Origin of the sequence: Leeuwenhoekiella sp. W20_SRS_FM14, from assembly GCF_052119605.1 — a bacterium.
In the GTDB taxonomy this organism is placed as follows: domain Bacteria; phylum Bacteroidota; class Bacteroidia; order Flavobacteriales; family Flavobacteriaceae; genus Leeuwenhoekiella.
On record NZ_JBGQOK010000001.1, the window covers coordinates 230,686 to 288,356 of the forward strand.

The following is a 57,671-nucleotide window of genomic DNA, read 5'->3' on the forward strand; positions in this document are numbered from 1 at the left end:
AAAAGAATATGGAAATTATTATTGCAAATAAATCCCATGCGGGATATGCACAATACATATGCGATACCATCGCAGAATCAGCAAAAGTTCGCGGTACCGGTATTGCAAAACGTACACCTGAGTATGTAATCACTAAGATGGAAAACGGAAATGCCGTTATTGCACTTGATGGTGATAAATTTGCAGGTTTCTGTTATATAGAAGCCTGGGGTCACGGTAAATTTGTTGCCAATAGCGGTCTTATCGTACACCCTGATTACAGAGGCAGCGGTCTTGCCAGACAAATTAAAGAAGCCATTTTTAAGCATTCCCGATTTAAATATCCTGATGCTAAAGTTTTTGGTATTACTACAGGTCTTGCTGTGATGAAAATCAATTCAGATTTAGGATATAGACCAGTTACATTCTCTGAACTTACAGATGATCCTACCTTCTGGAAAGGGTGTCAAACATGTCGCAATTATGATATTCTGCAACGTACTGAGCAAAAAATGTGCTTATGTACAGGGATGTTGTACGATCCTGTAAAAGAGGAAAAAAAGAAGGCGGCAGAACCCGAAGTAAAGAAAGAAATGAATCCTAAGGCTTTTACACGTTTAAAAAGTATTAAAGAACATTTGTTTCTCAAGAAAGATAAAAAAAAACAAGATTAAAAGCTTAGAATGCTTCAATAGCATATAAGACAAAAAAGTTAAGCATGAAAAAATTAGTTCTCGCCTACAGTGGCGGTCTCGACACCAGTTATTGCGCAAAATACCTTTCCGAAGAAAAAGGCTTTGAAGTTCACGCCGTAAGTATAAATACCGGCGGTTTTAGCCAGGAAGAAATAGATGAAATTGAATCTAAAGCTCTAAAAATAGGAGCTAAATCCTATAAGAATATTCAGGCTGTAGATCGTTTTTACGATAAAGTAGTTAAAAACCTTATCTATGGTAATGTTTTAAAGAATAATACCTACCCTCTTTCGGTAAGTGCTGAACGTATTATTCAGGCAGTTGAAATTATCAATTATGCCAAATCTATAGATGCGCAATATGTTGCTCACGGGAGTACCGGTGCCGGTAACGATCAGGTGCGTTTTGATATGATTTTTCAGACATTAGCTCCAGAAATTGAGATCATAACGCCTATACGAGACCTGCAACTTTCTAGACAGGCAGAGATAGATTACTTAAAAAGTCATGGTATTGAAATGGCCTGGGAAAAGGCTAAATATTCAGTAAACCGTGGTCTTTGGGGGACCAGTGTAGGAGGAAGCGAAACCCTGACATCACACCAGGGACTTCCGGAATCTGCATTCCCTTCACAAGTAGAAAAAACAGAAGCAGAGCAGGTAACCTTAACCTTTACAAAAGGAGAATTAACCGCTGTAAATGGTAAGTCTGCAGGAGCAGTAGAGAATATAGAATTACTGCAAAAGCTGGCAGCTCCCTTTGGTATAGGTCGTGATATTCACGTGGGAGATACTATTATAGGGATTAAAGGTCGAGTAGGTTTTGAAGCCGCAGCACCGGTAATTATTATAAAAGCACACCATTTATTAGAAAAGCATACGCTAACAAAATGGCAAATGCAGCACAAAGATTATCTGGCTAACTTTTATGGTATGCATTTGCATGAAGGTCAATATCTGGACCCGGCGATGCGTAATATAGAAGCGTTTTTAGAAGACAGTCAAAAAAATGTTAGTGGTGAAGTATATGTAACCTTACATCCATATCGTTTCACGCTAGAAGGTATTAAGTCTGATCACGATTTGATGAATGCATCGTTTGGAGCTTATGGCGAAATGAATAAAGGATGGACTGCTGATGACGCTAAAGGTTTTATAAAAATTACAGGTAACCAAAACAAGATTTACAATCACGTAAACGGAAACTCATGATCAAAGCAGGAATCGTAGGTGGAGCGGGATATACGGCAGGCGAACTGCTGCGTATTTTGCTAAATCACTCACAAGTTGAACTGAGTTTTGTTTACAGCACCTCAAACGCAGGCAATCTCCTTAGCGATGTACATCAGGATTTATTAGGCAGCACAGCACTGCGATTTGCTGATGCAGTTGATTTTTCGGTTGATGTGGTTTTTCTGTGTTTGGGTCACGGTAATTCAAAAACATTTTTAGATACGCATGTTTTTGAAGAGCGTACTATTATAATTGATCTAAGTAACGATTTTCGCCTAAAACCAGATGCAGAATTTCAAGGGCGGGAATTTATATACGGCTTAACAGAATTAAATAGAGACAGTATTAAACAAGCAGGATCTATTGCAAATCCGGGTTGCTTTGCAACAGCAATTCAACTGGCCTTATTGCCGCTCGCTGATGCCAAAAAGATTACAGCAGATATTCATGTTAACGCGGTAACGGGAGCGACTGGCGCAGGGACCTCACTTTCTGCAACTACACATTACACGTGGAGAGATAATAACTTCTCATACTATAAGCCTTTTACCCATCAACATATGGGTGAAATTAATCAGACGGTATCACAGTTACAATCTAATTTTGATAATGAGATTTTCTTTTTGCCCAACCGAGGTAATTTTTCAAGAGGAATTTTTGCTACTGCATATACTAGATTTGATGGTGATTTAGATGGGATTAAAAAAGTGTATCAAGATTATTATGCTGATGCACCTTTCACATTTATTTCTGATGTAGATGTGCATATGAAACAGGTGGTGAACACAAATAAATGTCTGATTCATCTACACAAACAGGGAAATCAATTGCTAATTACGAGCTGTATAGACAATCTTTTAAAAGGAGCTTCAGGGCAGGCAGTAGAAAATATGAATCTTATTTTTGGACTTCCGCAAACTGAAGGTCTTAATTTAAAAGGTAGTTATTTCTAATAGAATTTCTCTCTTCTCTTGCCGGAATAGGTTTGGCGATGCGAGCACAGAATAAATTTCCGCCTTTGCGGAAATGCAAAAAATAATAAAAAAATAAATCCAACTCCCCTCTCTCTTGGAGAGGGGTTGGGGGTGAGAATTATGAAAATAGCAATTATAGGAACCGGAAACCTTGGGCTGGCTATAGCTAAAGGTCTTATTACAAATAACGCCATTACCTCGTTATACATGACTCGCCGGAATCCGGTTGGGATAGAATCATATGCAGAATACAAGAATGTGTATGTAACTTCAAATAATATTGAAGCTGTACAGAAATCAGATATTATCATATTTGCAGTTCAGCCGGCTCAATTGAGTGCTATTTTAAACGATATTAAAGGAGAACTTACCGATAAGCATGTATTGATTTCTACAATTACAGGATATCAGATTTCACAGATTGAAGCAATTGTGGGTACAGATCAATTTATCATACGAGCGATGCCCAATACTGCTATAGCTGTAGGTGCTTCTATGACGTGTTTAGCCAGTAATGAAAAAGGGATGAAGCGTATAAAAATTGCTGAAGCGATTTTTAACCGATTAGGAAACAGTCTAATAATTCCTGAAACTCAAATGCAGGCAGCGACAGTGGTTTGTGCAAGTGGTATAGCATTCTGGATGCGTTTAATACGAGCAACTACGCAAGCGGCTATTCAATTAGGTTTTGATGCAAAAGAAGCACAGGAGCTTGCAATGCACACATGTAATGGTGCTTCAAAACTGCTTATAGAATCGGGTAATCATCCCGAGGAAGAGATAGACCGTGTAACTACGCCTAAGGGTTGTACCATAGAAGGACTAAACGAGATGGAACATAAAGGTTTGAGTTCGTCTTTAATACAAGGAATGGTAGCTTCTTTTAATAAAATTAATGTGATTAAAACCGATCAAAAATAATGAGTTTATTTGATGTTTACCCCTTATACGATGTAGCGCCTGTAAAGGCGCAGGATGTATGGGTTTACGATGCAAAACCTACAAAATACTTAGATTTATATGGCGGTCATGCTGTGATATCTATAGGTCACTCGCATCCTAAATATGTTGATAATTTAACTAAACAGCTAGGTGATATAGGTTTTTACAGCAATGCGGTGCACAACCCGTTGCAAGAGGCTTTAGGAGAGCGTTTGCCTAATCAAGCTAATTGTCCCGGTTACCAGCTCTTTATGTGTAGCAGTGGTGCTGAAGCTAATGAGAATGCACTTAAAATGGCATCATTTGTAACCGGCAGAAAAAAGGTTGTTGCGTTTAACAACAGTTTCCACGGTAGAACTTCTGCGGCTGTTGCAGCGACTGATAACCCAAAAATTGTCGCTCCTATAAATGCACAACAGGAGGTAGAATTTTTACCTCTGGGAGATCTTGACGCACTAGCCGGTGTATTAGCTAAGGGCGATGTTTGTGCCGTGATTGTAGAATTTATTCAGGGTGTAGGTGGTTTAGACATCAGCACTAAAGAATTTTATGAAGGCGTTGATAAGCTTTGTAAGCAGACCGGGACGATCTTAATTGCAGATGAAGTACAGGCCGGTTTTGGACGTACGGGAAGATTTTTTGCATTTCAGGAATACAATGTGGAGCCAGAGTTAATCTCGATGGCAAAAGGTATGGGTAATGGCTTCCCGGTAGGAGGGATTTTAATTCATCCTACGATTAAAGCAGAATATGGGATGCTGGGAACCACTTTTGGAGGCAATCATCTGGCTTGTGTCGCAGCTTTAACCGTACTTGATGTTTTAGAAGAAGAAAAACTTATGGAACATGCTCTGCGTGTTTCTGATCACTTTAAGGCAAAAACCTTAGATATTCCACAGATAAAAGGAGTGAAAGGCCGCGGTTTAATGCTGGGTCTTGAATTTGATTTTGACACCGCAACGTTGCGTAAAAAGCTTATTTACGATCAGCATATTTTTACAGGAAGTGCAAAAAATAAAAATCTGATACGTATTCTTCCGCCACTTACCGTGCAGAATGAGCATATTGATCAGTTTTTTGATGCACTAAAAATAGAATTAGAAAAATTATAATTATAAATAACGCAGAGATTTCGGCTGCTAAATCCATTTTGACAGGAATCAACTAATGAAAAAATACACCAGTTTAGACGACATTACAGATCTACAGGAACTTATTGCGCAAGCGCGCGAACTTAAAAATAATCCGTATTCTTATGAGCAATTGGGTAAGCGTAAGCGCCTGGTAATGCTATTTTTTAATTCAAGCTTACGTACGCGTTTGAGTACCGAAAAAGCAGCTTGTAATTTAGGAATGGATGTCACGGTGATGAATTTTAATAGTGATGCATGGAAGCTTGAGTTTGAGGATGGCACTGTTATGAATACAGATACCTCAGAGCATATTAAGGAAGCTGCACAGGTAATCTCGCAATATGGCGATATAATAGCGGTACGTGCTTTTCCTACGCTTACCGATAAAGCTAAAGATGAGTCAGAGTATGTGATTTCTAATTTTGTAAAGTATGCATCTGTGCCTGTTGTAAATATGGAAAGTGCTACGGCACACCCGCTACAGGCACTTGCAGACGCGATTACCATTACCGAATTGTCACAGAAAAAGAAACCAAAAGTCGTTTTAAGTTGGGCTCCACATCCTAAAGCTTTGCCGCATGCAGTGGCAAACTCGTTTATAGGAATGATGCAAAAAATGGATGTAGATTTTACCATAACACATCCTAAAGGTTATGAATTGAGTGATGCTGTTATAAAAGATTCTACGGTAGAATACGATCAGGATGCAGCTTTAAAAGATGCAGATTTTGTCTATGTGAAAAACTGGAGTAATTATGAGAACTACGGAAAAGTTCTTGCGACCACAGATTCTCACAGTAGCTGGACCATTACAGAAGAAAAACTAGGCGAGGCTAAATTTATGCATTGCCTGCCGGTGAGGCGTAATGTTATTGTTACAGATGGTGTTTTAGATGGAAAAAATTCTGTGGTCATTGAGCAGGCCAATAACCGCACATATTCCGCTCAGGTTGTTTTGAAAAAGATTTTAGAAAATCTGAATTAAACTTAAGTTATGAAAAACCTGAATATTGTTAAAGTAGGCGGAAACATTATCGAAAAAGAAGAAGATCTTCAGGCTTTTTTAGATGCTTTTGCAGCTTTATCAGCACCAAAAATTTTAGTTCACGGTGGCGGAAAATTGGCGAGTCAATTAGCAGAACGGTTAGGAATACCGGTTAAAATGACTAACGGCAGAAGAATTACTGATGCCGAAACCGTAGAAATAATTACAATGGTTTATGGGGGTAAGGTTAATAAATCTATTGTTGCCGGTTTGCAAGCCAGAAACTGCAATGCCATTGGTTTTTCAGGAGCAGACGGTAATAGTATACGTTCTATAAAACGGCCGGTTAAAGACGTTGATTTTGGCTTTGTGGGTGATGTTGTAGGCGTAAATTCAGAATTGATAGATAAATTATTGAGTCTAGATATTACTCCAGTGTTTTGTGCAATTACGCACGATGGTAAAGGACAGTTACTTAATACCAATGCAGATACGATTGCGTGCGAACTCGCAATTGGTCTTTCAAAAGAATATGAGGTAAAGCTCAATTATTGCTTTGAGAAAGCTGGCGTGTTGTTAGATATAAATGATGAGACTTCAGTGGTAAAGGAAATAGATACTTCTAAATATTCAGAATTACTAAAAGATCAGGTTATCGCAGACGGGATGCTTCCGAAGTTAGAAAATTGTTTTTACGCTCTAAAAAACGGAGTAAGCAAAGTTCAACTGGGAAAACCGCAAATGCTTCAAAATACCACTACTAATTTTACAACCTTAAGACTGTAATGAACATAGAAAAACTTACGCAAGAGGCGCTAGAATTATTAAAGAATTTGATTTCTACGCAATCTTTTTCTTCAGAAGAAGAAGGTACCGCGGCTTTTATTGAAAATTGGTTTAAGGCACATGAGATACCCTTTCGCCGTCAGGCAAATAATATTTGGGCAACTAATAAAAACTTTGAAGAAGGTAAAACCACATTACTGTTAAATAGTCATCACGACACGGTTCAACCTAATAATGGCTATACACGCGACCCGTACTCGCCAGATATTGAAGATGGTAAATTATATGGTTTAGGAAGTAATGATGCGGGCGGTTGTTTGGTTTCTTTAATAGCAACCTTTACGTATTTCTATGCTCACGAAAACCCCAAATACAACCTGGTTATCGTAGCGAGTGGTGAGGAAGAAAGCAGCGGTCCTAACGGTTTAAACAGTATGCTTGAGGTAATACCGCATATTGATGTGGCTATAGTGGGAGAGCCTACCTTAATGAATCTAGCAATTGCAGAAAAAGGTTTGGTTGTTTTTGATGCTAAAGTATTAGGAAAACCATCTCACGCTGCACACCCTAATGATAATAATGCCATTTACAACTGTATTCCGGTATTGCAGTGGTTTCACGATTTTAAGTTTGAAAAAGTTTCTGAAGCTTTAGGAGAAGTTAAAATGACCGTTACACAGATTAATGGCGGGAAACAGCACAATGCGGTGCCTGCAGATGTTGATCTTGTGGTAGATGTACGTGTAAATGATCAATATAGCAACCAGGAAATTGCTCAGTTACTAAAAGATAGAGCTCCTTGTGATTCTATTGTAGCGCGTAGTTTGCGTTTAAACTCATCTTCTATTCCTAAAGATCACGATCTGGTAAAAGCTGGTATCGCGTTGGGTAGAAGTACATATGGTTCTCCTACACTAAGTGATCAGGCAGTTTTGACGTGTCCGTCTCTAAAATTAGGTCCGGGAGACAGCACACGTTCACATAGCGCTAATGAGTTTATTTATGTACAGGAAATTGAAGAAGGTATTCAGATTTACATAGATTTGCTTAAAAGTATACTGTAAGTCCCTAATCCCCGAAGGGGAAATTGATAAGGGGAAAATAACACGTTTAATTAATATATTATTTAATCGCTTTGCGATTAAAAGTACAAATAAAGGTTCCCTTCTTTGGAGGGGTCAGGGGAGGACAATGAAACTTTGGGATAAAGGTGCAAACATAGATGACAAAATCATCAAATTTACGGTAGGTAATGATCGTGAGATAGATACGCATATTGCAAAATATGATGTACAGGCAACACGTGCTCACGTGATTATGCTTCAAAAAGTAGGCATTATTACTGCTAACGAATTAGAAAGTTTGTTACCGCAATTAGAAATTCTTGAGGCTCATACACAGAATCCAGATTTTTTTATTGAGCCAGAATATGAAGATATTCATAGTAAGATAGAAGCAGAATTAACTCTTATTTTAGGCGAAACCGGTAAAAAAGTACACACTGCACGTTCCCGAAATGATCAGGTTCTGGTAGCATTACATCTGTATTACAAAGATCAGTTACAGCAAATACGGGTGCGCACTGTTTCGCTTTTTGATACCTTGATGAAACTTGCCGAAAAGCATCAGCACAAGTTACTTCCCGGGTATACCCATTTACAGGTAGCTATGCCCAGTAGTTTTGGGTTGTGGTTTTCTGCGTATGCAGAATTATTAATAGACGATCTTACTTTACTCAATGCAACACTGCAAATTGTAGATCAGAATCCGTTAGGATCTGCAGCAGGTTATGGAAGTTCGTTTCCTATAGACCGAAATCTTACGACCAAAGAGATGGGTTTTGCCACCTTAAAATTTAATGTAGTAGCCGCACAAATGTCTCGAGGTAAAAGTGAACGTACGCTAGCTTCTACTTTAGGAAGTCTTGCAAACACGCTCTCTCGCTTTGCGATGGATATCTGTTTGTATATGAGTCAAAATTTTGGATTTATAAGCTTCCCGGAACAATTAACAACGGGCAGCAGTATTATGCCCCACAAAAAAAATCCTGATGTTTTTGAATTGATTCGTGGTAAGTGTAATAAAATTCAGGCCTTGAGTACCGAGATGATTTTAATTACCAATAACCTGCCTAGTGGTTACCACAGAGATTATCAATTGCTAAAGGAAAACACCATCAATGCGATTGAAAATATTAAAGATATTCTTGAAATTTTTGAGTACAGCATTGCTCAAATCGTAGTGAAAGACATAGATCTTACTGAAGATAAATACAAATATATATTTACAGTAGACAGTATTAATAATCTTGTTGTAGAAGGTAAATCTTTTCGTGAGGCGTATAAAACAGTAGGAGGAGAGGTGCAGGCCGGAACCTATAAACCAGATGAAGGTAGAAAACATACCCATTTGGGAAGTATTCATAATCCGGGATTTGCTGAGATTAAGGAGAAAATGCGCAAAGTTTCTACCGCTTTAGATATTAGTTAAAAGAATTTCTCTTTTTTTGATTCAACCGAGTTTAATAAAGAAGACATTTTAAACAGAACACTGTTTAAGAAGCATTAATTTTTCAATTTTTATAAATTTTTCAGAAATGAGAGCGGCAGGAGAAATAATTTTTATGCTAATTTTTTAATTAAATGTCTCAATAAATGTGGTATTGCTATTAGAAAACAGGTTAAATCTCTGTTTTTCTAAATATTGCGCAATGACCTATTTTCTACGAAAATTATAGCTTCAAATTTTGTGGTTACGTGGGTCTTATTTTACATTTGCTCAGCTTTTCCGAAAAAGATATATGAAGTTTCTGCTTTCATTTTTTATTATACTTTTTACGGGTTTTGTAAATCTATCTGGTGTTGCTGCTTGTCAAGCAGATACAAACACAGCTGATTTTCAATCCTCATTTGAAGATTTTATACTGAAATCTCAGGATCAGCACCACATTGATTTTAACTGGCCGGGTACCGCACCTGAAATTACGGTTGCAGAATTTGAGATTGAAGAGAGTAATACATTCTCAAAAGAAAAGCACATTGCCAGTATTCCTTTCTTTGGCCTTCCGGCTACTGTAATCAAGCATTTTTATACCTACAAATACAATTATTTAGATTCAGAAACGATCACTCCTGTTCGTGCTTCTGTTAAGTCATACCTTCTTTTTCAGGTTTTCAGACTTTGATTTAACTTCTTTCAGCCTGTATATCCATAGGCTAATCGCTTATTCTGTTTATTGATCTCAACGGATTTAGTTCAAAAACTAAGCAGAATATCTGTGTCTTTCCTGTTCAGGAAAACACCCACATTAATCTAACTATTTGTAAAGAAAATCACCATGAAAAGAATGCTCATGATGTTAGGCTTTGGGGCACTATTGTTCCATGTAAGCTGTAAGTCAGAACACCACGAAAAAGAAGAAGAAGTAAAATTCTTAGTTACAAACCCCATTCGTAAAGACACGATTCTCACAAAAGACTACGTGTCACAAATTCAATCAAGTCGCCACATAGAATTACGCGCCCAGGAACGCGGCTACCTTCAGAAAATATACGTAGATGAAGGACAATTTGTAAAGGAAGGACAATTGCTGTTTCAAATTCTACCCAGAATCTATGAAGCTGAAGTTCAAAAATCAAAAGCTGAAGCTGAAGTTGCCAAAATAGAATACGAGAACACTAAGTTACTCGCAGATAGCGATGTTGTTTCTAAAAACGAACTGGCAATGACAAAGGCTAAGATGGATAAGGCTAATGCAGAATTGTCACTCGCTAACGTACATCTGGGCTTCACGCAAATACGAGCTCCTTTTGACGGTATTGTAGACCGTTTTCACGTGCGCTTGGGAAGCCTTGTAGATGAAGGTGAGTTGCTCACAAACTTATCTGATAACGCCACTATGTGGGTGTATTATAATGTGCCCGAAGCAGAATATCTCGATTATCAGTCAAATCTAAAAACTGCAGACAAGCCACAGGTAAACTTACTTATGGCTAACAATAAATACTTTCAACACCCCGGTGTTGTTGAAACTATTGAAGCAGATTTTAATAACGAGACCGGTAACATTCCTTTTAGAGCAACATTTCCTAATCCAGAAGGATTATTACGACACGGAGAGACTGGTAATGTTCATGTCACTATACCTATTACAGGTGCATTATTAATTCCGCAGAAAGCCACTTTTGAAGTTCTTGACAAGAAATATGTTTATGTAATTGACAAAGACAATCGCGTAAAATCTCGTGAGATTACCATAGCAAATGAGATGCCTCATCTTTATGTGGTTTCAAAAGGCTTATCTGAAGATGATAAAATTCTACTAGAAGGTCTGCGTATGGTACGGGAGAATGATAAAATAGAGTACGAGGTTAAAGACGCTAAGTCTGTGATTTCTAATCTTGATTTGTATGCAGAGTAATCAAATCATAAAACAGAAAAAACATGTTTAGTCAATTTATAAAAAGACCCGTTTTTGCGATAGTAATTTCGATTATTATCTTGTTTATAGGTTCGCTTGCAATCAAGCAGCTGCCTATTTCGCAGTTTCCACAGATAGCACCTACTACCGTAAACATCTTTATCGCGTACCCCGGTGCCAGTGCAGATGTATTGGTGAAATCAACCTTAATTACACTTGAAAATGCCATTAACGGTGTAGAAGATATGCGTTATATGGCTACCGACGCGACCAGTGCCGGTGAAGCAACACTACGTATCATATTTGAACCGGGAGTTGACCCTAACGATGCCGTAGTGCGCGTTAAAACCCGGGTAGACCAGGTTATGCCGCTCTTACCGGAGTTAGTACAACGGGAAGGTGTGGTGATTACACCGGTTCAACCCAGTATGTTGATGTACGTAAACCTCTATTCAAAGGATAAAAGTATGGATGAGAAATTTCTGTACAATTATGCCGATGTAAAGATGATACCCGAGATCAACCGTCTTAAAGGTGTTGCACGTTCTCAAATACTAGGGAGTCGCAGATACGCTATGCGCGTGTGGTTAAACCCTGAGCGTATGCGTGCTTACAATGTCTCTGTAGAAGAAGTGATGGAGTCTTTACAGGAACAAAGCATTATAGGAAGACCCGGTAGATTGGGACAGAGTTCTGGTATTACTGCGCAATCTTTAGAATATGTCTTAACCTATAAAGGTAGATTTAATGAGCCCGAAGAATATGAGAATGTAATTATCAGGGCCAATGCAGATGGGGAAAGTATTCATTTAAAGGACATTGGTAAAGTAGAATTAGGTAGTGAATTCTTTGATATTTACTCCAATCTTGACGGGCATCCTTCTGCCGCAATTGTATTAAAACAAAACTACGGGAGTAACGCAAGTGATGTAATTGATGAGGTAAAGGAAAAGCTTGAAGAGATGAAAGCTGATTTCCCTCCGGGAATGGATTACAAAATTAGTTATGACGTTTCTAATTTCTTAGATGCTTCCATAGAGCAAGTTATTGATACGCTTAGAGATGCATTTTTATTAGTCGCTTTTGTGGTATTTATTTTCTTAGGTGACTGGCGTTCTACGTTAATCCCTATTATAGCCGTTCCGGTTTCTTTAGTAGGTGCATTTTTCGTAATTCAGCTGTTTGGGATGTCAATTAACCTGGTTACTTTATTTGCATTAGTTCTTGCAATAGGTATTGTGGTAGATGATGCTATTGTAGTGGTTGAAGCTGTACACGCCAAGTTTCATGAGTTTCCGGATATCACGCCATACAAAGCTGTTAAACTGGTTCTTGGTGAAATTTCGGGAGCGATCATAGCGATTACCGCTGTTATGGTTTCGGTATTCCTGCCTATTACCTTTATGTCTGGACCGGTAGGAACGTTCTACAGACAATTTTCAATTACCATGGCAAGTTCTATTGTGATTTCTGCAGTGGTAGCTCTTACGCTAACGCCCGTATTATGTGCGATGCTCCTTAAAAATAACCACGGAAAAGAGAAAAAAGGTAACATTCTTACAAAAGCGTTAGATGGATTTAATAATTGGTTTGACAGGCTTACCGGTAGGTACGTACGCTTGCTTAAAACTATTGTTAGCAGACGTGTACTTACGTTTGGGATTCTTATCGCCGTTTGTGCATTGATATTTTTTGAAAATCAAATTTTACCTTCTGGGTTTATACCTAGTGAAGATCAAGGGACAATTTACGCGATAATTCAAACTCCGCCGGGCGCAACATTAGAGCGTACAAATAAAGTATCACTCGAGCTTCAGAAGATTTGTGAAGAAGTAGAAGGCGTAGAGTCGGTTTCATCTTTAGCGGGTTATGAAATTATGACCGAAGGTAGGGGTTCTAACGCAGGTACTTGTTTAATAAACTTAAAACCTTGGGGAGATAGAGAGCATACCGTAACCGAGATTATGGAAGAACTGGAAGAAAAGTCTAAAAACCTGGGGGCAGTCATTGAGTATTTTGAGCCACCGGCCATTCCCGGTTTTGGATCTTCAGGAGGTTTTTCTATGCGTTTATTAGATAAAACAACAGAGACCGATTATCAGGATTTTGATAAAGTAAATCAAAATTTTATGGATGAGTTGGGCAAGCGTAAAGAGCTAGCCGGTTTGTTTACCTTTTTTGCAGCAAATTACCCACAGTATGAACTGGAGATCAATAATGATCTGGCGATGCAAAAAGGGGTTTCTATAGGTAAGGCTATGGAAAACTTAAACATTATGATAGGTAGTACCTATGAGCAGGGATTCATCAAGTTTGGCCGTTTCTTTAAAGTGTATGTACAATCAGATCCTCAGTATAGAAAATTACCTTCAGATATTTTGAATTTGTATGTGAAGAATGATACTGGTGAGATGGTGCCGTATTCAGCTTTTATGAAGCTTAAGAAAACGCAGGGACCTAATGAGGTAACGCGTTACAACATGTACAATTCTGCGGCTATACAAGGCCAGCCCGCAAAAGGTTATACCACAGCAGATGCAATTGCAGCCGTGCGCGAAGTTGCAGCAACAACCTTACCTAAAGGCTATGATATTGCCTGGGAAGGATTGTCCTATGACGAGGCAGGCAGAGGTAATGAAGCCCTGTATATTTTTGGAATCGTTCTCGCCTTCGTGTACTTCGTACTTGCGGCGCAGTATGAGAGTTTTATAATTCCGCTTGCTGTAATTTTTTCTATACCTATAGGACTTTTAGGATCGTTTGTAATGCTTCAGTTAATGGGGCTTCAGAATGATATTTATGCGCAAATAGGACTCATAATGCTGGTAGGACTTCTGGGTAAAAACGCCGTTCTTATCGTAGAGTTTGCGGTCTTAAAGCGAAGTGAGGGAGCCACCATCTTTGAAGCTGCAATTGAAGGAGCCCGAGTACGTTTTAGACCTATTTTAATGACTTCATTTGCGTTTGTTGCAGGTCTTATTCCTTTAATTATCGCTACCGGTGCAGGTGCTATTGGTAACCGTACCATAGGTGCTTCTTCTTTAGGTGGAATGTTATTCGGAACCCTATTTGGGGTGGTCATCATTCCAGGACTGTATTACATTTTTGCAACCCTTGCAGATGGTAGAACGTTGATTAAAGATGAGGAGGACCATTCTTTATCTGAAGGATTTGTGCACGAAATAGACCGTTTTTCAAAACTAAAAGATGATGAGCCCCATGATAAATAAAACCAAAATATTATATACGGGAGTAGTGGTTCTACTACTCTCGTTCTCAGCCTGTAAAGCACCCGTTCTGGTAGAACGGGATGTAGAACTTAAACTTCCTAAAACATTTGCTGCTACTGCAGATACCGCACAGACTGCTCTTGTTAACTGGAAAGACTATTTTACAGATCCCTATTTAAGTAGCTTGATTGATACTGCATTGCAAAACAATCAGGAATTGAACATTATGCTTCAGGAGATTTCTATCTCTAAGGCCGAAATCAAAGCTAAAAAAGGGGAGTACCTGCCTTTTGTAGGCTTTGGTGCTTCGGGTGAAACCGAAAAAGTAGGAAGATTTACCAGTCAGGGAGCTAATGATGCAAATACTGAAATTAGAGAAGGAGTTGAATTTCCCGAGCCGTTGCCAAACTACAGATTCGGACTTCAGGCGAGCTGGGAATTAGATATCTGGGGAAAGCTTCGTAATGCTAAGAAAGCTGCGGTATTTAATTATCTGTCTAGTGTTGAAGGTCGAAATTTTATGGTTACGCAACTCGTGGGTGAGCTAGCAGAATCCTATTATGAGTTACTGGCTTTAGACAATCAGTTAGAAATAGTAAACCGAAATATTGAGATACGTAACAATGCTTTTGAGATTATTAAACTTCAAAAGGAAGCTGCACGAGTAACTGGCCTTGCTGTTTCGCGATTTGAGGCTGAAGTATTGCACACAAAAAGTTTGCAGTTTGATATTCAGCAGCGCATTGTAGAAACCGAAAACCGAATTAATTTTCTGGTAGGTCGTTTTCCGCAGAAAGTAGAACGCAGCACCACCAAATTGATTGATCTGGTTCCTGAAGCTATAAAAGCCGGAATTCCTGCTCAGTTGTTAGAAAATCGCACCGATGTTAAACAGGCAGAACTGGCTCTTGCTGCAGCTAAATTAGATGTAAAAGTTGCTAAGGCACGTTTTTATCCCTCGTTAGGAATTCGTGCCGGAATAGGCTATGAGGCCTTTAATCCTAAGTATTTATTAAACAGTCCTGAGTCCCTTTTATATACTATAGCAGGCGAATTAACTGCGCCTTTAATCAACAGAAATGAGATTAAGGCGGCGTATATGACCGCAAATGCTAAACAGGTACAGGCGGTGTATGATTATGAACGTACCGTACTCAATGCGTATATCGAGGTAGCTAACCAACTTTCTAAAGTGGCCAATCTTGCAAAAAGTTATGATTTAAAAGCTCAGGAAGTTGCTGCGTTAAACCGTTCTATTGATATTTCTAACAAGTTATTTAGTTCTGCGCGTGCAGATTATATGGAAGTTTTAATGACCCAGCGTGATGCTTTAGAATCAAACTTTGATCTTATAGAAACAAAGATGGATCAAATGAATGCGTATGTACATATGTACCAGGCGCTAGGTGGCGGCTGGAATTAAGAATTTAGTTAGTGTTGATGCGGTTTGTGGTGATTAACCCCTAAATTAATAATCATCACAAACCAGAAACCGCCCGGAGTTGATTTCCCGGGCGGTTTTTTATTTTAGGATAATTTGATTTCTAATTAGTAGTTTGAATAGAAAAAGCGACCTCAATTAGGTCGCTTTTTCTATCTCTTATCTAAAATCTCTAGTCTAATTTCTTTTAAATAATTGTACTCTGTCCCATATGAATATTTTTGAAGTTACGGTTCGTATCTTCAGGGTGGGTTAAGAAATCTGCGATAAAGTCACCTACTTTTGTGGTTGTAAATGGTTTTTTAGGGTTGATGTCACCGGTAGTGATTCCTAGTTCTAATGATTTTTCAACAGCATTTTCTATAGCTGCTGCTTCTTTATGCAATCCTAAATGGCGCAACATCATCGCAGCAGATAAAATAGAAGCTAATGGGTTAGCAATATTTTTACCTGTGGCCTGCGGAAAAGAACCGTGAATAGGCTCAAACATACCTACAGTGCTTCCTACTGATGCAGAAGCTAAAAGGCCTATAGAACCTCCTATTACTGATGCTTCGTCAGAAATGATATCTCCAAATAGATTTTCAGTAAGAATTACATCAAACTGACTTGGGTTTAAAATCATTTGCATCGCCGCATTATCTACAAATAAGAAATCAAGCTCTACATCTGCATAGCCTTTTGCAATCTCGGTTACCGTTTTGCGCCATAGTCGAGATGTTTCTAAAACGTTAGCTTTATCAACAAGGGTTAATTTTTTTCTGCGGTTCTGAGCTTCTTTAAACGCAAGGTGCGCAATTCTGCTAATTTCTTCCACCGAATAGGAACAACCATCTGTAGCAACCTGACCATCTTCACTAAGGTTTTTTTCTCCAAAATAAATTCCTCCGGTTAATTCGCGATAAATAGATATATCAGTACCTGAAATGATTTCTCGTTTAAGCGGAGAATTTTCAATTAAACGCTCAAACGCTTTTACAGGTCTGATGTTACAAAACAAACCAAGCGATTTTCTAAGTTTTAATAAGCCTTGTTCTGGTCGTACTTTCGCCGAAGGATCATTGTCGTATTTAGGATGACCTATTGCACCAAAAAGAACCGCATCGCTTTCTTTACAAACTGCGATGGTTTCATCGGGTAAAGGATTGCCTGTTTCATCTATTGCGCAGGCGCCAACTAATGCTTTTTTATATATAAAGGAGTGATCAAATACATCTGCAATTGCATCTAATGCTTTGATTGCCTGTTCTGTCACTTCTGGACCGATACCGTCTCCGGCTAAAACTGCGATGTTAAATTTCATTATTTGTATTTTATTTCAAAACCTCACGAGTAACATTAACAAGTGAGGTTTGATTGTTTTAAAAATATTTAACGAAGCAAAATTGTGCTTCCTTATTCTATTAGTTATTGTAGGTCAGTGTTTTGATTGATAAAAGTATTGAAATTAATCGATAATTCAGATTAAACTAACCAGCGGTTTACGGTTAATTTCCTTTTGATTTATTTTAAGGACTACATCTTTATTAAAATGCTATTATCTATTGAATTAATAAACTTAATACGCCTGTTCGCGTTCAAAAGCTTCTATCGCGTCTTTTTTACTAATTAAAAAATCGATATCATCATACCCATTAATCATACACACTTTTTTGTAAGGATCGATGTCAAATTCTAATTCTCCTGCAGGCGAATATAAAATTTGATCTTCCAGATTGATGGTGAGTTGGGTTTCTGGTTTATCCTTTATAGTTTGAAGCAATTCTTTTAAATATGCTGGAGTTACCTGAATGGGTAAAATTCCGTTATTTAATGCATTACCTCTAAAGATATCTGCAAAAAAACTACTTATAACTACTTTAAAACCATATCCTGCAATTGCCCATGCTGCATGTTCTCTACTAGAGCCACAGCCAAAGTTGTCACCTGCAACGAGAATAGTACCGCCGTAGGTAGGGTCATTTAATACAAAGTCAGTGTTTTTGTTGCCTTCATGATCGTAACGCCAATCTCTAAAAACATTATCTCCAAAACCTTGTTTATCTGTAGACTTTAAAAATCGAGCAGGTATAATCTGATCTGTATCTATGTTCTCTATAGGTAAAGGAACTGCTGTATCGGTAAGCTTGATAAACTTTTCCATCTTAATTTAATTGTTTGGTAATGTCTGTAATTTTTCCGGCAACTGCGGTGGCCGCTGCCATAAGCGGACTCGCTAAAATGGTACGAGCACCCTGTCCCTGTCTTCCTTCAAAATTTCGGTTAGAAGTAGAAACACAATATTCTCCTTCGGGAATTTTATCATCGTTCATCGCTAAACATGCAGAGCAACCCGGTTGTCTCAATGCAAATCCTGCTTCCGTAAATACTTTATCAAGACCTTCTTCTACCAATTGTTTTGCAACCTGCTGTGAACCGGGCACTAACCAGGCGTTTACATTAGGTGCTTTTTGCTTGCCTTTCACAAAATCTGCCGCAATGCGGAAATCTTCTATTCGAGAATTGGTACAACTTCCTATAAACACATAATTAATAGGCTTATCAATTAGGCTTTCTCCCTTTTTGAAGTTCATATATGCCAAAGCCTTTTCCAGATTCACGTCATCCTTATCTGGAATGCTTCCGGTTACTTTGATTCCCATTCCGGGATTTGTGCCATAAGTCACCATAGGCTCGATGTCTGCTGCGTCAAAAGAATATTCTTTATCAAAAACAGCATCAGCATCTGTAGGAAGAGTTTTCCAGTAGGCTAATTTTTTATCCCATTCTGCGCTTTGAGGTGCAAACTTGCGACCTTGTACATAATCAAAAGTTGTCTGGTCTGGAGCGATCATTCCACCACGAGCACCCATTTCAATACTCATGTTGCAAACCGTCATACGACCTTCCATAGACATTTCTTCAAAAACGTTTCCGGCATATTCACAGAAATAACCTGTACCTGCGTTAGTTCCTAATTGTGAGATTACATATAAAATAACATCTTTTGGTAAAACATTCGGTTTTAATTTACCAGTTACATTGACCCGTAAACTTTTCGGTTTTGTTAATAATAAACACTGGCTGGCAAAAACCTGAGCTACCTGGCTGGTTCCAATACCAAATGCGATTGTACCAAATGCACCGTGTGTAGAGGTATGGCTATCCCCACAAACCATTGTCATTCCCGGTTGGGTAATTCCAAGTTCTGGAGCCATTACGTGCACAATACCATTGTACTCGTGCCCTAAACCATACAGGGTAATCCCGTGTTTCTCACAATTGTCTGTGAGCTGTTTCAACTGGTTACGGGATAACAAATCTCGCACCGGTAAATGTTGATCTACGGTAGGAGTATTGTGATCTGCTGTTGCAACAATCTGGTCTGGTCGTGCTACAGGTATGCCGCGCTCTTCTAATTCTGAGAATGCCTGCGGACTGGTAACCTCGTGAATAAGGTGTTTGTCTATATAAAGTACTTGCGGTCCGTTAGGCACCGTATCTACTACGTGTGCATCCCAAACTTTGTCAAATAATGTTTTTCCTGCCATTGTTATTTTAATTAGTTCAATATGAACTTAATTTATTTATAATTTATTCCTAATCAAGCAATTGCTTATTTGCGTGGATTGAATTTTGTTATGGGAGTAAATTGTAAAAAATAAGGATTCTAAAAGCAGAATCCTTATTTAATGTATTTATTTATAGTGAATTAAACTTCCGCCGGAATTTCAATTTTCACAACTTTCATAATCTCATGAATATCTTCATCTACGATTTCTTTTTTCTTGTCTGCAAAGGTAAGAAAGACATCATAGACTTCGTCTAACTGAAGTTTAGTTAATTCATAACCCACCTTTTTAGAACGGTAAGCTAAAGCAGCACGACCACTACGAGCGGTAAGTACTATAGCACTTTCGGTAACGCCTACCTCTTCAGGATCCATAATCTCATAGGTCTCCCGGTTTTTAATAACGCCATCCTGGTGAATACCGCTGCTGTGTGCAAATGCGTTAGATCCTACAATAGCTTTATTTGGTTGCACCGGCATACCCATTTTTTCACTTACCATTCTACTGGTATCGTATAATAAACGGGAATTAATACCGGTGTCTAAACCTAGAGTAGGATGTTGACGCAAGATCATTACAACCTCTTCAAGAGAGGTGTTTCCGGCACGCTCACCTATACCGTTAATAGTACATTCTATTTGTCGTGCACCATTAATTACACCAGCAATAGAGTTTGCTGTTGCAAGCCCAAGGTCGTTGTGGCAGTGACAAGAAAGTATTGCCTTTTCAATACCTTTTACATTTTCTTTAAGGTATTTAATTTTTGCTCCGTACTCTTCAGGAAGACAATATCCTGTAGTGTCAGGTATATTTAAAACGGTTGCACCCGCTTTTATCGCAGCTTCGCAAACACGAGCTAAATATTCATTATCGGTACGGCCTGCATCTTCTGCATAAAACTCAACATCCTCAACAAAAGTTTTAGCATACGCGACAGCCTCATAAGCACGCTTTAATATCTCTTCACGAGTGGATTTAAATTTATGTAAAATGTGTGAATCACTGGTGCCTATACCCGTATGTATACGTGGTTTTACAGCATATTTAAGCGCTTGAGCGGCAACCTCAATATCTTTTTTAACCGCACGGGTAAGACCACAAACTGTGGCGTTCTTTACCAGTTTTGAGATTTCCTCAACAGATATAAAATCTCCGGGACTCGATATAGGAAAGCCGGCTTCAATAACATCAACCCCCAGAAGATCGAGACGCTCAGCTATAATCAATTTCTGATTGGTATCTAATTTGCATCCGGGAACTTGTTCCCCGTCTCTCAAGGTGGTGTCAAAAATTTGGACTTTGTTATCACTCATAAGTGGATTTTTTCTCAATTTAATTGTGAATATAGAGAATGGTGGTACTTTTGATATTCTCTTTGGTGAATACCCTACGATGTTTAAGTAATTTTTGGGTTATTTAAATTATTGAAAATCAAATAATTATGCGTAAAATCATTACAACAGCAAATGATTCAAAAGATTCTCTTTATGTGCTTATTAAGTCATTGTCGAAGTCTGAAAAGAGACAATTTAAACTTTATGTAGGCCGTCTTGACGGAAATGCAGATTCTAAATACTTGCAATTATTTAATCTTCTCGATAAGATGAATACGTATGAGGAAACTGAAATTTTCAAGAATAACATTGTAAAAAAACAGCAACTTTCAAACCTTAAAGCACATTTATACAAGCAAATTCTTATCTCGCTGCGGTTAAGTCCTGCGCATCAAAATATACGTGTACAAATACGCGAACAGCTAGACTTTGCAACAGTTTTGTATCAAAAAGGCTTGTATCAACAATCGCTAAAATTGCTGGAGAAAGCCAAACATATGGCGATAGACAATGAAGAGAAAAATGTAGCATATGAGATTGTAGAATTAGAAAAGGTAATAGAAACTCAATACATCACACGCAGTATGAGCACGCGTGCAGAAGAGCTTGCAAAAGAAGCAGAAGATTTAAGTGAACAAAATTTGATGACCAGTAAACTGTCAAATTTATCATTGCAGCTGTACGGCATTATGCTTAAAACAGGATATGTGCGTAGTGATGAAGAAAAGCAAGAAATTACCGCCTACTTCAACAACGCAATACCTAATTATGATTTGAGCACGCTAGGTTTTAGAGAGAAGCTGTGGTTGTATAAGGCATTTTTGTGGTATAGCTTTCTTATACAGGATTTTGTCTCGTGTTATAAATATGCAACCCGTTTAGTTGAGCTTTTTGAAGAAAACCCTTCAATGATAAGCAGAAACCCTGTTTTCTATTTAAAAGGAAATCATTACTTATTGGAGTCTCTTTTTTATCTAAAACACCATACTAAGTTTAAAGAAGTTCTTGAAGGACTTGAAAACAGATTAGAAACTGAAGATTTTCCGCGTAGCGACAATTTAGAAATTTTAGAATTCTTATATGTCTATTCTCATAAACTCAATTTAAAGTTTATGGTGGGCGATTTTACAACAGATGATGGCTTGATTAATACGATTGAAAAATACCTAAAACAATCGCGCCAGCGTATGGATGAGCATCATATTATGGTGTTTTATTATAAAATTGCAAGTTTATATTTTGGCTCTGGCCAAAATAAAAAGTGTATTGAGTATCTGGGACGCATCATCAATAATAAATCGCTAAAGATGCGAGAAGATTTGATGTGTTTTGCCCGAATTCTAAATTTGGTGGCTCATTATGAAGCCGGTATGGATTATCATCTGGAAACCTTATTAAAAAGCACGTTTAAGTTTTTAATCAAGATGGATGATTTACACGAAGTACAGAAAGAAATGATTAAATTTTTAAGAAATCTGGGAGAAGTATTTCCCGGCGAAATTAAAAACGAATTCAAAAAGCTGAGAGAACGTCTCGAGGTTTATGAAGAAGACCCGTATGAGCGTCGCGCCTTTTTATACCTTGATATTTTAAGTTGGTTAGACAGCAGAATTCAAAATCGTCCTGTAGCCGAAATCATTAAAGAAAAAGCTCAGGTTTTAAATCGATAGCAGTTAGACAGAAGACAAGAAATCTAAGAATTGCTATAAAAGAAAAAAGATGTTTGTAAAGAAATTAATTTAATACGTGACAAACATCAAATAACAAATACCCAAATCTAATAGTTTGTCAACAGCACCCAATACGTTTATAAAAAACATATTACAACTCAATCTTGCAATGCTCTTAGTAAGCACCAGTGGTGTTTTAGGCAGAGCAGTGACAATGTCTCCTGTAGTTACCATAGGTTGGCGCGCCTTATTGGCTGCGGGTTTTTTATTTCTGTTTTTAAGATGGAAAAAGATAGACCTTAAAATTTATAAGGAAGATCGTGTTCAGGTTTTATTAGGTGGTATTTTAATGGGCATTCACTGGGTTGCTTATTTCAAAGCCTTACAGCTAAGCAACGTTGCAATAGGTATGCTTACGATTTTTACCTATCCGGCTTTAACCAGTATTCTAGAGCCCTTAATGCTTCGGTTACCTTTTCAGAAAATCCATTTCTTTTTGGGTATTCTCGTCCTGGCAGGAATCGCTTTTTTAATACCCGATTTAGATTTTGAAAATGAATACACACAGGCTGTTGCTTTTGGTATAGGGTCTGCTTTAGCGTATGCGTTACGTAATATTTTAATGAAAAAACAAGTGTCTAAATACCACGGAAGTTTATTAATGTGGTATCAGGTGGTAATCGTTGGTATTATACTTATTCCGCTTAGTTTTCAAACTTCTGCGGAAGCGTTACAGGATAATTTGTTCTTCATTCTCGCACTGGCACTTTTGACGACGGCTATAGGGCATACTTTATTTTTACTAACATTCCGTTACTTTTCAATAACTACGGCTAGTATCATTAGTAGTGTGCAGCCGGTGTATGGTATTTTGCTGGGTGTGTTGCTACTGGGAGAGGTACCTAAATTAGCAACTATTTTTGGCGGACTTTTAATTCTAAGTGCGGTAGTTATTGAGAGTTTAAGAACTGCCCGAAACAAAAAGTAGTACCTAAGGTTTTAAATAGTTTTATGGCAACTAGAATTTCTTCTAAGTGCTAACTAAACACAGGCCTTCCAGATTGCATCTTCAGCGGGTGGCGGAGCTACAAAAGTTAATTGTTCTTTAGTTACAGGGTGTGTAAGGCTTAATTTTCTAGAGTGCAGGTGAATACTTCCATCAGGGTTACTTCGGTCAAAACCATATTTTAAATCCCCTTTTATAGGGCAGCCTATAGCTGCTAATTGGGAGCGTATTTGATGGTGCCGCCCGGTATGCAAATCTATTTCTAAAAGATAATAGTTGTTTAATTCCTGAATAATACGGTAGTCTAAAATCCCCTTTTTACTATCGGGAACTTCTTTAATATTGCTATATGATTTATTTTGTTTGGGATTGCGTTTGAGGTAATGCACCAGGGTATCTTCTGGCTTAGGTGGTAGATTTTTTACTATAGCCCAATAGGTTTTTTTAGCCTCTTTTTCGGCAAATAATTTATTTAATCTAGGCAAGGCTTTAGAGGTTCTTGAAAATATGACAATACCACTCGTAGGCCTGTCCAGGCGATGCACAACTCCCAGATATACCGCTCCCGGCTTGTTATACTTTTCAGCAATATAACTTTTAACCACTTCGCTTAACGGTTTATCACCGGTTTTATCTCCCTGCACAATATCACCGGGACGTTTATTGACTACAATGATATGATTGTCTTCAAAAAGTACCTGAAGATTGTCTTTTGTGCTATGTGTAGATTCTAGATTCAATAGTAAAGGCTCTATTGCGATTTTGTATTTCTACTTTCGCATTTTTTAGTATTGCTCATCATCGTTAGGAAAGTCTAGAGACTTTACATCGGTGATGTATTGCTCAAAAGCTCCGGTCATTTGGGTGTGTAAGTCCAGATAGCGTCTTAAAAATCTCGGACTAAATTCCTGACTCATTCCCAGCATATCGTGCATAACCAGAACCTGACCATCAACCCCGTTACCGGCACCTATACCTATAACCGGTATAGTAAGGCTCTCTGCAACTTCACGGGCAAGCTGGTTAGGTACTTTCTCCAGTACCACTGCAAAACATCCCAATCGTTCCAGAAGAAGCGCGTCTTCTTTCAGCTTTTGAGCTTCTTGTTCTTCTTTTGCACGTACAGTATAGGTCCCAAATTTATAGATGGATTGTGGTGTTAATCCCAGATGTCCCATTACAGGAATACCTGCGTGAAGAATACGCTTTACCGATTCTTTAATTTCGGTACCACCTTCTAATTTAACTGCGTGTCCGCCGCTCTCTTTCATAATACGTATAGCAGAGCGCAACGCCTCTTTAGGATCACTTTGATAACTCCCAAAAGGTAAGTCTACAACAACCAGTGCGCGTTTAATTGCGCGTACCACAGAAGACGCGTGATAGATCATCTGGTCTAATGTTATAGGTAATGTGGTCTCGTGACCTGCCATCACATTAGATGCAGAATCTCCTACGAGTATCACATCTATACCGGCGCGATCAACAATAGTGGCCATAGTGTAATCGTATGCCGTAAGCATTGCAATTTTTTCACCCTGAGATTTCATCTCGGTAAGTGATTTTACGGTAATACGTTTATATTCTTTTTTGATTGCAGACATCGTAACAGTTTTTTGTGCGCGTAAAAGTAGTAAATTACTAAAGCATTAACTACCTATGCTCCTTATACAGATATGAAAACCTTAATTCTTCTTATTGTTTTTTGCTTAAGCTGCAGCTTGAGTGCTCAGGATCAACCTAAACCTGAAGAAACCATTATTGCATTTTTTAATGCTTTTCATCAGCAAGATACCGTTGCTCTTAGAGATTTAGTTCACCCTAAAGTTAGAATGCAGTCTATAGCTAAGGGAAAAACTGGAGCGCTAAACTTAACAACTTCAAACTTTAATGATTTTTTAAAATCTATAGCCTCCATACCAGAAACTACCGTGTTTCAGGAGCGCATTTTAGATTATAAAGTAACCTCAGATGGAGTTATGGCAAATGTATGGACACCTTATGAGTTTTATGTAGATTATAAACGAAGCCATTGTGGTGTAAATAATTTTCAGCTTATGTATATAGAAAAGCAGTGGAAAATTTTTTATATCGTAGATACCCGAAAAACAGAAGATTGTAACTAGTTTTTAAATTAGATTACAAGTAATTGCCTATCTTTTCAATCCCTAATTTTTGTAGTCATCCCCTTGATCTAATTTTTATTAACTAAAATAAAAAATTAAGGTTTTGATTAATTTCAGGTTTTTCTATTGCATCGTGCTTCTTAGTGTTATACGTGTTTTAGCGCAGGAACAAACAGCAGAAGGGTACACACTAAATCCCGGTTTTTCTGTAGATATTCGATTTGTAGATCTGTTGAATTTTAATAAGAATTCAGTTGTATCGGGTGATAATAATCTAATTTTTAATACTGAAAATTTAAAGGAAACATCAAAGCTTAAAACCACCCGGAAATCACAACTTAACTACGAGTTTGTTAAATCAGCTTATGAATTTGAGAAGTATATTTTAAAAGTAGATACTTCTGCAAGAGCTTATTCATCACGATTTTCTTCAGTATATAATGCTAATGATGCGTTGGATAAATCAGACGAATTTTTAGTCGTTTTTTGTTTACGACAGAAACCCCTTTATGAGCGCCGGTTGTTAGAAACTACACTTTCTAAAGACTTTAGAGATGCAGTTTTTAGACTGGGTAGAGATTTAACTCCGCAAGGTTTTATATCAAAATTTGGTACACATTACGCAGAGCATCTTACTTATGGTGGTACTTTTATAAGTAAAAATGCGATACGCAGGCAAGACTACATTGAGTCTCCATATTCTGAAAATGAATTTAGAGCTGCCGTTTTAAAATCTATAGCACAACAACAGCAAAATTCGCCAATAACAGATCCTCATATACATCTTGCCCCTGCACAATATTATACAATTGGGGGCGAGACTACAGAAGCGTGGGATGAGCGCTGGGAGCAAACAGTTACTTCAGCTAATGCTGTAGTTATTGACGCCAATCTGGTAGCGCTTACCAATTTACTTTCGACTAAGAATTTTCCTGAATTAGAAAATCTGCAAGACAAGCGTTTTATGCTGCAGGAAGCGATTGATGCCGCCATTAAAAAATCGGTTTCCTGGCAGGCAAAAGAACGTTCTTCAGAATTCTTTAAAAAATATTCATTACAGTTTACGCAAAAGATAGGTAAGCTAATTAAGCAGAGTGTAGGCACAGAAGAGCAAGACACAAAAAGTTATATAGGTGATTTGTTTTTTGGCAGTTTTAATGAGCACGGCGAACCTATGAAAACCACCGCACTCATAGATTACAACGGTTTAGATTTAAACACATTACTTACAGATGAAGAGATTAATGTGAATAAAATGCTTGATTTTATCATTTCACCTGAAGAACTAAAAAATGCATATGTTAGTGTTTGGGATGACACTCAAAAATTGGTAAAAGGGGAGAAGCGAACTACCTTATTTGTTTCAGGAACAACAGACGCGCATACTTATTTTAAGGAGGCACTTGTTAAACCGGTGTACAAAGAGGTTACCATCACAACCATAGATAATGATGTATTTAAAGTGACGTATAGCCTTGAACTGGTAAAAACTAAAAAAGCTTTACAGTCTTTTAGTACCGGCTATGACTACTCATTAGATTCTGAAGTTGTAGCTGCCGCGGCAAGTGGTTCCATGCAGGATCTCGAGCAGCTCTATTTTGAAGGAGCTTCACGGCGCACAAATGGCGTGGTCAAAGCATTAATTCAGAATTTTGATGATGCCTATTTATTGAATCAGGTATTTGATTTTGGAGTAAAACCTACCACAGAGGATCTGGACCTGGCTTTTGATCCAGATTATTTCACCAAAGCAAAAGCAATTGCCCTTTTAGAACGGGGTGCTAAACCTAAAAACAATATGATTTACAAAGCGGTAGCCTATCAGGAGCCCGAAGTCGTTTATGCATTGTTGAGAGAAGGAGCAACCTCGGTTAATAATGATGTTGCCTTTGCTGCTAAACTGCAGAATTATAAAGTTATAAAGGCTTTGATGTCTTTAGATTATAACGGTTTTGTAGCCGAAGAAAATATGCTGGCACTAGCAGTAGCCAATGCAGATAAAGAGTTAACCGAAAAATTTATTGGTTATGGTGCGGTGTCAAATCCTGAAATATTAAAGCTTGCAATAGATACCAAAAATCAGGAAGTGCTTGACCTGGTAAAAGCAGTATCAAAAAATTCGCCTAGAGTGATTGAGGTTGTAGCTACTTCTGATAATACGCAATTATTTGATTATTTTATTACTCAGGGAGCCGTTGAAATAACCGATGAGGTTTTAAGTACGGCTATTGCAAACAATAATCTTGATATTCTAAACAAAGCTTTAGATTCTGGAGGATCTGCAGAATTTGCTCTTTCACAAGCTTTAAAATCAAAAAATACAAATGCGGTGCGGTTGAGTTTATCAAAGGGAGCAAATGCCAATTCCGTTTTTGAGTATGCTGTGCGGCAAAAGGATTTTGAGTTATTTAAAGACGTATTAGACACGTATGAAGGAGACTCTCAAACGGGTTTGAATACTGCGGTAGCTTTAAATGAACTGGATTTTGCACGCTATACCTTCAGTAAAAAAGGTGTAGTGCTTGATGCTGATTCTCAAATGATACAAGCCGTTAAAAATAATAATCAAGAGCTTCTAGCATTATTGATTTCTATGGGCGGAAAACCCCAGACTGCACTTGTAGAAGCCGTTAGTGTTGGCAACACTGCGCTGACTCAATATTTGATAGAAGCTGGAGCTATCGCTCAAGATGCCAGTCTTATTCAGAAAGCAGTCGCGCTGGGTAATGAGGATTTGGTAAGACGATTGCTAGAGACCGGGCAAATAGATGTAAACCTGGTAGTGCTTGATTTAATTAAATTTCAAAATCCGGAGCTTGTTACAATGGCAATTAGGCAAGGTGTCCAGGTTACTCAAGAAGCGTTAGATCTTTCAATTGCTTTGGAAAACCAACCTATTGTATTACAGCTCTTAGAACAATCAAATCCTGATATTTTAGAAGAACGATTTCTAATAAATGCTATTAAAAGTAAAAAAAATGTAGCTGTAGATTATTTGATAGGTCTAGTTAATAAACCTGATTTGGCATTTGAGGCTGCTTTTCAATATAAGAACGAAACTGCATTAATTCTTGCCTTGCGAAGAGGTGCCTTAGCTCACGCTGAAGATTTATTGAAAGCAGCAAAAACTCATTTTAACGCTGCCATACCTATACTTATTAGCCAGGACTTATCTGTTACCGTAACTGATGCTGAAGGCAATACACCATTACATTTAATAGCAGCAACTTATGAAGAAGGTGATGAGGTCTTACTGGATGAACTCTTTAAAGCGGGAGTAAATGTAAATGCTAAAAATAATCTGGGCGAAACCCCATTACACTGGGCTGTGAAGGGCGGGGTTGACAATGAAATTATAATTACAAAATTAATACGCAATGGTGCATTGCCCGAAGCTGAAACAGTCGCCAATAAATCTGTAGCAGATTACGCTGCATCTAAAGAAATACGGCAGTTATTAAAGCGGCTAGAACTGCGTTAGCAGTCGCTTAAAGCAACATTTACAGCAAGACCACCTTCACTGGTCTCTTTATACTTTGAATTCATGTCTTTAGCTGTTTGCCACATCGTTTCAATAACCTTATCTAGCGGAACTTTTGCATTCTTAGCGTCGGTATCCAGAGCCATCTCACACGCGTTAATTGCTTTAATTGCGCCCATTGCATTGCGTTCTATACACGGTATTTGTACTAATCCCCCAATAGGGTCACAGGTTAAGCCCAGGTGATGCTCCATCGCGATCTCACTTGCCATTAATACCTGTTCAGGAGAACCACCCATAAGTTCGGTAAGGGCACCTGCAGCCATTGCACTAGATACGCCTATTTCTGCCTGGCAACCACCCATTGCAGCAGATATGGTTGCTCCTTTTTTAAACAAGCTTCCTATTTCGGCAGCGACCAGCATAAATTGTTTAATGTCATCAAAATTGGCATCGTGATTTTCAATCACTAAATAATACATCATCACCGCAGGGATAACGCCTGCACTCCCGTTAGTAGGTGCGGTAACCACGCGACCTAACGATGCATTCACTTCATTTACCGCCAGAGCAAAACAGGATACCCATTTTAGGATTTGTCTAAATTTTACTTCTGTGCCGCGTATGCACTCAATCCACTCGTGTGCATTGCTGTATTTGCTTTCACCTATGAGCGTCTTATGCGTATCAAAAGCTCTTCGGCGTACATTGAGGCCTCCCGGTAAAATACCTTCGGTATGACATCCTGTATACATGGAGTCGAGCATTACTTCCCAAATTTGATGCAGCCCGTGATTGATAGTTTCTTCAGTCGCTAGTGATTTCTCGTTTTCCCAGACGATTTCTGATATTTTTTTATTTTCAGCATTGCAATAGGCGAGAAGTTCTAAGCCTGATTCAACAGGAAATGGAAATTCCTTTAATTGTTGTTGTTTAATTTTTGATCGTTTACGCTCTTCCTGAACCACAAAACCACCACCTATAGAATAATAAGTATCTGAAGTCTTTTTGCCTGAAGCTAATTGTGCTCTAAAGGTTATTCCGTTAGGATGAAATTCTTTAAATTTTCTATTGAATATTATGTCTTTTTTTGGTGTAAAACCTATTGTGCGTTCCCTGTTGAAGTGCAGCTGTTCTTGCGTGGTAATACGATCTATTACTGTTGTAATTTCAGCAATAGGAAATGTTGTAGGGTCTAAACCTTCGAGCCCTAAGAGAACCGCAATATCGGTAGCGTGGCCTTTTCCGGTAAGTGTTAAGGAGCCGTATAATTCTACCGTAATTTGGGTTACGCTATCAAATTTATTGTTGGCTTTCAATTTTTGAATCCATCGCACGGCAGCACGCCAGGGACCTAAAGTATGTGAGCTTGACGGACCAACTCCTACTTTTAGCATGTCAAAAACACTGATACTCTCAATTTTACGCATAACTCGATTTTGGGCTAAATATATAATTTTTAAAACAGCTTCAAAATTTCTATTCTCTTTCTAATTTAACAGGATAAAATCCTATTTGTTGGAAATATTCCATAATTTTGACCTCTATGGAATTTGATGAGTTACATAAAATAAAAAGACCCGAACAGACCCACAAAGCGGGAAGTTCTGAACAAACCGGATTTCCGAGTCCGGCGACACATTATCTTGAAAGTACGCTTGATCTCAATTTAATTCTTACTAAAAACAGAGATGCCACCTTTTTTATTCGCGTAAAAGGAAATGGGTGGAGTGAATACACGATACGCGATCAGGACGTATTGATAATTGACCGTTCGCTGCATGCGGCTCTGGGTAAGCTTGCGGTGGTAGTGCGTGACGGTGATTTTAAAGTTGAGCGTATCACTAAATTAACTGAAAAAGATAGCGAGGTCATGCTGTGGGGAGTTATAACCTATATAATTCATGCGTTGTAATGATTGCTCTGGTAGATTGTAATAGTTTTTATGCCTCGTGTGAGCAAGTATTTAGACCCGATTTATGGGGAAAACCGGTGGTGGTTTTAAGTAATAATGACGGTTGTATTATTGCTGCAAATAAAGAGGCCAAGGCATTAACCCAGATTCCTATGTTTGAGCCGGTTTTTAAGATAAAAAAACTACTGGTAGATCACCACGTAGAATTCTTTTCTTCAAATTATACGCTGTATGGCGAGATGTCTCAACGTGTTATGAATACGCTAAAGCAATTTTCACCTAATGTAGAAATATATAGTATTGATGAGTCTTTTATAGATCTCGCTAATATGAAGTTTGTAGATCTTAATACTCATGGTCATCTTATAAAAAATACGATATTAAGAAATACAGGTTTGCCCGTAGGAGTTGGGGTCGCACCTACAAAAGTACTTGCTAAATTAGCAAACCGAATGTCAAAAAAAATCCCAGGTTATAATCACGTATGTGTATTAGATACCGAAGAGCGCTGTATACAAGCACTTAAAGATGCGGTCATAAAAGAGGTTTGGGGAATAGGAAAAAAGCATTGCCAGCGTCTAAATAACAGAGGTGTTTTTACCGCGTATCAATTTGCTTATGAAGTATCTTTAGATTGGGTGCGTAAACATATGACCGTAGTGGGCGAGCGCATTTGGCGTGAGTTGCGCGGTGAATCGTGTTTGAGTCTTGAGATGTTGCCAAAAGCTAAAAAAGCAATAGGCACTGCAAAGTCGTTTGGATCAAAACTTACTGATTTGGGATTGATTGAAGAAGCCTGTGCTTTTTATATTAGTGAAGTGAGTGAGGTACTACGTAAACAAAACTCTTGTGCTCAATTTATTCAGGTGTTTTTGCAAACTAATTATCACAGTGATCGAGATGCACAATATTCTAATAGTGTTACCGTGACACTCTCAACAGCTACTAATGATACGTTTATTTTAACCCGTGAAGCTACAAAGGCCTTAAAAACTATTTATAAACCGGGTTACCGTTATAAAAAAGTAGGTGTGAATTTAAGCGGACTCATTCCGCAGGAATTTGTACAAATGAATCTGTTTGAGGCTGCAAATCCAGAAGGCCGCTCAGCATTAATGCGTACGGTAGATAAGCTGAATGAGAAGTACGGTAAATCAACTGTAAATTCGGGTCTGGTAGGTAACCGTCAGAAACAATGGGAATTGATTAAAAAAGACCGAAGTCCACGATATACCACGCAGTGGAGTGAGTTGTTAACGATTGATTCAACCTGGACTTAGACAAAACGTAGAAGTCTAGATTGAATTTATAAGCTAGAGTTTCCCTTAAAACAGAGGAATTACAGTTGAGCGCTTTATTTCATTTAAAACAAAACTGCTTTTTATTTGAGACACATTGGGCAGGGCGGCCAACTTGCCTGAAGAAAACTCGTGATACGCCTGAAGGTCTTTAACCACAACTTTCAGTAAAAAATCATTTGCACCACCCAGTAAATAACATTCAATAACCTCAGGGATATCTGCAAGTGCTTTGCTAAATGCATTGATTCCATCTATTTGTTGACTGTCTAAAGAAACCGAGCAAAAAACTACCATTGCCGTTTCAATTTTATGAGTATCGAGAACTGCAACATATTTTTTGATAATACCTTCCTGCTCATAACGCTTTATACGGTCGTAAATAGGCGTTTTAGTGAGGTTAACCGTTTCGGTAATTTCTTTTACCTGCGTTTTACTATTATGTTGTAAGATTTCGAGTAACTGCTTATCTGTTTTATCTAAGGTGTACATAGGAAGTTTTCCGTTTTAAATATGAATATTTATTGAAAAATATAAATTATTCCTGTATTTAAAACTATTACAGGAATATTTAGGTAAAAATTATCACAAGATAAAATGGTTTCCTTAAAAAATTACATTTGTAGTAATTGAGACCTAAAAGCGCAGCTATGAAATCTAAAATGCATCCTGAAAGTTTAATGATGTCACACGGCTATAAGCCCGAATTATCTGAAGGAGCAATTAAACCTCCAGTTTTTCAAACTTCAACATTTGCATTTGATTCCGCAGAGGCCGGAAAAGCCTTTTTTGAGGTGGCTTATGGTTTGCGAGCACAAGATCAAGACGAAGAAACAGGTCTTATTTACAGCCGTATAAATAATCCCAATCTTCAAATATTTGAAGAGCGTCTTTGCTTATGGGATGAGGCAGATCAATGTGCCGTTTTTGAAAGCGGTATGTCTGCCATAAGTACGGTACTTCTCGAGTTTTTAAAACCCGGGGATTTATTGTTGTATAGTATGCCTACGTATGGTGGCACAGATCATTTTATTACCCACTATCTACAAAGTGTGGGTGTACATGCATTAGGTTTTAGACCAGACCAAACTCAGGAAGAAATTATTCAATTGCTTGAAGCTAGTGGTCTCGCAAAAAATCTGGCATTAATTTATATAGAAACCCCTGCAAACCCAACTAATGAGTTGATAGATATTGCGATGTGCAAAGCCTTGGCAACGCGCTATAGCACGGCAGAAAAAGCAGTTTATCTGGCTGTAGATAATACCTATATGGGACCTATTTGGTGCAGCCCATTAAAACATGGTGCAGATCTGGTAATTTATTCAGCCACTAAATATATAGGCGGACATAGTGATCTTATAGCAGGGGCAGTATTAGGCTCAAATGAGATTATGCAACGCGTAAAGGTCTTGCGCACTTTTTTAGGAAATATGGCGAGTCCGCATACGTGCTGGTTACTGTTACGAAGTCTTGAAACGCTTAAAGTACGTATGGAACAGCAAGCGAGAAGCGCTCAGGAAATTGCGTTATTTTTAGAGAAGCATCCTAAAGTGTCTCAAGTATATTATCTGGGTACTTTAAAAGAGTCAACCGAAGCTTATAATATTTATAAACGTCAATATACGTCACCCGGAGCAATGATTGCTTTTGATATAAAGGGAGAAGAAGCAGAAGCGTTTAGACTACTTAACAAACTCAACTTAATCAAATTGGCTGTTAGTTTAGGAAGTACCGAAAGTCTGGTACAACATCCTGATACCATGACGCATGCAGGAGTAAATCCTGAATTGAAAAAACGCATGGGTATTTCTTCAAGTTTAATACGATTATCTGTAGGGGTAGAAAACCACGAAGATCTTATTGCAGATCTTGAAGCCGGTTTAGAATGTGTGTAATAGTCGTATAAACAAATTCTTAATTAATGGGTAATTAGTAAAATGCTTATGGGTATAGCATTATTAAGCATATGCATCCCTATAGACCAACTTAGATGTTTGTTTTTAATCTTTATATATCCGAAGAAAAGCCCTGCTAAAAATCTGGGAATTACCAGCATTATTAAAGGTAGGTTAATCATAAAGGTATCTACATAATTATTAATATGTAAGAGTGCAAAGACACTAGAAGTAATCAACCAGACTTTTATATAATGTCGAGATAACCACGCCCTCAAATGTCTTCCTTTGAGTGGTGTAAGTAATTGAATACCTATATAGGTAAAACTACCTAAAAACACAGCAATAAATACGAGCCGCATAAACCAATTTACGTCTGGGGGAATTACGTAATAAGCGATATAATAGGTGGGCCAGGCCACTATGAAGAGTACAAAGTCTATGTGAGATGGTTTTAGAAGAGTTCTAAACATAATTTCTTCTAGAACGGGAGCAATAACGAGTACCATAACAAATGCCTTAAAAGGATTATTTGCAAGCATCTCAAAGAGATTGCTCTGGGTATATTCAGATACTCTAATCTGAGGAAACTGCTGTATTAGCAGAAATTTTAGAAAAGCCCAAAGCACATACAAGGTAAATAGAAGTGAAGCCGATTTTATAAAGAGTCGGGTTTTGGGATCAATGCGTGTATAAAACTTCAATTTTTAATTAAAGTTACATTTTTTAAAGGTAGTAGGTTTTTTTGCAAGAGGGATAGCAGCGTAAATCCTTGTGGGGTCTTTAGCCTCACAAGATTGCAGCGTATAGCCCGACAGCCGGGCGCTTTTTTAGTGCAAGGCTGACTTGCCCTAAAATAAATTCTGACAGCTTGTCAGTGATTTTGTAGTGGCACAAAGATTGTCTTTAACAGACCGAACAAAAATTAATAACACTTAAAATTATATATAATGAGTAAGATCATAGGAATTGATTTAGGTACAACAAACTCCTGTGTTGCCGTGATGGAAGGTAACGAGCCTGTTGTTATACCTAATGCAGAAGGTAAAAGAACAACTCCTTCTGTGATAGCATTTGTTGAAGGCGGTGAAATTAAAGTAGGTGATCCTGCAAAAAGACAAGCTGTAACAAACCCAACCAAAACGATATCTTCTATTAAGCGTTTTATGGGTAACAAGTTTTCTGAGTCTAGCAGAGAATTAGAAAATGTTGCTTACGGCGTAAAAAAAGGTGATAACGATACTCCACGTGTAGATATTGATGGTCGTCTTTATACTCCACAAGAATTATCTGCAATGATTCTTCAAAAAATGAAGAAAACTGCTGAAGATTATTTAGGGCAAGAGGTAACAGGAGCTGTAATTACAGTACCTGCTTATTTTAACGATTCTCAGCGTCAGGCAACTAAAGAAGCTGGTGAAATTGCAGGTCTTAAAGTAGAGCGTATCATTAATGAGCCTACAGCGGCTGCATTAGCTTACGGTCTTGATAAAAAGAGTACAGATCAAAAGATTGTAGTATTTGACTTTGGTGGTGGTACGCATGACGTTTCTATATTAGAATTAGGAGATGGTGTATTTGAAGTCCTTTCTACAGATGGTGATACACACTTAGGTGGTGATGACGTAGATAGCAAAATCATTAACTGGTTAGCTGAAGAATTTAAGTCTGAAGAAGATATGGACCTTCGTAAAGATCCTATGGCGCTTCAACGTTTAAAAGAAGCTGCTGAGAAAGCTAAGATAGAATTATCTTCTTCAAACCAGACTGAAATCAACTTACCCTACGTTACAGCTACCGCTAGTGGACCTAAGCATTTAGTACGTACATTAACCCGTTCTAAGTTTGAGCAGTTAATAGACGATCTAGTAAAAAGAACTATAGCTCCTTGCGAGACTGCACTTAAAGCTGCTGGTCTTTCTAAGAGTGACATCGATGAGATTATTTTAGTAGGTGGTTCAACTCGTATTCCTGCTGTACAGGAAGCTGTTGAGAAGTTCTTCGGAAAGAAACCAAGTAAAGGTGTAAACCCTGATGAGGTTGTTGCTGTAGGTGCTGCTATACAAGGTGGTGTACTAACAGGAGATGTTAAAGATGTACTTTTATTAGATGTAACTCCACTTTCATTAGGTATTGAGACTATGGGTGGTGTAATGACTAAATTAATTGAGTCTAACACAACAATACCTACTAAAAAGTCACAGGTATTCTCTACTGCAGCAGATAATCAACCAAGTGTTGAGATTCACGTTCTACAGGGAGAGCGCCCAATGGCAACTGATAACAAGACAATTGGTCGTTTTCACTTAGATGGTATTCCACCAGCACAGAGAGGAACTCCTCAAATCGAAGTTATTTTCGATATTGATGCTAACGGTATCATTAAAGTAAGTGCGGAAGATAAAGCAACTGGTAAGAAACAAGATATTCGTATCGAAGCTTCTTCTGGTCTTACTGAAGAGGAAATTAAAAAGATGAAAGCAGATGCTGAAGCAAATGCAGAGTCTGATAAGAAAGCAAAAGAAAAAGTTGACAAATTGAATGAGGCAGACCAGATGGTTTTCCAAACTGAAAAATTGTTGAAAGATTCTGGTGATAAATTATCTGCAGATAACAAAACTAAAATTGAAGGTGCTTTAGAAGAGTTGAAAAAAGCTCACGCTACAGGTGAATTAGAGCAAGTTACTCCTGCATTAGATAATTTAAATGAGATCTGGAAATCTGCTTCTGAAGAGATTTACAAAGCTCAGGCAGAAGGTGGTGCACAGCCGGGTTCTGACGCAGGTCAGCCAGCAGGCGAAAGCACTGAAGGTTCTGCAAGTGATGTAGAAGATGTAGACTTTGAAGAGGTTAAGTAATACACAACCCTATTATTGAATTACTCCAGAGTTTTATCTGGTTATTAATACTTAAAAACCCGATGCTAATAGCATCGGGTTTTTTTATTTCCAGTTTTGTACGTGTGCTCCAAAAATAGGTTACAAATGATTTACATTCTCAGTTATGTGAGTTGTTCTACGGCAAATTCAAAAATTGATCGATAACTTTTTTTGTGAACATTCTTTTCAAATTTTATTACAGGCACTGTATGTAAACCCATTACTGTTCAATCCATTCTCGAAAAGAGGCTGTTTTACTTTGACTGGTTTTAAGATAGTTTTTACAAGCTTTTATTTTTACAGATAATACATTTTTAGAGTATCGCTCTATTTTCTCCACATGTTGCTTATTGATGAGCATACTGCGGTTTATCTTAAAGAAATATTCAGGATTGAGTTGTTCTTCTATTTCTTTCAGACTTGAATTGTTCACTAAATGCTTTTTGCCACTTTGGTCAAAAGCGAAAATTACACTCTCACTAGCTTCAAAAAATGTAATGTTCTGAGTGTCTATAAAGTAAATTCCCTGATGCGTATTAATCGTAAATCGTTTTTTATACGAACCTTTAGCGAAGTTCTGTTGAATAAGTTTTGTGAGATTGTTTAGTTGTTGATCAGAAGAGGTTGAATTTCTAAATAACAGAAATTTATTCCAGGCTATTTCAAAACGTTCTTTTGAAAATGGTTTTAATAAATAGGCTATTCCATTGCTTTCAAAAGCATTCATTAAAAATTGATCATAAGCAGTAGTAAAAATAATTGGGCACGCAATTTTAACCCGATTATAGATTTCAAAAGCTCTCCGCCATCGCATACAACCTCAAAAAATACCTGAAGTTTATAGAAAAGCACATAAAAAGTGGAGTAGGGATGCTCGGTTTATTTTAAAGTTCACAATGACGTTAAATCAAGAGTATAAGTCTATTTTAAAGAGACTTCATTCTGCTAATTTACAAACCATATAAAACTAGAAAACCGCTTAAAAGCGGTTTAAATAAGTGATATTTTCTAAGAATTAAAGGCTTGTGCAACAGTTACTATTGTTGCCAGTAGTGATTTTATCCACTTACCTTATTAAATATTAGCTTTCTTTCGATTCCGTGTTTGGTTTCTATAATTATTAAATTGCCTTTATTCAATTCACAATATAATGAAATAATATAGTCAGATTTCCATAGTTGGATTTTTTCATCATCAACTATAAATCTGTGATAATTTATTTCTCCATTGTTGCCATTTATTTGAAACTTATTGTTCTTTCGAAATGTTATCTCCAATTGCTCTTTAGTAGACTGATTAAGAAAATCTCGGTATTTATAAAAATCCAAATATTCTTTGGGATAGTCGGCATTTTTGTCTGATTGCAAAACTTCTATTTTTTTCAAATTCCATTTTCCAGTCAGCAATTTTTTGATTGAATCTCCAACTATAAACCTATTTAATGACTCTTGAGGACTTCCGATATTTGGCCATCGGTCACGTTTGAAAAGTCCGTAATAATCAATTCCATTTAGTTCGATTGTATTAGAGTCAATTTTGATAATATTTAAATAATCGGAATTATTTTTTTTGATTTTATTCCTCTCGATATTCAGTTTTTTGTCAAGCAAGTAGTTCTCACTCCACCAAGTTGTTCTGTAAAACTGACCTAAACTGTCAATAAAAATAAATTCTCTCCAGAGTTCTGATTTTGTCGTTTGTAATGAATCAGACATCCATTCTCCTTTTAAGAATTCAAGTTCAATTTCTTTTTGAGCCTGAACTAAAGTTGAGGATAAAAGCAAAATTATGATGATTATAACTGTTTTCATTACATTACTGGCAACGTCCCGCAAAAATGGCGTTGCGAGTTTTTGCTCGCAATGAACATTTTATGCATTGTTGGCGGTAGTTATTGCAGTGATTGTAAAAAATTTTCAATTCGCTCCTTCTGTTTTAAATGGTGCCTCATATGCATTTCTGAATATTGAATCCATTCAAAACCATTCAAAAATCCAATTCCAGGATGTTCTGATTTACCATAGTTTGATGTGTTATCCATTTTCGCCCAAATTTCGTTTGTAGTCTTTTTTAATCGTTCCAATTCCGATTTTAGCTTAGCGGTTTCAGTTGGCTGTTTGACCTTTTCCGAAATCAATGGATCACCCCGAAATCTTTTGTTTTTAAAAGACCCCCTTTTCAACAGGGATTTAGCAGCGTCCGAAGTCTCTTTGTCAATATTTTTTTCGTTTCCAAGTGTCATTTCTATTTGACCGTTATACCAATTTGTTTCTTCAATCAAATGTTCGTAGAGCTGTCCAAGTGACCAACTTCTCTCATCAGGTTTAATTTTAAGTTGTTCAATATTGAATCGAGATAGTTCTTTTATCCAAACATCGATTGTATCATTGAAATTTTTAATGCTCATTGGTTCATCGTTTAATTACCGCCAACTCCCGGATAACACAATATTTCGCATACCATCCTTATTTAAATTATTTTCAAACTCTTTTAAAAAGTTTTTATCTTGAAGTAATTCACTTCTCTAAAATACTCTTTAAGAACTTAATATCTTTACAGTTTTCTATAAAAGCCTTAAAAAAAGAAGCCTCAACAATATTTAATTGTTGAGGCTTCTTTTAAATAATATGAAGTTTTAACTAATCAAAAGATTGCATATCTACTAATTTCTTATAGGTCCCATTTAAACCTAATAGTTCTTGATGTTTGCCTTGCTCAACAATTTTTCCTTTGTGCATTACAATGATTTCATCTGCATTTTGAATAGTAGATAAGCGGTGTGCAATTACAATAGAAGTACGATTCATCATCATATTTTCTAAAGCTTTTTGAACCAGGCGTTCACTTTCGGTATCTAAAGCAGAAGTAGCCTCATCTAAGATCATAATTGGCGGATTTTTCAATACTGCACGTGCAATAGACAGGCGTTGTTTTTGACCGCCACTTAGTTTATTTCCGCTATCTCCTATGTTTGTGTCAAGTTTTAAAGGTAAATCTGATACAAACTCCCAGGCATTTGCGATTTTAAGCGCTTCTATTACTTCATCGTCGCTAGCGTCTGGCTTTCCTAATAAAATATTATTACGTACCGTATCGTTAAAGAGAATCGAGTCCTGAGTGACTAATCCCATCTGCGCCCGTACCGAATTTTTAGTAAGATCTTTTAAATTGATCCCATCTAATTTGATAGCGCCTTCATTTACATCATAGAAGCGGGTAACCAGATTTGCAATAGTACTTTTACCGCTTCCGCTTTGACCTACTAAGGCAACAGTTTTACCTTTAGGAATAACCGCACTAAAGTTTGAGAGTACCTGCTCATCTTCATAACTAAACGTGATATTTTCAATACGTACCGAATCTGAGAACGTTGCTGCAACTTTAGCATCTGCCTTATCTTTTATAGTGGTTTCCGTATTTAAAACCGAAAGAATACGCTCTGCAGCGGCATCTCCTTTTTTTACACTGTATGAGGCTTTACTAATCTGTTTTGCCGGTGTTAGAATATTATATGATAAGCCTAAAAATGCGATAAATGTAGCTGCAGAAAGTGTACCGTCTACAAGTACCATTTGACCACCAAACCAGAGGATGATTACAATTACAAAAATTCCTAAAAATTCACTTGCAGGAGAGGCTAGATTTTGACGGTTAAGCAAGCTGTTTAAAACGGTATTCAATCGATTTGTACTCGATCTGAATTTAGTTCTAAACTGCTCTTCCCCATTAAATCCTTTTATGATTTTAAGACTTGATAAGGTCTCTTCTACAATAGATAAAAATGTACTGTTTTCTTCTTGAGCCTGACTAGATTGTCGCTTTAAAGACTTTCCGATTCTCGAAATGACTAAACCAGAAATGGGTAAAAATATAAACACAAATAAGGTAAGCTTGGCGCTCATTAAAACCATAGCAATGATGGTAAAAATGATGGTTAACGGCTCGCGCACCACCATTTCTAATATAGAAAGAAAGGAGCGTTCTACCTCGTTAACATCTGCTGTAATTCGGGAAATGGTATCTCCTTTTCGTTTTTCTGAAAAATAGGCGATAGGCAATTCAATTAATTTATCATAAATAGCATCACGCACATCGCGCATTACTCCATTCCGCAAGAAGGTAATAAAATAGGTAGCTAAGTATCCAAAGATGTTTTTAAGAAAAAATAGAATGACAACGATTATACAGATAAAAACAAGTGCTGAAAGCTCATCTTCTGCTACACGCTGGCTTACATTGTAATAAAAATAATCTACAGCATATTGTTTTACATTAGGCCATCCTTCCCAAACCGGTAATTCTGAAATACGTTTACTCTTATCAAATAAAATCTCAATAACAGGTATTAAGGCTAAAAATGATAGCGTGCTGAAAACAGCGTATAGAATATTACAAATGATGTTGAGAATTGCGTATTTCTTATAAGGAATTGCAAATTGTAATATTTGTTTGAAGTAATTCATAAGGCCTAAGCGCTTGAAAATTTAATAGAGTACTCTACTTAAGTATAAATCCACCAGTGTTTTATATACTGGTGGATTTATAGATATTATTACTAAATGAGGTGTTTCTAATTACAGACCTAATTCTTTACGAATACCTGCTATTTTCTCATCTAGTTTTTTCTCGGTGTCCTCAAGATCTGCAAGACTATCTGCGGTATCATTAACACTGATGTAAAATTTTATTTTAGGTTCGGTGCCGCTTGGTCGTGCAGCTATACGAGAGCCTTTATCTGTATGGTAAATAAGAACATTAGATTTTGGAATTTCAATATCGCTAGAACTTCCTGTATTTACCTTTAAAGATTTTGAACTTGCATAGTCATCTATTTGAACAATACGTTCGCCAATGATAGAGGTCAATGGGTTTTCACGCAGATTAATCATTGTTTGCTTAATCTCTTCAGCTCCAGAAATTCCTTTCTTTACAAGTGAAGTTAGGTCTTCTTTGAAAAAACCATGTTTTACATAAAGATCTTGTAATTTTTTATAAAACGACAAACCTTCACTTTTTGCTTTAGTTACAATCTCACAGGCAAGTAGGGTAGCGGTTACCGCATCTTTATCACGTACAAAGTCACCTACCATATAACCAAAACTCTCTTCACCACCACCTATAAAATACTGGCTAGGGTGATCTTTAATCATTTTAGCAATCCATTTAAAACCGGTAAGTCCCAGTTTGCATTCTACATCATAGGATTTAGCTAAAACCTCCATCATAGGGGTAGATACAATAGTAGAGCCTATAAATTCAGTCCCATCTGCTTTATTGTTTTCAAAGTAATTATCCAGTAAGAAATCGGTCATAACAACCATAGTCTGGTTACCATTTAAAAGTACTAGTTTACCGGAGTTATCACGTACAGCTATTCCAAGGCGATCACAATCAGGATCTGTACCTATAACAATATCTGCGTTTTTTTCTTCAGCAAGAGCCATAGCCATTTTAAGAGCTTCGGGTTCTTCAGGATTGGGAGATTTTACCGTTGGGAAATTACCATTTGGTTTACGTTGCTCTTCAACTATATGTACATTTTTATACCCTGCTTGTTCTAAAACATCAGGAATCACAGTTACTGATGTTCCGTGAAGTGGTGTAAAAACGATTGTTACATCATCGCGGTGTTTTGCTAATTCAGAAAAGCTTCCATTTTCTAATGAAGCTTTTATAAATGCGGCATCAACTTCAGTATCTATATAGGTAATGTGCTCTTTTTTAGCATTAAAATTAATAGCGTTATAGTCAAGCTGTTCTATAAGCGCTACAATTTCAGAATCTTGTGGTGGTACGAGTTGACCGCCATCTTGCCAGTATACTTTATAGCCGTTATATTCCGGTGGATTGTGACTGGCAGTGAGTACAATACCACAATGGCAATCTAGATGTTTTACAGCAAAACTAAGTTCTGGTGTAGGTCTTAGATCACTAAATAAAAATACGTTTATATCATTTGCAGAAAATACATCTGCAACAACCTGAGCCAGTTCTTTACTGTTGTTACGGCAATCATAAGCGATAGCAACTTTTACAGACTCTCCTGGAAATGATTTTTTAAGATAATCAGATAAACCCTGAGTATTTTTACCTAAGGTATATTTATTGATTCGGTTTGTGCCTACGCCCATTATACCGCGCATTCCACCGGTACCAAACTCAAGATTTTTATAGAAACTTTCGTTTAGATCTTCTGTATTGTTTGCAAGTAACTTTTTAACTTCCTCTTGAGTGGTTGTATCAAAGGTAGGAGACAACCAGGCCTCCGCTTTTGCAGTAATTTCAGGATTCATAGTGCGCAATTATATAAGTTTAAATTCAAAAATAGTCATTTCGGTTAACGTACACTTTACTTAAAAACCCTTTTTATCTTTAATAAGATATCGGGGTCTTTCATGTTTTGTACGCTGCAAGAGTTCGCCAAGAAAACCGGCTATAAAGAGTTGCATTCCTATAATCATACTGGTAAGGGCAATATAAAACTGAGGACGTTGTGTTAGTAAACGAGCTGTAGGATTTATAAACAATTTGTCTATGCCTAAATAAGCAGCAAGACCAAAACCTATCGTAAACATAATAGCACCTAAAGTGCCAAATAAGTGCATAGGTCTTTTTGCGAAGTGCGTGACAAACCAAATTGTCAAAAGGTCTAGAAATCCTTTGATGAAGCGGTCTGCACCAAATTTTGTCTGGCCATATTTGCGAGCCTGATGCTGTACTGTTTTTTCGGTGATATTAGCGAAGCCTGCATTTTTAGCAAGTAAGGGGATATAGCGGTGCATATCGCCATACACATCTATATTTTTTACAACTTCATTACGGTAAGCTTTTAAGCCACAATTAAAATCGTGTAATTTCAGTCCGCTGGTTTTGCGGGCTGCAGCATTAAATAATTTAGACGGAAGGTTTTTTGATAAGACCGAATCGTATCGTTTCTTTTTCCATCCTGATACCAGATCATAGCCTTCTTCGGTAATGAGTCTGTAAAGTTCTGGTATCTCGTCTGGACTGTCCTGCAGATCTGCATCCATAGTGATAACCACATCGCCCTCTACAGCAAGAAAGCCGGCATTTAATGCCTGGCTTTTGCCGTAATTTCTATTAAAGCGTAATCCTTTAATATTAGGATTACTTTCTGCAAGGTGTTCTATTAGCTGCCAGGAACCATCTGTACTACCATCATCTATAAATAAAAGCTCGTACGTTAATTGTTCTGAAGTAATAACTTGTAGAAGCCAATTGTAAAGTTCTTGTAATGAATCTTTTTCGTTAAGAAGAGGTATAACTACCGATAGTTGCATACTGTATTAATCTTGGTACGGGTTTTCTTTTTTAAGAATAAGACCGCTTATAAGTGATATGATGAAACCAAAAAATATTCCGCCTACGATTTGAAAAGAAGCTTGTACCCAGGGGCGAGCAAATTGACCGGCCATGGCCAAACCTTGCTCGATTTGAGCCTCGGTCATATTAGGAGATTGTTCAATCATTGCTTCACGTTGTTTTTCAACTATAAGATCTACAAAACCCGGCTCTATAAATGTTAGAAATATAAAGTTATACAAAGCAGCAATAAGAGCACCAGTAATGGCAATACCTACACCTATTTTAAGCGCTTCTTTAAAGTTCATATAACCACCATTGCCCTTTTTGAAAACCATTTGACCATATACAATCATCCCAATCATAATGGCAAAACCTACTACTGCAGTAACCCAGTTTTGATCTAATAAGCTGTTTGTAATATATAGGATTACAGCTTGAGTAATAGAAAGTACACCTAATAGTGCCCCGTAAGTTAATGCTACTTTTCCTGTGGTTTGTTGTTGTTCTTTCATCTTAGTTAAGATTTAATTTGTAAAAGTACGTTTTAGGTATAAATACACCTATATTTTTAATAATACATAAGTAGAGATAAGGGGCATTATGTTACATTTATTTTCTTTTTTGAATAAAAGTCAAATATTATTGCAAATAGCCTTGTTAGGTAATAATTTATTTCTAAATTTGCACCTCAAAATTCAGCAGATTTTAAAGCATTTTACGATGAAAAAAGAGATACATCCAGAAAATTTTAGAGTAGTAGCATTTAAAGACATGTCTAACGATGATGTGTTTTTAACTAAATCTACTGCCAATACAAAAGAAACGATAGAAGTAGATGGTGAAGTTTACCCACTGGTAAAACTGGAGATTTCTAGATCATCACATCCATTCTACACCGGTAAATCTAAATTAGTAGATACAGCTGGTCGTATAGACAAGTTCAAGAACAAATACAAGAAATTCGCTAAATAAGCGTTTTCAACAGTATATATAAAAAAGCCTTTGCTAATCGCAAAGGCTTTTTTTATGTCCCCATCTATAAAAATGTTCTTAGACTTTTACAGATATTTACTTTTTACCAAAAATAGAATCCATTATTCGGTTTATACCTTTAAATCCAAAGTAGATGGCTAGTATTGCGGCTATACCACCTACAATTAATACAGGAATATAGAGTGGATGCTCTTGATTTTTAAAAGCCTGATATATAAGACCGGGTCCTAAAAACATAAACAGCAGTGACATTGCCATAGTTTGTACGCCTTTTGCTAAAGCTTCTTTGTCGGTTCCCATTATTTTACATAATTGGTTATGGCTGCACGTACAGAGCCGTATTCTTCTAATAATCGCGCGGCATTTTTTGCATCTATGTCTAGCTCTGCCTGTATCATACGTATACCACGATCTACAAGCTTATCATTACTCAATTGCATATCTACCATTTTGTTGCCTTTTACTTTACCTAACTGTATCATAGTGGTCGTAGAAATCATATTAAGCACTAGTTTTTGGGCAGTACCCGCTTTCATTCTACTGCTTCCGGTAACAAATTCTGGACCTACAATTACTTCAATAGGGTATTTTGCTTCTAATGAAATGGGACAGTTGGCATTACACGTTATGCTGCCTGTGGGTATATTACGTTCATTGCACGCTTTTAATGCGTGTAATACATAAGGCGTCGTGCCTGAAGCTGCAATGCCTATTACAAAATCATTAGATGTTATCCTGTGGTTTTTTAAGTCTGCCCAGCCTTGTATGGTACTGTCTTCGGCGAATTCAACGGCTTTGCGAATAGCGGCTTCTCCTCCTGCAATTAATCCCACAACTAAATCGTGCGGAACCCCAAAAGTAGGTGGGCACTCTGAGGCATCCACAACTCCTAATCTTCCGCTAGTACCTGCTCCCATATAAAAAAGTCTCCCACCTGCTTTAAGTTGATCTACTACTTTGCTGACTAATTTTTCAATTTGCGGCATAGCTTTTTCAACAGCAAGAGGTACAGTTTTATCTTCCGTATTAATGGACTCCAAAACTTCAGAAATACTCATTTTTTCCAAATTTCTATAGGTGGAGTCTTGCTCTGTAACTTTAGTGAAATTCATTTAAAATGCTATTTTTTTCTGTTTATATTAATGCCGAAAGATTAGTAAACGTCTATTCTATAATTAATTGATCACTAAAGCTTTCACCTATAGCAAAATAGCCTAGCGGATAATGAGCTTCGTCTGTATCGTTAATGACATTCCCTCTTATTTCTGAAGGTGGTGCTGCAAAAGGATTTCCCGAAGCAGAACCCGACTGATTAATAACTATGCTCATATAATCAAAAAAGGGTTTAGTAATGCCTATAAGCTCAACATTTAGGGTATCCTGCGGTTTAACTTCATCGTAAAAATAAGAAAAAGAAAACTGCTGATTTTTATAAAATGTGTCTTCACTAGTTAAATACTGCCCTTGATCAAGATCAAAAAGATAATAATTATCTTGGTTTGGAGTATCTGTATAAGTTACTACAACTTCAGTTTCATCACCAGAAAACAAACTGCCATCTCCTTGAGATAAATTGTCAAAAGGTACCGAAGCAATGAAACGGGCAGTTGATCTGTAAATCTCATCTTTGTAAAAGATGGTAAGCGTCATCTCATCGTTAGTAATTTGATCTCGCGGAACCATCGCGCTATAATACCCATTTCCATCTAAATTAAGTCTAAAGGTTTCTGTGTTGCTTCTTAAATTAATAATTGCATCATTTACGGTAGGTATCGTATCCTCAAAAAAACCAGTAGTCAAGGTGAGTCGCAAATAAGCTCTTACAAAATTAGAATTAGATTGAGGAATGCGCATTAATGCATCTACCACCAGTCGCTCTTCCGTTTGTGGTAAATCTACATCTATCGTCTCCTGGCAACTGGTTATAAGCCCTGTAAAAACTGCAATTGCTGTGTATTTTATGAAGGTGCGCATTAAAATTTAAAATTATAAGTTACAGAAGGTAAAATTCCGAAGATTGAGGTTTTAACGGCTTCATTAATTCCTGTATCTTCATTTTGTCTAAAGTTAATTGATGCAGCATTCATACGGTTATACACATTATAAATACTAAATACCCATTCTCCTTTTACCTTTCGATCTATATTTTTAGAAGGTGTAAGTGTTGCTGAAATATCTAATCGATTATAAGAAGGGAGCCGTTCTTGATTACGCATACCATAATTTGAAGTAATCAAGCCTTGAAAGCTAGATTGACTTACCGGATAATTTGTAGGTTGCCCGGTTTGAAATACAAAATTAGCATTGAAATTCCATTTTTTACTCGCCTTATAATTTAAGTAAGCACTTATATCGTGGGTTTTATCATAAGCTGAAGCATACCAATTTCCATTATTAATTCCTACTTCACCGGGTAAACGACCGGGAGTTTGCTGTTCACTACGTGACAATGTATAAGCTAACCAACCGGTAAAATCACCTTCATTTTTTCGGGCTAAAAATTCTAAGCCATAGGCGCGGGCTTTACCTACAAGAACTTCGCCTTCAATAGCATCGTTAGCGATAAGCTGCGCTCCATTTCTATAATCAAGTCTGTTTTGCACGTCTTTGTAAAACACTTCAGTCTCTATAGAATAATCGCCACCAGCTAGTTCTTTAAAATAGCCTAATGCATACTGATCAAGAATTTGTGGCTTTAAGTAAGGTCCGCTAGGAGCATAAACATCAAGTGGAGTAGGAGAATTTGTATTTGATATTAAATGTAGATACTGAGCCATTCTATTATAACTCGCTTTTACAGAACTTGAATTGTTCAATATATAAGATAACGAAGCACGGGGCTCTAGGTTTGTAAACGTAGCTAAAGTGCCGGTATTGGTTTCTATTTCTGTAGGAGTTGCCGGTTGATAAATCTTTAGATTATCATTGTAAATAAGTGGACTATCATCTGCGTATCTAGAAAAAGAATCTTGACCAAGTCTTGTAAAATGACTCAGTCTTACCCCATATCTAAAGGTTAGATTGCTTGTAATATCCTGCTCTGCTTCAATATATGCCGAAAACTCATTCGCAAATTTATGGGTAAGCTGTGACGGTATAATTCCAGAGTCTGGTTTGTTAGGCTCAATTGTAGCCGGGTTAAAGCGGTAATAAATATTATTAATCCCGTAGCTTAATTTTAGATTGTTATTTAGATAATGCTGTAAATCATACTTTAAATTAAAATTACGAATGCCCGAATCGTATTGAAATCCTACAAAATCGAGTTCAAGACCGTAATAATAATCAGAGTAAATGAGTGAAAGATTAGAAAATAACTTGTCTGAGAAAATATGATTCCATCTTAGATTTATAGTTGCATTGCCATAAACATTTACAAAACTTTCATTGACGCTAAAAAGATCTCTGCCAAAATAACCTGATAAGTAAAAATTGTTAGTTTCGTTTAGTTTATAATTCAGTTTTGCATTAAGATCATAGAAATAGGCCTTATTATCTAAATCAAACAAAGGCAAAAAAAGATGCGCATAGGAGGCTCTACCACCTATCAAAAAGGCAGATTTATCTTTTATGATAGGACCTTCCACCAGCAGTCTGCTAGCGATTGCACCAATACCGCCATTAGCGTGAAACTCTTTACTGTTTCCTTCTTTCTGATAAATATCGAGTACTGAAGATACTCTACCGCCATAACGAGCAGGAATGCCACCTTTATAAAGTTTTAAATCTTTGATCGCATCCGGATTAAATACGGAAAAGAAACCAAATAAATGAGAGGAATTAAAAATTATAGCCTCGTCTAAAAGTATGAGATTTTGATCGGCAGCACCTCCTCTTACATTAAAGCCACTTGCGCCCTCGCCGGCACTCGTGACTCCAGGTAAAAGTAGAATAGATTTTATAACATCTGCCTCCCCAAAAGCAACAGGAATTTGTTTAATTGTAGATGCTGTTAATGCATTTACACTCATTTGAGGTTTTCTGATGCTAAGTTTCTCAATGTTTTCTTCAATTATAATCTCATCTAAAGTTTCAGTAGCTTCTATTAAGCTGAAGTTTAACTTTGTATTTTCAGAAAGATTAATTGCTTTTGAAATTGAATTAAAACCTATAAAACTAATTTGAATGTCGTACGACCCTTCTGGCAAGGTGATTGAGTAGAAGCCATATTCATTAGTGACAGCTCCGGTATTTAATTCGGGCACTAGAACGTTAACACCTATTAATGTTTCATTAGATGAAGCTGCAGTAATAATACCGCTTAAGGTATGATTATTCTGACTCCAGCTGACGGATATTATTCCTAATAACAGGAATAAAATAAAAGAATTCTTGATCAAGTTTTTTTTTCAAAAATAAGAGACTTAAGGCATTAAAACACAAGTTTTTTGAGAGAAGCTTTACTTTAATTTAAATAGACATTATCCGTTTGTAAAAATTAAAATTTAGATCAATAAAAAACGGGTTTTGAAGTTACTTCAAAACCCGTTTTATTTAGATTATAAAATGCAGTTATGAATTTATAATTGCATTTAAAGTAGCACTTGGTCGCATTGCCTTTTCTGATTTATCTTCATCAGGAAAGTAGTAGCCACCTAAATCTACAGGAGATCCTTGTGCTTCTAGTAATTCTGAAAGAATCTTAGCTTCGTTTGTTTCTAATTCGCTTGCAATTTCTGCAAAATGAACTTTTAACTCAGTATCCTTATCTTGAGAGGCTAGAGCCTGTGCCCAGTATAGTGCTAGATAAAAGTGGCTACCGCGGTTGTCAAGCTCATTAACGTTACGTGAAGGAGATCTGTTATTATCTAAGAATTTAATAGTAGCATTGTCTAAAGCTTCTGCTAAAACTAATGCTTTTGAATTACCGTTAGCTTCAGCCTCGTGTTCTAATGAAACAGCTAAAGCAAGAAATTCGCCTAAAGAATCCCAACGAAGATGACCTTCTTCTACAAACTGCTGTACATGTTTTGGAGCAGAACCACCAGCACCAGTTTCAAATAAACCACCACCATTCATTAAAGGAACGATAGAAAGCATTTTTGCACTGGTTCCTACTTCAAGAATTGGGAATAAGTCTGTATTGTAGTCACGTAAAACGTTTCCGGTTACAGAGATCGTATCTTCGCCTGCTTTCATCCTTTTGAGAGTAAAGCGGGTTGCAAGCTCGGGAGACATTATTTGTATATCTAAACCTTCTGTATCGTGATCTTGCAAATAGAGGTTTACTTTCTTAATTAATTCTGCATCGTGTGCACGATTTTTATCAAGCCAGAATAGAGTAGGAGTGCCTGTTGCACGAGCTCTATTTACCGCTAGTTTTACCCAGTCTTGAATAGGAGCGTCTTTAGTCTGACACATTCTCCAGATATCTCCGGCTTCAACAGTATGTTCTAAAAGTACATTACCTGAAGCATCAACAACCTGAACATTTCCATCTAACGGAATTTCAAAAGTCTTATCATGAGAACCATATTCTTCAGCTTTTTGAGCCATTAAGCCTATGTTAGGAACAGTACCCATTGTTCTGGGGTCAAAAGCACCGTGCTCTTTGCAAAAATCTATTGTTTCCTGGTAGATACCCGCGTAACTACTATCTGGGATTACAGCTTTTGTATCTTGAGATTTACCAGCCGCATTCCACATCTGACCACTGTTTCTAATCATCGCAGGCATAGAGGCATCAATGATAATATCGCTGGGTACATGAAGATTGGTAATTCCTTTATCAGAATTAACCATAGCAAGATCTGCACGATTATTAAGTGTGTCTGCTATTGCCTTTTCAATTTCCTGTTGCTTATCTGCCGGTAATTTTTTAATATCATTTAATAAAACGGCTAAGCCATTTTTAGCATCTACACCTATAGATTTTAAATCTTCGCCATATTTTTCAAAAACATCCTTAAAATAAACACGAAGTGCGTGACCAAATATGATAGGGTCTGAAACCTTCATCATAGTTGCTTTAAGATGTATAGAGAGCAAAATATCTTTTGCTTTAGCATCATTAATTTGTTCACTTAAAAATGCTAAAAGTGACTTTTTACTCATTACAGTAGCGTCTATAACCTCACCTGCTTTGAGTGGCAAATTTGCTTTTAAATTTGTTTTTGTACCGTTTGTATCAGTATGTATGATGTTAACCTCAGTAGCTTCCTGCAGTGTAAGTGACTTTTCATTAGATTTAAAGTCACCTTCAGACATAGTAGCAACGTGCGATTTGCTGTCGTTGCTCCAGGCACCCATACTGTGAGGATTTTTTTTAGCGTGTTCTTTTACCGGTTTAGGAGCTCGTCTGTCTGAATTACCTTCTCGTAAAACAGGATTTACCGCACTTCCTAATACTTTTGCAAAACGTTGTCTTAATGCCTTTTGCTCTTCGGTTTTTGCTTCTTCAGGATAACTTGGTACTGCAAAGCCCTTGGCTTGTAATTCTTTAATAACTTCAGTTAACTGAGGTACAGAAGCACTAATGTTAGGAAGCTTAATAATATTTGCATCAGGACTTTTGGCCAGTTCACCCAATACAGCAAGGGCATCTTCTACTTTTTGATCATCACTAAGATAATCTGGAAATGTTGCTAATAGCCTGGCTGCTAAAGAGATGTCTTTAACTTCTAATTCGATATTTGCAGCCTTGGCAAATTTTCTAATAATGGGTAATAGAGAGTGAGTAGCTAAAGCCGGTGCTTCGTCTGTTTTTGTGTATGCTATTGTAGACGTTTTGGTTGACATAGAAATTTTCTTTTTATAAATCTTGGTTTTAGGATTACATCACTAATTAAGAATTAATCCTCTATATAATATTTAAAATCTCAAATAGATTTTGCTAATTTTTTCGGTCTGCAAATATAGAATTTTATAGCAGATTTTAACACCTATTTTGTTCTTAATGCCACTGATATAGGGAATAAAGATTGTAATCTTGATTGACTGGTTTTTAATAAAAAAGCTCTATTAAGATTAAAATAATCTTAATAGAGCTTCAAATGGCTTGACTTTTTACCGGTGAACCCTTTAAGTTCTTTAGCAAGAATATTAGTACTTGCACCGTAAATCAATACATAGGAATTAATTACTTAATCCCGACCCTATACATTTATGAATTTTTTAAATTCTGAACACGTTTTAAGTGCTTCATAACTATATAGGCAACAAATAATGCTTTTCAGAATAAACAAAGGCATTACTAAATTTTAAACTTATACTAAGATACTATAAAATTCCGATATCGATATAGTAATGCTAGATATTTATTATGAACATCTTATGAACATAGGTTTTTAACTTTTGTTAATTTCTGAAATGAAGGTATAAAAAAAATGCCTCTAGGTATAGAGGCATTTTTGTAAATATACAGGAGTTAGAATTATTTTCTAACTTCTTTAATTCTTGCTTTCTTACCAGTAAGACCTCTAAAGTAGTAAATACGTGATCTACGTACTTTACCTTGCTTATTGATTTCGATCTTTTGAAGTGCAGGTAAGTTGATTGGGAATATACGCTCAACACCTACAGTACCAGACATTTTTCTAATAGTGAAAGTACGGGTTACTCCAGTACCACGTACTTGAATAACAACTCCTCTAAAGAACTGTGTACGTTTCTTTTCTCCTTCACGTATTTCATAATACACAGTGATGGTGTCTCCAGCTCCAAATTCTGGGAATTCTTTTTTCTCTACAAATTCGTTTTGTACAAAACTGATTAAATCTTCCATTTTTAGGATTTTTTAAATTTTATAAAAGCAACATTCACGTACATCGCCAGAGGTTATTCTTAACAGGCTGCAAATTTAAGATTAATTTTAAATCTCACAATCTTATAAGTGTATTTTTTTGAAAGTAAAACTATTAGTCTTTCAAAAGGTCTGGTCTGCGCTTAAGAGTATGTTTATAGGCTTGTTCTTCTCTCCATTCTTCTATTTTAGGGGTATTCCCAGAGGTTAAAATATCTGGAACTTTCCATCCTTTATATTCGGCCGGTCGCGTATAAACTGGTGGAGCTAATAAATCATCTTGAAAAGAGTCTGTTAGGGCTGAAGTCTCATTGCCTAATACTCCGGGTATTAACCGTATTACTGCATCGCATAGTATTAAAGCACCTAATTCACCACCACTTAAAACATAATCACCTATAGAAATCTCACGAGTTATAAATTGATCCCGTACGCGTTGATCTACGCCCTTATAATGACCACAAAGTATGATGACATTATTAAGCAGTGAGACTTGATTGGCAATACCCTGATTTAGCGTTTCACCATCTGGAGTCATATATATGATCTCATCATAATCACGAGCTTCTTTTAATGCACTTATGCATTTGTCTATAGGCTCAATCATCATAACCATACCGGCTCCACCACCAAATTGATAATCATCTATCTGTTTATAGGAACTGTCTGTGTAATCACGTAAATTATGAAAATGAACTTCTACAAGGCCTTTTGCAATTGAGCGTTGCATTATAGAAGCTTCAAAAGGACTCTTTAAAAGATCGGGAACTACGGTAATAATATCTATGCGCATAATTTACGGTAGGTCTAAACTTTTAAATTAAAAATAAAATAGGTTGAAGAAGCACTAATTGTTTTTAGTATTTTTTAATGCTTTGTTGCGCTCATCCTGCAGCATTCTGCCCATTTTTTGTTCTTTTTCTAGTGCTTTTTTACGATACTCATCGTATTCTAATTCTGTTTCATTTAGTTTCTTGCGAGCTTCCTGAGTATGTGCGTTACTACCTTTGTATTTATAAATAAATAGAACCAGTCCCAAAGCAAGAACCCCTACAATAGCCCACATCATTGTCATATAACCTACTTTACTCATAGGTATTCCAAAGAAAAAAATAGAATCTTTCTCCTCAATGGTTGAAGCTAATGTGCTCTTTGTTTCCACTAAGGAATCATTTAATTGATTTACTTCAGATTTTTGAGAATCTATATTTGCCTGCAGACTCGCAATTTCAGTTTTTAAATTTGAAATACTATCCACTGCATTTTTTTGCAATTTTATAAAATCACCCTTTTTGATGTTTTTGTAATCTTCCCAACTATTTGAATCATTATATAAATCTTCAAATTGTTGATTTATTGTATTTATTTTAGGTCCCTGAACTTCAGTGTTTTCTACTTCTTGAGCAGTTAGACCTGAGAATGCAACAAATGCAAATACTAGACTAAGTCTTAATTTATTCATTTTTGGCTAATCGTTTTTCTGTTTCTGGGAAAACGAGATGCTTTCCTTCTTAGTATATTTTATCCGCAAAAATAATCAATTACCTGTGTAAAGACGTATTTGATTTTAATAATTGAGCATATTAAATAAGATGTCTATCACATTTAAGGTAGGTACAATTTTATTTGTAATGGTAAATGATAGATTCCTACTATATGATGATTAACTTATGATCTTAATAAACTAGAACAATAAAAGTTAATTTCTTACTCAAAAAAAAGCCCTTCTGTTAAGAAGAGCTTTTAAAAACTAAAATTTACTTATGATTTTATTGAAATATAATTTGTTTTCTCTCACCACCTTTACTAACAAAACTAATACTTATCGCCTCGTTAGGGGCCTTATTTGATACTGCACGTTTTACATCATCAATAGTTTTAACAACTTTGTCATCAATTGCGGTAATTACAATACCGCTTAAATCGTATCGCTTTAATTGATCATTAGTTGCCTGTGCTATAACTACGCCCTCTTTAACGCCGTATTCTTTTAATGCTTCTTTTGAAATTTCACGAACTTCTAAACCTGGTTTTTGAATAACGAAAGAAGAATATTTGAGAAGTTTTACTGAAGCTGTTTTAGTGTCGCTGCCTCGGGTATAGGTAACTTCTACAACATCATTAGGACGTTTAGATCCTAAATAGCCAGTAAGATCTGAAAATTTTCTAATGACGACATTGTCAATTTTTGTAATTATATCCCCTTTTTTTAGTCCGGCTTTATCAGCGCCTCCATCTATTTCTACATCACCTACATATACACCTTCTACGGTGTCAATACTCAAATCATTAGCAAGGTTCGGGTTTAAACTTCCTCCGGAAATTCCTAAAATACCGCGTTGAACATCGCCATATTCCATAATGTCTTCAACAATCTTACGGGCATTATTTGAGGGTACAGCAAAAGCATAACCTACATAGCTTCCTGTTTGGGAGGTAATAGCAGTATTTATACCTATTAATTCTCCATTAATATTAACTAATGCACCTCCGCTATTTCCAGGATTAATCGCTGCATCTGTTTGTAAAAAGGATTGTGGGTTACCATCAAGCTCATTAAAATCTCTTGCCTTTGCTGAGATAATACCAGCTGTAACGGTGCTGGTTAAATTAAACGGGTTACCTACGGCAAGGGCCCATTCTCCTATGCGCACATTATCAGAATTTCCAAAAGGAAGATAGGGCAACTCACCATCTGCCTCAATTTTAATTAACGCAATATCTGCTTTAGGGTCTGCGCCTATAACTTCAGCTTTAAAGGTGCGATTATCATTAAGTGAGACTTCAAGTTCTGTAGCGCCATCAATTACGTGGTTATTAGTGACGATATAGCCATCTGCAGAAATAATAACGCCACTACCAGCACCTACGAGTCCTTTTTTCATCTCACCACCACCATAAAATAAATCCTGAAGACTACGAGGTTGTCTCGATATCTGTACATTTTTAACGTGTACAACTGCGTGTACCGTACGGTCTGCAGCTTCTGTGAAATCTGCATTGGTACTGGTTATAGGCGTACCATTATAGGTAACCGGACTAAATTTTGAAGATGTTGTAACGCTTGTCACGTCATGTTGAATGTTTTCTTCCAGGAGTTTATATGCTCCTAAAGTAATACCACCACCTAAGATGGCAACAAACAGTAAGCTTGCAAATTTTTTCATAATTCGTTTTTCTTTTTAAATAACATTATAAGTACGATTGTACGTATTTGATGTTGCAGTATTTAACTAGTCTTTAACAAGCTCTAGAATTCTTGCTTTGTGTATTTTTGCGAAGCTTATTAAAAACCAGTTATGGCTTTATCATTTTATAAATACCAGGGTACCGGCAACGATTTTGTAATAATTGACAATCGTCAAAATGTTTTTTCCAAAAACAATACCAAACTTGTCAGGGAAATGTGTGACCGAAAATTTGGCATAGGTGCCGATGGATTGATGCTGCTTGAAAAACACGATACTCTAGATTTTACAATGGTTTACTACAATGCAGATGGGAATCCTAGTTCTATGTGTGGAAATGGAGGGCGATGCCTTGTGGCATTCGCAAAAGCAATGGGTGTTATTGATAAGACAACCACTTTTGAAGCAGTAGATGGTGTTCACGAAGCATTTATTAAAGATGATTTAGTGCATCTAAAAATGCAGGATGTTGTTTCTATTCAAAAATTTGATTCGCATCTTTTTCTAGATACAGGATCACCACATCACGTAACCTGGGTTGCTGACATAGCATCTTTTGACGTAAAAAAAGAGGGAGCGGCGTTACGATATAGCGATTTATATGGCAAAGCCGGAAGTAATATCAATTTTGTGCAGCAAACTGAAGCAGGCTTTAGAATGCGCACGTACGAGCGAGGTGTTGAAGATGAGACGCTAAGCTGCGGTACGGGAGCTACTGCTGTTGCTCTTGCAATACATAAGTTAGGGAAGACGAATTTAAATAGTGTACCGTTACAGGTAGAAGGAGGTGAATTACAGGTAGATTTTAAACCTACAGCAGAGGGATACACTGACATATTTTTAATTGGTCCTGCACAGCAAGTTTTTGAAGGGATATGGCCGGTTTAACATTAAAAGGAAGTCTCGTTTATTTAAGGGCTCTTGAGCCAGAAGATCTCGATCTTATCTTTAAAATAGAAAATGATGAGAATATGTGGGAGCTAACTTCTACAATAACTCCGTTCTCCCGTTTTCTACTTAAACAATACCTTAAAAATTCACATCGAGATATTTTTGAAGTTAAGCAACTTCGTCTGGTTATTTGTAAAAGTGACACTAATGAACCCCTGGGACTTATTGATTTATTTGATTATGAGCCTAAGCATCATAGAGCAGGACTCGGAATATTAATTTTTGAAGATAATCAGCGAAGAAAAGGTTTTGGCGCCGAGGCTTTACAATTAATTATTCAATACAGTTTTAAGAGACTTGAGTTACACCAGTTATATGCAAATATATTAGAAACCAATACTGGCAGTATAAGTTTATTCGAAAACCAGGGCTTTACACAAGTTGGGTTAAAAAAAGATTGGATACGTATTGCCGGTAATTTTGAAAATGAATATCTATATCAATTAATAAAAAAGTAATGTATATAAAGCGTATTGTAGCTGCATTAGCAGTAATAG

50 protein-coding genes (1 of these 50 running past the window's edge) are annotated in these 57,671 nt (G+C 36.9%); 25 read left to right on the top strand and 25 right to left on the bottom strand.

What is annotated here, in order from left to right; all coding sequences use genetic code 11:
• The first annotated feature begins 8 nt into the window (after window positions 1-8).
• The 13 genes from ACEN25_RS00965 (at window position 9) to ACEN25_RS01025 (ending at window position 15,799) form a co-directional block, all read left to right on the top strand.
• Complete coding sequence (locus ACEN25_RS00965) at window positions 9-653, top strand: GNAT family N-acetyltransferase (RefSeq protein WP_441801228.1); 645 nt, start codon at window positions 9-11, stop codon at window positions 651-653.
• 44 nt (window positions 654-697) lie between these two features.
• Window positions 698-1,885, top strand: a complete 1,188-nt coding sequence (gene argG, locus ACEN25_RS00970) for an argininosuccinate synthase (RefSeq protein ID WP_441801229.1) — start codon at window positions 698-700, stop codon at window positions 1,883-1,885.
• Complete coding sequence (gene argC / locus ACEN25_RS00975) at window positions 1,882-2,859, top strand: N-acetyl-gamma-glutamyl-phosphate reductase (RefSeq protein WP_441801230.1); 978 nt, start codon at window positions 1,882-1,884, stop codon at window positions 2,857-2,859. The genes argG and argC overlap by 4 nt, the downstream gene beginning before the upstream one ends.
• Before the next feature lie 141 nt (window positions 2,860-3,000).
• Window positions 3,001-3,801, top strand: coding sequence for a pyrroline-5-carboxylate reductase (proC, locus tag ACEN25_RS00980; RefSeq protein WP_441801231.1), 801 nt, complete (start codon window positions 3,001-3,003; stop codon window positions 3,799-3,801).
• Window positions 3,801-4,934 carry an aspartate aminotransferase family protein gene (locus ACEN25_RS00985; RefSeq protein WP_441801232.1) on the top strand — a complete coding sequence of 378 codons (1,134 nt, stop codon included), beginning with the start codon at window positions 3,801-3,803 and terminating at the stop codon, window positions 4,932-4,934. The genes proC and ACEN25_RS00985 overlap by 1 nt, the downstream gene beginning before the upstream one ends.
• 55 nt (window positions 4,935-4,989) lie before the next feature.
• Window positions 4,990-5,940: an N-acetylornithine carbamoyltransferase gene (locus ACEN25_RS00990; RefSeq protein ID WP_441801233.1), complete on the top strand. Its 951-nt coding sequence runs from the start codon at window positions 4,990-4,992 to the stop codon at window positions 5,938-5,940.
• 9 nt (window positions 5,941-5,949) lie between these two features.
• Window positions 5,950-6,726 carry an acetylglutamate kinase gene (gene argB, locus ACEN25_RS00995; protein WP_441801234.1) on the top strand — a complete coding sequence of 259 codons (777 nt, stop codon included), beginning with the start codon at window positions 5,950-5,952 and terminating at the stop codon, window positions 6,724-6,726.
• On the top strand, window positions 6,726-7,790 hold the full coding sequence (locus tag ACEN25_RS01000) for a M20/M25/M40 family metallo-hydrolase (protein ID WP_028375753.1): 1,065 nt from the start codon (window positions 6,726-6,728) through the stop codon (window positions 7,788-7,790). Before argB ends, ACEN25_RS01000 begins: the two co-directional genes overlap by 1 nt.
• Window positions 7,791-7,917: 127 nt before the next feature.
• Entirely contained in the window at window positions 7,918-9,216 is a 1,299-nt protein-coding gene (argH, locus tag ACEN25_RS01005; RefSeq protein ID WP_441801235.1) for an argininosuccinate lyase, read from the top strand.
• 310 nt (window positions 9,217-9,526) lie between these two features.
• The gene (locus tag ACEN25_RS01010; protein ID WP_441801236.1) at window positions 9,527-9,910 is read left to right on the top strand and encodes a hypothetical protein; all 384 of its coding nucleotides are present in this window, start codon (window positions 9,527-9,529) and stop codon (window positions 9,908-9,910) included.
• Between the two features lie 153 nt (window positions 9,911-10,063).
• The gene (locus ACEN25_RS01015) at window positions 10,064-11,146 is read left to right on the top strand and encodes an efflux RND transporter periplasmic adaptor subunit (protein WP_441801237.1); all 1,083 of its coding nucleotides are present in this window, start codon (window positions 10,064-10,066) and stop codon (window positions 11,144-11,146) included.
• Window positions 11,147-11,169: 23 nt separating this feature from the next.
• A complete protein-coding gene (locus tag ACEN25_RS01020; RefSeq protein ID WP_441801238.1) occupies window positions 11,170-14,376 on the top strand; it encodes an efflux RND transporter permease subunit in 3,207 nt (1,068 codons plus the stop codon).
• A complete protein-coding gene (locus ACEN25_RS01025; protein ID WP_441801239.1) occupies window positions 14,366-15,799 on the top strand; it encodes a TolC family protein in 1,434 nt (477 codons plus the stop codon). Before ACEN25_RS01020 ends, ACEN25_RS01025 begins: the two co-directional genes overlap by 11 nt.
• A 205-nt stretch (window positions 15,800-16,004) precedes the next feature.
• Here ACEN25_RS01025 and leuB read toward each other — a convergent pair whose 3' ends face one another.
• The 4 genes from leuB to ACEN25_RS01045 all read right to left on the bottom strand — a co-directional run bounded on the left by leuB (window position 16,005) and on the right by ACEN25_RS01045 (window position 20,681).
• Complete coding sequence (gene leuB, locus ACEN25_RS01030; RefSeq protein WP_441801240.1) at window positions 16,005-17,120, bottom strand: 3-isopropylmalate dehydrogenase; 1,116 nt, start codon at window positions 17,118-17,120, stop codon at window positions 16,005-16,007.
• A gap of 255 nt (window positions 17,121-17,375) precedes the next feature.
• Complete coding sequence (leuD, locus tag ACEN25_RS01035) at window positions 17,376-17,960, bottom strand: 3-isopropylmalate dehydratase small subunit (protein ID WP_441801241.1); 585 nt, start codon at window positions 17,958-17,960, stop codon at window positions 17,376-17,378.
• 1 nt (window position 17,961) lies between these two features.
• Entirely contained in the window at window positions 17,962-19,347 is a 1,386-nt protein-coding gene (gene leuC, locus ACEN25_RS01040) for a 3-isopropylmalate dehydratase large subunit (protein WP_441801242.1), read from the bottom strand.
• A 161-nt stretch (window positions 19,348-19,508) separates the two neighbouring features.
• Window positions 19,509-20,681, bottom strand: a complete 1,173-nt coding sequence (locus tag ACEN25_RS01045; protein WP_081817335.1) for a 2-isopropylmalate synthase — start codon at window positions 20,679-20,681, stop codon at window positions 19,509-19,511.
• Between the two features lie 128 nt (window positions 20,682-20,809).
• Here ACEN25_RS01045 and ACEN25_RS01050 point away from each other — a divergent pair, with 128 nt between their 5' ends.
• Both ACEN25_RS01050 and ACEN25_RS01055 read left to right on the top strand, forming a co-directional pair.
• Complete coding sequence (locus ACEN25_RS01050) at window positions 20,810-22,372, top strand: hypothetical protein (RefSeq protein WP_441801243.1); 1,563 nt, start codon at window positions 20,810-20,812, stop codon at window positions 22,370-22,372.
• A 115-nt stretch (window positions 22,373-22,487) separates the two neighbouring features.
• Window positions 22,488-23,360, top strand: coding sequence for a DMT family transporter (locus ACEN25_RS01055; protein ID WP_441801244.1), 873 nt, complete (start codon window positions 22,488-22,490; stop codon window positions 23,358-23,360).
• A 53-nt stretch (window positions 23,361-23,413) separates the two neighbouring features.
• On the opposite strand, the gene ACEN25_RS01060 is transcribed toward ACEN25_RS01055, so the two are convergent.
• Together ACEN25_RS01060 and panB are read right to left on the bottom strand one after the other, a co-directional pair.
• Complete coding sequence (locus tag ACEN25_RS01060) at window positions 23,414-24,118, bottom strand: RluA family pseudouridine synthase (RefSeq protein WP_441801245.1); 705 nt, start codon at window positions 24,116-24,118, stop codon at window positions 23,414-23,416.
• Window positions 24,119-24,163: 45 nt separating this feature from the next.
• Window positions 24,164-24,982 (bottom strand): 3-methyl-2-oxobutanoate hydroxymethyltransferase, encoded by an 819-nt coding sequence (panB, locus tag ACEN25_RS01065; protein WP_441801246.1) that lies wholly within the window; start codon window positions 24,980-24,982, stop codon window positions 24,164-24,166.
• 72 nt (window positions 24,983-25,054) lie between these two features.
• Here panB and ACEN25_RS01070 point away from each other — a divergent pair, with 72 nt between their 5' ends.
• Together ACEN25_RS01070 and ACEN25_RS01075 are read left to right on the top strand one after the other, a co-directional pair.
• On the top strand, window positions 25,055-25,504 hold the full coding sequence (locus ACEN25_RS01070) for a nuclear transport factor 2 family protein (protein ID WP_441801247.1): 450 nt from the start codon (window positions 25,055-25,057) through the stop codon (window positions 25,502-25,504).
• Window positions 25,505-25,607: 103 nt separating this feature from the next.
• Window positions 25,608-28,985, top strand: coding sequence for an ankyrin repeat domain-containing protein (locus ACEN25_RS01075; RefSeq protein WP_441801248.1), 3,378 nt, complete (start codon window positions 25,608-25,610; stop codon window positions 28,983-28,985).
• On the opposite strand, the gene ACEN25_RS01080 is transcribed toward ACEN25_RS01075, so the two are convergent.
• A complete protein-coding gene (locus ACEN25_RS01080) occupies window positions 28,982-30,415 on the bottom strand; it encodes an L-serine ammonia-lyase (protein ID WP_441801249.1) in 1,434 nt (477 codons plus the stop codon). The two genes, ACEN25_RS01075 and ACEN25_RS01080, sit on opposite strands and share 4 nt — an antisense overlap.
• Window positions 30,416-30,531: 116 nt before the next feature.
• Here ACEN25_RS01080 and ACEN25_RS01085 point away from each other — a divergent pair, with 116 nt between their 5' ends.
• Window positions 30,532-30,900: a S24 family peptidase gene (locus ACEN25_RS01085; RefSeq protein ID WP_441801250.1), complete on the top strand. Its 369-nt coding sequence runs from the start codon at window positions 30,532-30,534 to the stop codon at window positions 30,898-30,900.
• Entirely contained in the window at window positions 30,900-32,180 is a 1,281-nt protein-coding gene (locus ACEN25_RS01090) for a Y-family DNA polymerase (protein WP_441801251.1), read from the top strand. The genes ACEN25_RS01085 and ACEN25_RS01090 overlap by 1 nt, the downstream gene beginning before the upstream one ends.
• Window positions 32,181-32,225: 45 nt before the next feature.
• Here ACEN25_RS01090 and ACEN25_RS01095 read toward each other — a convergent pair whose 3' ends face one another.
• Entirely contained in the window at window positions 32,226-32,690 is a 465-nt protein-coding gene (locus tag ACEN25_RS01095) for an Lrp/AsnC family transcriptional regulator (RefSeq protein WP_028375735.1), read from the bottom strand.
• Window positions 32,691-32,848: 158 nt separating this feature from the next.
• Here ACEN25_RS01095 and ACEN25_RS01100 point away from each other — a divergent pair, with 158 nt between their 5' ends.
• Window positions 32,849-34,096: a cystathionine gamma-synthase family protein gene (locus ACEN25_RS01100; RefSeq protein WP_441801252.1), complete on the top strand. Its 1,248-nt coding sequence runs from the start codon at window positions 32,849-32,851 to the stop codon at window positions 34,094-34,096.
• A gap of 23 nt (window positions 34,097-34,119) precedes the next feature.
• Here ACEN25_RS01100 and ACEN25_RS01105 read toward each other — a convergent pair whose 3' ends face one another.
• Window positions 34,120-34,800 carry a CPBP family glutamic-type intramembrane protease gene (locus ACEN25_RS01105; protein ID WP_441801253.1) on the bottom strand — a complete coding sequence of 227 codons (681 nt, stop codon included), beginning with the start codon at window positions 34,798-34,800 and terminating at the stop codon, window positions 34,120-34,122.
• A 246-nt stretch (window positions 34,801-35,046) separates the two neighbouring features.
• Between ACEN25_RS01105 and dnaK the strand changes: the two genes are divergently transcribed.
• Window positions 35,047-36,954: a molecular chaperone DnaK gene (dnaK, locus tag ACEN25_RS01110; protein ID WP_441801254.1), complete on the top strand. Its 1,908-nt coding sequence runs from the start codon at window positions 35,047-35,049 to the stop codon at window positions 36,952-36,954.
• Between the two features lie 241 nt (window positions 36,955-37,195).
• Here dnaK and ACEN25_RS01115 read toward each other — a convergent pair whose 3' ends face one another.
• From ACEN25_RS01115 to ACEN25_RS01145, 7 genes are all read right to left on the bottom strand, one after another.
• A complete protein-coding gene (locus ACEN25_RS01115; protein ID WP_441801255.1) occupies window positions 37,196-37,702 on the bottom strand; it encodes a LytR/AlgR family response regulator transcription factor in 507 nt (168 codons plus the stop codon).
• A 331-nt stretch (window positions 37,703-38,033) separates the two neighbouring features.
• Window positions 38,034-38,786, bottom strand: coding sequence for a hypothetical protein (locus tag ACEN25_RS01120; protein ID WP_441801256.1), 753 nt, complete (start codon window positions 38,784-38,786; stop codon window positions 38,034-38,036).
• Between the two features lie 80 nt (window positions 38,787-38,866).
• Complete coding sequence (locus ACEN25_RS01125; RefSeq protein ID WP_441801257.1) at window positions 38,867-39,382, bottom strand: DinB family protein; 516 nt, start codon at window positions 39,380-39,382, stop codon at window positions 38,867-38,869.
• Window positions 39,383-39,614: 232 nt separating this feature from the next.
• Window positions 39,615-41,438 (bottom strand): ABC transporter ATP-binding protein, encoded by a 1,824-nt coding sequence (locus ACEN25_RS01130; protein WP_441801258.1) that lies wholly within the window; start codon window positions 41,436-41,438, stop codon window positions 39,615-39,617.
• Window positions 41,439-41,549: 111 nt separating this feature from the next.
• On the bottom strand, window positions 41,550-43,268 hold the full coding sequence (locus ACEN25_RS01135; protein WP_441801259.1) for a phospho-sugar mutase: 1,719 nt from the start codon (window positions 43,266-43,268) through the stop codon (window positions 41,550-41,552).
• A 60-nt stretch (window positions 43,269-43,328) separates the two neighbouring features.
• Window positions 43,329-44,276, bottom strand: coding sequence for a glycosyltransferase family 2 protein (locus ACEN25_RS01140; protein ID WP_441801260.1), 948 nt, complete (start codon window positions 44,274-44,276; stop codon window positions 43,329-43,331).
• Window positions 44,277-44,282: 6 nt separating this feature from the next.
• Complete coding sequence (locus tag ACEN25_RS01145; RefSeq protein ID WP_441801261.1) at window positions 44,283-44,813, bottom strand: DUF4199 domain-containing protein; 531 nt, start codon at window positions 44,811-44,813, stop codon at window positions 44,283-44,285.
• Between the two features lie 208 nt (window positions 44,814-45,021).
• Between ACEN25_RS01145 and ACEN25_RS01150 the strand changes: the two genes are divergently transcribed.
• On the top strand, window positions 45,022-45,273 hold the full coding sequence (locus ACEN25_RS01150) for a type B 50S ribosomal protein L31 (RefSeq protein ID WP_441801262.1): 252 nt from the start codon (window positions 45,022-45,024) through the stop codon (window positions 45,271-45,273).
• Between the two features lie 96 nt (window positions 45,274-45,369).
• On the opposite strand, the gene ACEN25_RS01155 is transcribed toward ACEN25_RS01150, so the two are convergent.
• The 9 genes from ACEN25_RS01155 to ACEN25_RS01195 form a co-directional block, all read right to left on the bottom strand.
• Complete coding sequence (locus ACEN25_RS01155) at window positions 45,370-45,594, bottom strand: DUF6095 family protein (RefSeq protein WP_441801263.1); 225 nt, start codon at window positions 45,592-45,594, stop codon at window positions 45,370-45,372.
• Window positions 45,594-46,406 carry an N-acetylmuramic acid 6-phosphate etherase gene (gene murQ / locus ACEN25_RS01160; protein WP_441801264.1) on the bottom strand — a complete coding sequence of 271 codons (813 nt, stop codon included), beginning with the start codon at window positions 46,404-46,406 and terminating at the stop codon, window positions 45,594-45,596. Before murQ ends, ACEN25_RS01155 begins: the two co-directional genes overlap by 1 nt.
• Window positions 46,407-46,458: 52 nt before the next feature.
• Window positions 46,459-47,268 (bottom strand): DUF4249 family protein, encoded by an 810-nt coding sequence (locus ACEN25_RS01165; protein WP_441801265.1) that lies wholly within the window; start codon window positions 47,266-47,268, stop codon window positions 46,459-46,461.
• Window positions 47,268-49,634, bottom strand: a complete 2,367-nt coding sequence (locus ACEN25_RS01170; RefSeq protein ID WP_441801266.1) for a TonB-dependent receptor — start codon at window positions 49,632-49,634, stop codon at window positions 47,268-47,270. The genes ACEN25_RS01165 and ACEN25_RS01170 overlap by 1 nt, the downstream gene beginning before the upstream one ends.
• 172 nt (window positions 49,635-49,806) lie before the next feature.
• Window positions 49,807-52,032 (bottom strand): NADP-dependent isocitrate dehydrogenase, encoded by a 2,226-nt coding sequence (locus ACEN25_RS01175; protein ID WP_441801267.1) that lies wholly within the window; start codon window positions 52,030-52,032, stop codon window positions 49,807-49,809.
• A gap of 634 nt (window positions 52,033-52,666) precedes the next feature.
• Window positions 52,667-53,017 carry a 50S ribosomal protein L19 gene (rplS, locus tag ACEN25_RS01180; protein ID WP_028375717.1) on the bottom strand — a complete coding sequence of 117 codons (351 nt, stop codon included), beginning with the start codon at window positions 53,015-53,017 and terminating at the stop codon, window positions 52,667-52,669.
• A gap of 133 nt (window positions 53,018-53,150) precedes the next feature.
• Window positions 53,151-53,828 carry a tRNA (guanosine(37)-N1)-methyltransferase TrmD gene (gene trmD / locus ACEN25_RS01185; RefSeq protein WP_028375716.1) on the bottom strand — a complete coding sequence of 226 codons (678 nt, stop codon included), beginning with the start codon at window positions 53,826-53,828 and terminating at the stop codon, window positions 53,151-53,153.
• Between the two features lie 54 nt (window positions 53,829-53,882).
• Window positions 53,883-54,497: a hypothetical protein gene (locus ACEN25_RS01190; protein WP_441801268.1), complete on the bottom strand. Its 615-nt coding sequence runs from the start codon at window positions 54,495-54,497 to the stop codon at window positions 53,883-53,885.
• A 307-nt stretch (window positions 54,498-54,804) separates the two neighbouring features.
• Complete coding sequence (locus ACEN25_RS01195) at window positions 54,805-56,202, bottom strand: trypsin-like peptidase domain-containing protein (RefSeq protein WP_441801269.1); 1,398 nt, start codon at window positions 56,200-56,202, stop codon at window positions 54,805-54,807.
• A 132-nt stretch (window positions 56,203-56,334) separates the two neighbouring features.
• Between ACEN25_RS01195 and dapF the strand changes: the two genes are divergently transcribed.
• The 3 genes in view from dapF to mltG are tightly spaced (each overlapping or abutting the next) and all read left to right on the top strand, a layout consistent with a single transcriptional unit that may run on beyond the window.
• The gene (gene dapF, locus ACEN25_RS01200) at window positions 56,335-57,111 is read left to right on the top strand and encodes a diaminopimelate epimerase (protein ID WP_441801270.1); all 777 of its coding nucleotides are present in this window, start codon (window positions 56,335-56,337) and stop codon (window positions 57,109-57,111) included.
• Entirely contained in the window at window positions 57,099-57,632 is a 534-nt protein-coding gene (locus tag ACEN25_RS01205) for a GNAT family N-acetyltransferase (protein ID WP_028375712.1), read from the top strand. Before dapF ends, ACEN25_RS01205 begins: the two co-directional genes overlap by 13 nt.
• Window positions 57,632-57,671, top strand: partial view of an endolytic transglycosylase MltG gene (gene mltG, locus ACEN25_RS01210; protein ID WP_441801271.1) — the 5' end (the start) only. The gene runs 1,004 nt beyond the window's last position; 40 of the gene's 1,044 nt are visible here — the first part of the coding sequence; the start codon lies at window positions 57,632-57,634; the stop codon falls past the right edge of the window. Before ACEN25_RS01205 ends, mltG begins: the two co-directional genes overlap by 1 nt.

Bases quoted from the DNA above. Each gene is read 5' to 3' on its own strand.
- ACEN25_RS00965 (WP_441801228.1), top strand. From the start codon at position 9: ATGGAAATTATTATTGCAAATAAATCCCATGCGGGATATGCACAATAC.
- argG (WP_441801229.1), top strand. From the start codon at position 698: ATGAAAAAATTAGTTCTCGCCTACAGTGGCGGTCTCGACACCAGTTAT.
- argC (WP_441801230.1), top strand. From the start codon at position 1,882: ATGATCAAAGCAGGAATCGTAGGTGGAGCGGGATATACGGCAGGCGAA.
- proC (WP_441801231.1), top strand. From the start codon at position 3,001: ATGAAAATAGCAATTATAGGAACCGGAAACCTTGGGCTGGCTATAGCT.
- ACEN25_RS00985 (WP_441801232.1), top strand. From the start codon at position 3,801: ATGAGTTTATTTGATGTTTACCCCTTATACGATGTAGCGCCTGTAAAG.
- ACEN25_RS00990 (WP_441801233.1), top strand. From the start codon at position 4,990: ATGAAAAAATACACCAGTTTAGACGACATTACAGATCTACAGGAACTT.
- argB (WP_441801234.1), top strand. From the start codon at position 5,950: ATGAAAAACCTGAATATTGTTAAAGTAGGCGGAAACATTATCGAAAAA.
- ACEN25_RS01000 (WP_028375753.1), top strand. From the start codon at position 6,726: ATGAACATAGAAAAACTTACGCAAGAGGCGCTAGAATTATTAAAGAAT.
- argH (WP_441801235.1), top strand. From the start codon at position 7,918: ATGAAACTTTGGGATAAAGGTGCAAACATAGATGACAAAATCATCAAA.
- ACEN25_RS01010 (WP_441801236.1), top strand. From the start codon at position 9,527: ATGAAGTTTCTGCTTTCATTTTTTATTATACTTTTTACGGGTTTTGTA.
- ACEN25_RS01015 (WP_441801237.1), top strand. From the start codon at position 10,064: ATGAAAAGAATGCTCATGATGTTAGGCTTTGGGGCACTATTGTTCCAT.
- ACEN25_RS01020 (WP_441801238.1), top strand. From the start codon at position 11,170: ATGTTTAGTCAATTTATAAAAAGACCCGTTTTTGCGATAGTAATTTCG.
- ACEN25_RS01025 (WP_441801239.1), top strand. From the start codon at position 14,366: ATGATAAATAAAACCAAAATATTATATACGGGAGTAGTGGTTCTACTA.
- leuB (WP_441801240.1), bottom strand. From the start codon at position 17,120: ATGAAATTTAACATCGCAGTTTTAGCCGGAGACGGTATCGGTCCAGAA.
- leuD (WP_441801241.1), bottom strand. From the start codon at position 17,960: ATGGAAAAGTTTATCAAGCTTACCGATACAGCAGTTCCTTTACCTATA.
- leuC (WP_441801242.1), bottom strand. From the start codon at position 19,347: ATGGCAGGAAAAACATTATTTGACAAAGTTTGGGATGCACACGTAGTA.
- ACEN25_RS01045 (WP_081817335.1), bottom strand. From the start codon at position 20,681: ATGAGTGATAACAAAGTCCAAATTTTTGACACCACCTTGAGAGACGGG.
- ACEN25_RS01050 (WP_441801243.1), top strand. From the start codon at position 20,810: ATGCGTAAAATCATTACAACAGCAAATGATTCAAAAGATTCTCTTTAT.
- panB (WP_441801246.1), bottom strand. From the start codon at position 24,982: ATGTCTGCAATCAAAAAAGAATATAAACGTATTACCGTAAAATCACTT.
- ACEN25_RS01070 (WP_441801247.1), top strand. From the start codon at position 25,055: ATGAAAACCTTAATTCTTCTTATTGTTTTTTGCTTAAGCTGCAGCTTG.
- ACEN25_RS01080 (WP_441801249.1), bottom strand. From the start codon at position 30,415: ATGCGTAAAATTGAGAGTATCAGTGTTTTTGACATGCTAAAAGTAGGA.
- ACEN25_RS01085 (WP_441801250.1), top strand. From the start codon at position 30,532: ATGGAATTTGATGAGTTACATAAAATAAAAAGACCCGAACAGACCCAC.
- ACEN25_RS01090 (WP_441801251.1), top strand. From the start codon at position 30,900: ATGATTGCTCTGGTAGATTGTAATAGTTTTTATGCCTCGTGTGAGCAA.
- ACEN25_RS01095 (WP_028375735.1), bottom strand. From the start codon at position 32,690: ATGTACACCTTAGATAAAACAGATAAGCAGTTACTCGAAATCTTACAA.
- ACEN25_RS01100 (WP_441801252.1), top strand. From the start codon at position 32,849: ATGAAATCTAAAATGCATCCTGAAAGTTTAATGATGTCACACGGCTAT.
- dnaK (WP_441801254.1), top strand. From the start codon at position 35,047: ATGAGTAAGATCATAGGAATTGATTTAGGTACAACAAACTCCTGTGTT.
- ACEN25_RS01115 (WP_441801255.1), bottom strand. From the start codon at position 37,702: ATGAATGCTTTTGAAAGCAATGGAATAGCCTATTTATTAAAACCATTT.
- ACEN25_RS01120 (WP_441801256.1), bottom strand. From the start codon at position 38,786: ATGAAAACAGTTATAATCATCATAATTTTGCTTTTATCCTCAACTTTA.
- ACEN25_RS01125 (WP_441801257.1), bottom strand. From the start codon at position 39,382: ATGAGCATTAAAAATTTCAATGATACAATCGATGTTTGGATAAAAGAA.
- ACEN25_RS01130 (WP_441801258.1), bottom strand. From the start codon at position 41,438: ATGAATTACTTCAAACAAATATTACAATTTGCAATTCCTTATAAGAAA.
- ACEN25_RS01135 (WP_441801259.1), bottom strand. From the start codon at position 43,268: ATGAATCCTGAAATTACTGCAAAAGCGGAGGCCTGGTTGTCTCCTACC.
- ACEN25_RS01140 (WP_441801260.1), bottom strand. From the start codon at position 44,276: ATGCAACTATCGGTAGTTATACCTCTTCTTAACGAAAAAGATTCATTA.
- ACEN25_RS01145 (WP_441801261.1), bottom strand. From the start codon at position 44,813: ATGAAAGAACAACAACAAACCACAGGAAAAGTAGCATTAACTTACGGG.
- ACEN25_RS01150 (WP_441801262.1), top strand. From the start codon at position 45,022: ATGAAAAAAGAGATACATCCAGAAAATTTTAGAGTAGTAGCATTTAAA.
- ACEN25_RS01155 (WP_441801263.1), bottom strand. From the start codon at position 45,594: ATGGGAACCGACAAAGAAGCTTTAGCAAAAGGCGTACAAACTATGGCA.
- murQ (WP_441801264.1), bottom strand. From the start codon at position 46,406: ATGAATTTCACTAAAGTTACAGAGCAAGACTCCACCTATAGAAATTTG.
- ACEN25_RS01165 (WP_441801265.1), bottom strand. From the start codon at position 47,268: ATGCGCACCTTCATAAAATACACAGCAATTGCAGTTTTTACAGGGCTT.
- ACEN25_RS01175 (WP_441801267.1), bottom strand. From the start codon at position 52,032: ATGTCAACCAAAACGTCTACAATAGCATACACAAAAACAGACGAAGCA.
- rplS (WP_028375717.1), bottom strand. From the start codon at position 53,017: ATGGAAGATTTAATCAGTTTTGTACAAAACGAATTTGTAGAGAAAAAA.
- trmD (WP_028375716.1), bottom strand. From the start codon at position 53,828: ATGCGCATAGATATTATTACCGTAGTTCCCGATCTTTTAAAGAGTCCT.
- ACEN25_RS01190 (WP_441801268.1), bottom strand. From the start codon at position 54,497: ATGAATAAATTAAGACTTAGTCTAGTATTTGCATTTGTTGCATTCTCA.
- ACEN25_RS01195 (WP_441801269.1), bottom strand. From the start codon at position 56,202: ATGAAAAAATTTGCAAGCTTACTGTTTGTTGCCATCTTAGGTGGTGGT.
- dapF (WP_441801270.1), top strand. From the start codon at position 56,335: ATGGCTTTATCATTTTATAAATACCAGGGTACCGGCAACGATTTTGTA.
- ACEN25_RS01205 (WP_028375712.1), top strand. From the start codon at position 57,099: ATGGCCGGTTTAACATTAAAAGGAAGTCTCGTTTATTTAAGGGCTCTT.